54 protein-coding genes and 1 tRNA gene (1 of these 55 running past the window's edge) are annotated in these 56,340 nt (G+C 69.5%); 31 read left to right on the top strand and 24 right to left on the bottom strand.

Annotation, left to right across the window (positions count from 1 at the left end; all coding sequences use genetic code 11):
- From DES41_RS16285 to DES41_RS16170, 24 genes are all read left to right on the top strand, one after another.
- Positions 1-1,525 carry the 3' portion of a glycerol-3-phosphate dehydrogenase/oxidase gene (locus tag DES41_RS16285; RefSeq protein WP_114468702.1) on the top strand. The gene continues 77 nt to the left of window position 1, outside the view, so 1,525 of the gene's 1,602 nt are visible here — the last part of the coding sequence; its start codon lies off the left edge, out of view; it ends in the stop codon at positions 1,523-1,525.
- Positions 1,526-1,726: 201 nt separating this feature from the next.
- Entirely contained in the window at positions 1,727-2,095 is a 369-nt protein-coding gene (gene rplN, locus DES41_RS16280; protein ID WP_114468701.1) for a 50S ribosomal protein L14, read from the top strand.
- 9 nt (positions 2,096-2,104) lie between these two features.
- Complete coding sequence (rplX, locus tag DES41_RS16275) at positions 2,105-2,428, top strand: 50S ribosomal protein L24 (protein WP_114468700.1); 324 nt, start codon at positions 2,105-2,107, stop codon at positions 2,426-2,428.
- A gap of 2 nt (positions 2,429-2,430) precedes the next feature.
- Entirely contained in the window at positions 2,431-2,970 is a 540-nt protein-coding gene (gene rplE / locus DES41_RS16270; RefSeq protein ID WP_114469014.1) for a 50S ribosomal protein L5, read from the top strand.
- Between the two features lie 10 nt (positions 2,971-2,980).
- Positions 2,981-3,286 (top strand): 30S ribosomal protein S14, encoded by a 306-nt coding sequence (rpsN, locus tag DES41_RS16265; protein WP_114468699.1) that lies wholly within the window; start codon positions 2,981-2,983, stop codon positions 3,284-3,286.
- Between the two features lie 18 nt (positions 3,287-3,304).
- Positions 3,305-3,700 (top strand): 30S ribosomal protein S8, encoded by a 396-nt coding sequence (gene rpsH / locus DES41_RS16260; RefSeq protein ID WP_056671743.1) that lies wholly within the window; start codon positions 3,305-3,307, stop codon positions 3,698-3,700.
- A gap of 24 nt (positions 3,701-3,724) precedes the next feature.
- On the top strand, positions 3,725-4,258 hold the full coding sequence (rplF, locus tag DES41_RS16255) for a 50S ribosomal protein L6 (RefSeq protein WP_114468698.1): 534 nt from the start codon (positions 3,725-3,727) through the stop codon (positions 4,256-4,258).
- Positions 4,259-4,269: 11 nt separating this feature from the next.
- Positions 4,270-4,635, top strand: a complete 366-nt coding sequence (gene rplR / locus DES41_RS16250; RefSeq protein ID WP_114469013.1) for a 50S ribosomal protein L18 — start codon at positions 4,270-4,272, stop codon at positions 4,633-4,635.
- 17 nt (positions 4,636-4,652) lie between these two features.
- Entirely contained in the window at positions 4,653-5,177 is a 525-nt protein-coding gene (gene rpsE, locus DES41_RS16245) for a 30S ribosomal protein S5 (protein WP_114468697.1), read from the top strand.
- Between the two features lie 14 nt (positions 5,178-5,191).
- Positions 5,192-5,374 carry a 50S ribosomal protein L30 gene (gene rpmD, locus DES41_RS16240; protein WP_056671752.1) on the top strand — a complete coding sequence of 61 codons (183 nt, stop codon included), beginning with the start codon at positions 5,192-5,194 and terminating at the stop codon, positions 5,372-5,374.
- 11 nt (positions 5,375-5,385) lie between these two features.
- Positions 5,386-5,817, top strand: coding sequence for a 50S ribosomal protein L15 (gene rplO / locus DES41_RS16235; RefSeq protein ID WP_114468696.1), 432 nt, complete (start codon positions 5,386-5,388; stop codon positions 5,815-5,817).
- 29 nt (positions 5,818-5,846) lie between these two features.
- Positions 5,847-7,166, top strand: a complete 1,320-nt coding sequence (secY, locus tag DES41_RS16230) for a preprotein translocase subunit SecY (protein ID WP_056897896.1) — start codon at positions 5,847-5,849, stop codon at positions 7,164-7,166.
- Between the two features lie 125 nt (positions 7,167-7,291).
- Positions 7,292-7,405 (top strand): 50S ribosomal protein L36, encoded by a 114-nt coding sequence (gene rpmJ / locus DES41_RS16225; protein WP_006297867.1) that lies wholly within the window; start codon positions 7,292-7,294, stop codon positions 7,403-7,405.
- A gap of 19 nt (positions 7,406-7,424) precedes the next feature.
- A complete protein-coding gene (gene rpsM, locus DES41_RS16220) occupies positions 7,425-7,790 on the top strand; it encodes a 30S ribosomal protein S13 (RefSeq protein WP_056671761.1) in 366 nt (121 codons plus the stop codon).
- A gap of 18 nt (positions 7,791-7,808) precedes the next feature.
- Positions 7,809-8,213: a 30S ribosomal protein S11 gene (gene rpsK / locus DES41_RS16215; protein ID WP_114468695.1), complete on the top strand. Its 405-nt coding sequence runs from the start codon at positions 7,809-7,811 to the stop codon at positions 8,211-8,213.
- A gap of 97 nt (positions 8,214-8,310) precedes the next feature.
- The gene (gene rpsD / locus DES41_RS16210) at positions 8,311-8,934 is read left to right on the top strand and encodes a 30S ribosomal protein S4 (protein WP_114468694.1); all 624 of its coding nucleotides are present in this window, start codon (positions 8,311-8,313) and stop codon (positions 8,932-8,934) included.
- Positions 8,935-9,044: 110 nt separating this feature from the next.
- Positions 9,045-10,034 (top strand): DNA-directed RNA polymerase subunit alpha, encoded by a 990-nt coding sequence (locus DES41_RS16205; RefSeq protein WP_114468693.1) that lies wholly within the window; start codon positions 9,045-9,047, stop codon positions 10,032-10,034.
- Between the two features lie 67 nt (positions 10,035-10,101).
- Positions 10,102-10,503, top strand: a complete 402-nt coding sequence (gene rplQ / locus DES41_RS16200) for a 50S ribosomal protein L17 (protein ID WP_114468692.1) — start codon at positions 10,102-10,104, stop codon at positions 10,501-10,503.
- Positions 10,504-10,528: 25 nt separating this feature from the next.
- Positions 10,529-10,605, top strand: a tRNA-Met gene (locus DES41_RS16195).
- A 1,141-nt stretch (positions 10,606-11,746) separates the two neighbouring features.
- Entirely contained in the window at positions 11,747-12,382 is a 636-nt protein-coding gene (locus DES41_RS16190) for a PEP-CTERM sorting domain-containing protein (protein WP_170168196.1), read from the top strand.
- A 142-nt stretch (positions 12,383-12,524) separates the two neighbouring features.
- Positions 12,525-16,616 (top strand): SdrD B-like domain-containing protein, encoded by a 4,092-nt coding sequence (locus tag DES41_RS16185; RefSeq protein ID WP_114468690.1) that lies wholly within the window; start codon positions 12,525-12,527, stop codon positions 16,614-16,616.
- Positions 16,617-16,701: 85 nt separating this feature from the next.
- A complete protein-coding gene (locus tag DES41_RS16180; protein ID WP_245965735.1) occupies positions 16,702-18,840 on the top strand; it encodes a type I secretion system permease/ATPase in 2,139 nt (712 codons plus the stop codon).
- Positions 18,841-18,847: 7 nt separating this feature from the next.
- Positions 18,848-20,155, top strand: coding sequence for an HlyD family type I secretion periplasmic adaptor subunit (locus DES41_RS16175; RefSeq protein WP_114468688.1), 1,308 nt, complete (start codon positions 18,848-18,850; stop codon positions 20,153-20,155).
- Positions 20,155-21,477 carry a TolC family protein gene (locus tag DES41_RS16170; RefSeq protein ID WP_114468687.1) on the top strand — a complete coding sequence of 441 codons (1,323 nt, stop codon included), beginning with the start codon at positions 20,155-20,157 and terminating at the stop codon, positions 21,475-21,477. The genes DES41_RS16175 and DES41_RS16170 overlap by 1 nt, the downstream gene beginning before the upstream one ends.
- A 61-nt stretch (positions 21,478-21,538) precedes the next feature.
- Here the strand turns inward: DES41_RS16170 and DES41_RS16165 are convergent, their stop codons facing one another.
- The 4 genes from DES41_RS16165 to DES41_RS16150 are packed head-to-tail and all read right to left on the bottom strand — an operon-like array spanning position 21,539 to position 26,500.
- Positions 21,539-23,350 (bottom strand): feruloyl-CoA synthase, encoded by a 1,812-nt coding sequence (locus tag DES41_RS16165; protein ID WP_114468686.1) that lies wholly within the window; start codon positions 23,348-23,350, stop codon positions 21,539-21,541.
- 2 nt (positions 23,351-23,352) lie between these two features.
- Positions 23,353-24,291, bottom strand: coding sequence for a 3-hydroxyacyl-CoA dehydrogenase NAD-binding domain-containing protein (locus DES41_RS16160; RefSeq protein WP_114468685.1), 939 nt, complete (start codon positions 24,289-24,291; stop codon positions 23,353-23,355).
- Positions 24,292-24,350: 59 nt separating this feature from the next.
- A complete protein-coding gene (locus tag DES41_RS16155) occupies positions 24,351-25,559 on the bottom strand; it encodes an ABC transporter substrate-binding protein (RefSeq protein WP_114468684.1) in 1,209 nt (402 codons plus the stop codon).
- Positions 25,560-25,573: 14 nt separating this feature from the next.
- A complete protein-coding gene (locus tag DES41_RS16150) occupies positions 25,574-26,500 on the bottom strand; it encodes a beta-keto acid cleavage family enzyme (protein WP_114468683.1) in 927 nt (308 codons plus the stop codon).
- 127 nt (positions 26,501-26,627) lie between these two features.
- On the opposite strand from DES41_RS16150, the gene DES41_RS16145 reads away from it, so the two are divergent.
- Positions 26,628-27,332 (top strand): Crp/Fnr family transcriptional regulator, encoded by a 705-nt coding sequence (locus DES41_RS16145; protein ID WP_114469012.1) that lies wholly within the window; start codon positions 26,628-26,630, stop codon positions 27,330-27,332.
- Positions 27,333-27,359: 27 nt separating this feature from the next.
- Here DES41_RS16145 and DES41_RS16140 read toward each other — a convergent pair whose 3' ends face one another.
- Genes DES41_RS16140 through DES41_RS16130 form a run of 3 tightly spaced genes read right to left on the bottom strand, consistent with a single transcriptional unit; the run spans position 27,360 to position 30,627 of the window.
- Entirely contained in the window at positions 27,360-28,244 is an 885-nt protein-coding gene (locus tag DES41_RS16140) for a LysR family transcriptional regulator (protein ID WP_114468682.1), read from the bottom strand.
- A gap of 12 nt (positions 28,245-28,256) precedes the next feature.
- Complete coding sequence (locus DES41_RS16135) at positions 28,257-29,234, bottom strand: Bug family tripartite tricarboxylate transporter substrate binding protein (protein ID WP_425466368.1); 978 nt, start codon at positions 29,232-29,234, stop codon at positions 28,257-28,259.
- Between the two features lie 22 nt (positions 29,235-29,256).
- A complete protein-coding gene (locus DES41_RS16130) occupies positions 29,257-30,627 on the bottom strand; it encodes an FAD-dependent oxidoreductase (protein ID WP_114468681.1) in 1,371 nt (456 codons plus the stop codon).
- Between the two features lie 134 nt (positions 30,628-30,761).
- Here DES41_RS16130 and DES41_RS16125 point away from each other — a divergent pair, with 134 nt between their 5' ends.
- A complete protein-coding gene (locus DES41_RS16125; protein ID WP_245965734.1) occupies positions 30,762-31,628 on the top strand; it encodes an ATP-binding protein in 867 nt (288 codons plus the stop codon).
- On the opposite strand, the gene DES41_RS38430 is transcribed toward DES41_RS16125, so the two are convergent.
- The 10 genes from DES41_RS38430 to DES41_RS16070 form a co-directional block, all read right to left on the bottom strand.
- Entirely contained in the window at positions 31,601-32,104 is a 504-nt protein-coding gene (locus tag DES41_RS38430; protein ID WP_281277213.1) for a tannase/feruloyl esterase family alpha/beta hydrolase, read from the bottom strand. The two genes, DES41_RS16125 and DES41_RS38430, sit on opposite strands and share 28 nt — an antisense overlap.
- Positions 32,105-32,133: 29 nt before the next feature.
- Positions 32,134-32,835 carry an ABC transporter ATP-binding protein gene (locus DES41_RS16110; protein WP_114468679.1) on the bottom strand — a complete coding sequence of 234 codons (702 nt, stop codon included), beginning with the start codon at positions 32,833-32,835 and terminating at the stop codon, positions 32,134-32,136.
- Complete coding sequence (locus DES41_RS16105) at positions 32,832-33,584, bottom strand: ABC transporter ATP-binding protein (protein WP_114468678.1); 753 nt, start codon at positions 33,582-33,584, stop codon at positions 32,832-32,834. The genes DES41_RS16110 and DES41_RS16105 overlap by 4 nt, the downstream gene beginning before the upstream one ends.
- A complete protein-coding gene (locus DES41_RS16100) occupies positions 33,581-34,552 on the bottom strand; it encodes a branched-chain amino acid ABC transporter permease (RefSeq protein WP_211332992.1) in 972 nt (323 codons plus the stop codon). Before DES41_RS16100 ends, DES41_RS16105 begins: the two co-directional genes overlap by 4 nt.
- Positions 34,553-34,569: 17 nt before the next feature.
- Positions 34,570-35,442 carry a branched-chain amino acid ABC transporter permease gene (locus tag DES41_RS16095; RefSeq protein ID WP_114469009.1) on the bottom strand — a complete coding sequence of 291 codons (873 nt, stop codon included), beginning with the start codon at positions 35,440-35,442 and terminating at the stop codon, positions 34,570-34,572.
- A 64-nt stretch (positions 35,443-35,506) separates the two neighbouring features.
- Positions 35,507-36,679: an ABC transporter substrate-binding protein gene (locus tag DES41_RS16090; protein ID WP_114468676.1), complete on the bottom strand. Its 1,173-nt coding sequence runs from the start codon at positions 36,677-36,679 to the stop codon at positions 35,507-35,509.
- Complete coding sequence (locus tag DES41_RS16085) at positions 36,676-37,476, bottom strand: alpha/beta fold hydrolase (RefSeq protein WP_114468675.1); 801 nt, start codon at positions 37,474-37,476, stop codon at positions 36,676-36,678. The genes DES41_RS16090 and DES41_RS16085 overlap by 4 nt, the downstream gene beginning before the upstream one ends.
- On the bottom strand, positions 37,473-39,032 hold the full coding sequence (locus DES41_RS16080) for a benzoate-CoA ligase family protein (protein ID WP_114468674.1): 1,560 nt from the start codon (positions 39,030-39,032) through the stop codon (positions 37,473-37,475). The genes DES41_RS16085 and DES41_RS16080 overlap by 4 nt, the downstream gene beginning before the upstream one ends.
- Positions 39,033-39,057: 25 nt before the next feature.
- Positions 39,058-40,605, bottom strand: coding sequence for a 3,4-dehydroadipyl-CoA semialdehyde dehydrogenase (locus DES41_RS16075; protein WP_114469008.1), 1,548 nt, complete (start codon positions 40,603-40,605; stop codon positions 39,058-39,060).
- Between the two features lie 5 nt (positions 40,606-40,610).
- The gene (locus tag DES41_RS16070) at positions 40,611-41,084 is read right to left on the bottom strand and encodes a 4-hydroxylaminobenzoate lyase (protein WP_114468673.1); all 474 of its coding nucleotides are present in this window, start codon (positions 41,082-41,084) and stop codon (positions 40,611-40,613) included.
- A 163-nt stretch (positions 41,085-41,247) separates the two neighbouring features.
- On the opposite strand from DES41_RS16070, the gene DES41_RS16065 reads away from it, so the two are divergent.
- The 5 genes from DES41_RS16065 (at position 41,248) to DES41_RS38425 (ending at position 46,956) form a co-directional block, all read left to right on the top strand.
- Positions 41,248-42,162, top strand: coding sequence for a helix-turn-helix transcriptional regulator (locus tag DES41_RS16065; RefSeq protein WP_114468672.1), 915 nt, complete (start codon positions 41,248-41,250; stop codon positions 42,160-42,162).
- 149 nt (positions 42,163-42,311) lie between these two features.
- Positions 42,312-43,988 (top strand): 2,3-epoxybenzoyl-CoA dihydrolase, encoded by a 1,677-nt coding sequence (gene boxC / locus DES41_RS16060; protein ID WP_114468671.1) that lies wholly within the window; start codon positions 42,312-42,314, stop codon positions 43,986-43,988.
- 15 nt (positions 43,989-44,003) lie between these two features.
- Positions 44,004-45,431, top strand: coding sequence for a benzoyl-CoA 2,3-epoxidase subunit BoxB (gene boxB / locus DES41_RS16055; protein WP_114468670.1), 1,428 nt, complete (start codon positions 44,004-44,006; stop codon positions 45,429-45,431).
- A gap of 4 nt (positions 45,432-45,435) precedes the next feature.
- Positions 45,436-46,701: a benzoyl-CoA 2,3-epoxidase subunit BoxA gene (gene boxA, locus DES41_RS16050; RefSeq protein WP_114468669.1), complete on the top strand. Its 1,266-nt coding sequence runs from the start codon at positions 45,436-45,438 to the stop codon at positions 46,699-46,701.
- 27 nt (positions 46,702-46,728) lie between these two features.
- On the top strand, positions 46,729-46,956 hold the full coding sequence (locus tag DES41_RS38425) for a hypothetical protein (RefSeq protein ID WP_114468668.1): 228 nt from the start codon (positions 46,729-46,731) through the stop codon (positions 46,954-46,956).
- Positions 46,957-47,018: 62 nt separating this feature from the next.
- On the opposite strand, the gene DES41_RS16040 is transcribed toward DES41_RS38425, so the two are convergent.
- From DES41_RS16040 to DES41_RS16010, 7 genes are all read right to left on the bottom strand, one after another.
- Complete coding sequence (locus DES41_RS16040; RefSeq protein ID WP_211332991.1) at positions 47,019-49,133, bottom strand: hybrid sensor histidine kinase/response regulator; 2,115 nt, start codon at positions 49,131-49,133, stop codon at positions 47,019-47,021.
- Between the two features lie 171 nt (positions 49,134-49,304).
- Positions 49,305-50,648 (bottom strand): LLM class flavin-dependent oxidoreductase, encoded by a 1,344-nt coding sequence (locus DES41_RS16035; protein ID WP_114468667.1) that lies wholly within the window; start codon positions 50,646-50,648, stop codon positions 49,305-49,307.
- Between the two features lies 1 nt (position 50,649).
- Positions 50,650-51,477: a MetQ/NlpA family ABC transporter substrate-binding protein gene (locus DES41_RS16030; protein ID WP_114468666.1), complete on the bottom strand. Its 828-nt coding sequence runs from the start codon at positions 51,475-51,477 to the stop codon at positions 50,650-50,652.
- A gap of 108 nt (positions 51,478-51,585) precedes the next feature.
- Positions 51,586-52,557: a TauD/TfdA dioxygenase family protein gene (locus DES41_RS16025; protein ID WP_425466372.1), complete on the bottom strand. Its 972-nt coding sequence runs from the start codon at positions 52,555-52,557 to the stop codon at positions 51,586-51,588.
- A 29-nt stretch (positions 52,558-52,586) separates the two neighbouring features.
- Positions 52,587-53,612: a tripartite tricarboxylate transporter substrate-binding protein gene (locus DES41_RS16020; protein ID WP_114468664.1), complete on the bottom strand. Its 1,026-nt coding sequence runs from the start codon at positions 53,610-53,612 to the stop codon at positions 52,587-52,589.
- A 127-nt stretch (positions 53,613-53,739) separates the two neighbouring features.
- A complete protein-coding gene (locus tag DES41_RS16015; RefSeq protein WP_114468663.1) occupies positions 53,740-54,993 on the bottom strand; it encodes an acyl-CoA dehydrogenase family protein in 1,254 nt (417 codons plus the stop codon).
- A 25-nt stretch (positions 54,994-55,018) separates the two neighbouring features.
- Positions 55,019-56,251, bottom strand: coding sequence for an acyl-CoA dehydrogenase family protein (locus DES41_RS16010; RefSeq protein WP_114468662.1), 1,233 nt, complete (start codon positions 56,249-56,251; stop codon positions 55,019-55,021).
- Positions 56,252-56,340: the final 89 nt, after the last annotated feature.

The following is a 56,340-nucleotide window of genomic DNA, read 5'->3' as shown; positions in this document are numbered from 1 at the left end:
CGACATCGCCATCGTTGGCGGTGGCGCCACCGGCCTCGGTGTGGCCGTGGACGCGGCCTCGCGCGGCCTGCGCACGCTGCTCGTGGAGTCGCACGACTTCGCCAAGGGCACGTCGTCGCGCGCGACCAAGCTCGTGCACGGCGGTGTGCGTTACCTGGCCCAGGGCAACGTGGGCCTGGTGCGCGAGGCGCTGCACGAGCGCACCACGCTGTTGCACAACGCGCCGCACCTGGCCCAGCCGCTGGCCTTCGTGATGCCTTGCTACGCGCTGTGGGAAGGCCCGTTCTATGGCGCCGGCCTCAAGGCCTACGACCTGCTGGCCGGCGACGCGGGGCTGGGCTCCACGCGTTTCCTGTCGCGCGGGGGCGTGCTGTCGGCCCTGCCGAACATCCGGCCGCAGGGCCTCAAGGGCGGGGTGCTGTACTGGGACGGCCAGTTCGACGATGCGCGCCTGGCGCTGGCGCTGGCACGCACGGCGGCCCGGCACGGGGCGCTGGCCATCAACTATTGCGCGGCCACGAGGCTGGTGCACGAGGGGGGCAAGGTGGTCGGCCTGACGCTGGAGGACCGCGAGACCGGCGCCGTGCATGCCGTGCGCGCCGGCTGCGTGGTCAATGCCACGGGGGTCTGGGTCGATCAGCTGCGGGCCCAGGACGCCCAGGCCCTGGCGCGGCCGGTCACACCGATCGTGGCCCCCAGCCAGGGCGTGCATGCCGTGGTCGACCGCTCTTTCATGCCGACCGACCATGCACTGCTGGTGCCGAAAACGGCCGACGGGCGCGTGCTGTTCGCCGTGCCCTGGCTCGGCAAGCTGATCCTCGGGACGACCGACACGCCGCGCCAGGACCTGCCCTACGAGCCGCGCCCGTTCGCCGAAGAGCTGGACTTCATCCTGGGCGAATCGGCGCGCTACCTCGCCCGCCCACCACTGCGCACCGACATCCTGAGTTGCTGGGTCGGCCTGCGCCCGCTGGTCAAGCCCTCTGGCGACGACGCCGCCACCAAGAAGATCAGCCGCGAGCACACCGTGCAGGTCAGCGCCAGCGGCCTGGTCACCGTGACCGGCGGCAAATGGACCACCTACCGGGCCATGGCGGAGGACGTGTTGCAACAATGCTACGCACGCCAGCTGCTGCCGGGCGAAGCCCCGTGCCGCACGCAGCGCCTGCGCCTGGTCGGCGCCGACGACCGCCTGCCGCAGGACCGCCCGCCGATGAGCGCACCGCAGGGCCACCAGGGCTACGGCAGCGACTGGCAGGCCGTCGCATCTATGGCAGGAAGTGAGCGCATGCTCGGCTCCGGCGTGAGCGAGGCCATGGTGCGCTTCGCCGCGCGCCACGAGTACGCACGCACGGTGGAAGATGTGCTGGCCCGGCGTGTGCGCCTGCTTTTCCTGGATGCGCGCCAGGCCGCTGCGCTGGCCCGGCCGGTTGCCGACATCCTGCTGGACGAGGGCTGCCCGGCCCCCGAACCCGAAGCCTTCCAGGCCCTGGCGCAGTCCTATCTGCCCGACGCGCAGGTCTGATCGCATCACCCGCTTGACATGGCGCGCCAGGGCCAACATAATTGCGGGCTTCGCCTTAAAAGGCGATGAGTTTCTTGCCCAAACGCGAGTGCTCCGAGTGGTTCGGGGTGTGAGCGACGGGCCCAAGACTGACTAGGCGGGTTGCAGGTTCGGGGTTGTCCCGGTGCCGCGGCCCTCCCGGTACAAGTTGGGAATAGCTAAATGATCCAAACTGAATCCCGGCTGGACGTGGCCGACAACACGGGTGCGAAGTCCGTCCTGTGCATCAAGGTGCTGGGCGGCTCCAAGCGCCGCTACGCCAGTGTCGGCGACATCATCAAGGTGAGCATCAAGGAAGCCGCTCCCCGCGGTCGCGTCAAGAAGGGCGAGATCTACAGCGCCGTCGTGGTGCGCACCGCCAAGGGCATCCGCCGCGGCGATGGCTCGCTCGTCAAGTTCGACGGCAATGCCGCCGTGCTGCTCAATTCCAAGCTGGAGCCCATCGGCACCCGCATCTTCGGACCCGTGACGCGTGAACTGCGTACCGAGAAGTTCATGAAGATCGTGTCCCTGGCCCCTGAAGTTCTGTAAGAGGACGCCATGAACAAGATTCGCAAGGGCGACGAAGTGATCGTGCTGACCGGGCGCGACAAGGGCAAGCGCGGCAAGGTGTTGCTGCGTTCGGACGACTCGCATGTGCTGGTCGAGGGCATCAACCTCGTCAAGAAGCATGTCAAGCCGAACCCCATGAAGGGCACCACCGGCGGCATCGTGGAAAAGGGCATGCCCATCCACCAATCCAACGTGGCGATCTTCAACGCCGCAACTGGCAAGGCCGACCGCGTGGGCATCAAGCTGTCCGCAGATGGCAAGACGCGCAGCCGCGTGTTCAAGTCCAGCGGCGAAGAAATCAAGGTGGCATGACCATGGCACGACTGCAACAACACTACCGCGAGAAGGTCGCTCCCGAGCTGACCGCCAAGTTCGGCTACAAGTCGCCGATGCAGGTCCCGCGCCTGACCAAGATCACGCTGAACATGGGCGTGAGCGAGGCCGTCGCCGACAAGAAGATCATGGACAACGCCGTCGGCGACCTGACCAAGATCGCCGGCCAGAAGCCCGTCGTGACCAAGGCCAAGAAGGCCATCGCCGGCTTCAAGATCCGCGAAGGCCAGGCCATCGGTGCCATGGTCACGCTGCGCGGCGTGAAGATGTACGAGTTCCTGGACCGCTTCGTCACCGTGGCCCTGCCGCGCGTGCGTGACTTCCGTGGTATCAGCGGCCGCGCCTTCGATGGCCGTGGCAACTACAACATCGGCGTCAAAGAACAGATCATCTTCCCCGAGATCGAGTACGACAAGGTCGACGCCCTGCGCGGCCTGAACATCAGCATCACCACGACGGCCAAGACCGACGAAGAGTGCAAGGCACTGCTCGCCGGCTTCAAATTCCCGTTCAAGAACTGAGGACAGATCCATGGCCAAAAAAGCTTTGATCGAACGCGAACTGAAGCGGGACCGTCTGGTTGCCAAGTACGCAGCCAAGCACGCCGAGCTGAAGGGCATCGCCAACAGCGCCAAGCACAGCGATGAAGAGCGCGATGCCGCTCGCCAGGCGCTGCAAAAGCTGCCGCGCAATGCGAACCCCACCCGCCAGCGCAACCGCTGCGAAATCACGGGTCGCCCGCGTGGCACCTTCCGTCAATTCGGCCTGGCACGCGCCAAGATCCGCGAACTCGCGTTCGCGGGCGACATCCCCGGCGTGACCAAGGCCAGCTGGTAAGCAGGCAGGAGATTCGAAATGAGCATGAGTGATCCGATCGCCGATCTGCTGACCCGCATCCGCAACGCGCAGATGGTGTCCAAGACCACGGTGACGCTGCCTTCTTCCAAAGTGAAGATCGCCATCGCCCAGGTCCTGAAGGACGAGGGCTACATCGACGGTTTCCGCGTCGTCCAGGACGGCAACAAGTCCGAACTGGAAATCGCACTGAAGTACTACGCCGGTCGCCCTGTGATCGAGCGCATCGAGCGCGTGAGCCGTCCCGGCCTGCGCGTCTACAAGGGCCACGACGCCATCCCCCAGGTCCAGAACGGTCTGGGCGTGGCCATCGTGACGACGCCCAAGGGCGTCATGACCGACCGCAAAGCGCGCGCATCCGGTGTGGGTGGCGAAGTTCTTTGCTACGTCGCCTAAACCGGCAGCCAGGAGAAAGAGCACATGTCTCGAGTAGGTAAAGCGCCGGTGTCCATTCCCGCGGGTGTGGATGTGGCGGTCAAAGACGACCAGATCAGCGTCAAGGGTTCCGGCGGCCAGCTGTCGCTGACCCAGAACCGCCTGGTCACGGTCAAGAGCGAAGGCGGCAAGCTGAGCTTCACGCCGATCGACGAATCGCGCGAAGCCAATGCCATGAGCGGCACCATGCGTCAGCTGGTGAACAACATGGTCGTCGGCGTCAGCAAGGGCTTCGAGAAGAAGCTGACCCTGATCGGCGTGGGCTACAAGGCCGCCGCCCAGGGCGCCAAGCTGAACCTGGCCGTTGGCTATTCGCACCCCGTCAATGTGGACATGCCCGCCGGTATCACGGTGGCCACGCCCGCTCCCACGGAAATCGTGATCAAGGGTGCCGACCGCCAACGCGTCGGCCAGATCGCAGCCGAGATTCGTGCCATCCGTCCGCCCGAGCCCTACAAGGGCAAGGGCATCCGCTACGCGGACGAGAAGGTCACGATCAAGGAAACGAAGAAGAAGTAAGGGGCAGCATGATGTTGACCAAGAAAGAACAACGTCTGCGCCGCGCGCGTCAGACCCGTATCCGGATCGCCACGCAAGGTGTTGCACGCCTGACCGTGAACCGTACCAATCTGCACATCTACGCCAGCGTCATCTCCGGCGACGGCGCCAAGGTGCTGGCCTCTGCTTCCACGCAGGAAGCCGACGTGCGCAAGGAACTGGGCGCCTCTGGCAAGGGTGGCAATGCCGCCGCTGCCACGGTGATCGGCAAGCGCATCGCCGAGAAGGCCAAGGCTGCTGGCGTCGAGAAGGTCGCCTTCGACCGCTCCGGCTTCGCCTACCACGGCCGCGTCAAGGCTCTGGCCGACGCAGCCCGTGAAGCCGGCTTGCAGTTCTAAAGAGATCGGAATCCATCATGGCAAGAATGCAAGGGAAGATGCAGGGCAAGGCTGAAGGGCCTGAGGACGGCCTGCGCGAGAAGATGATCGCGGTCAACCGCGTCACCAAGGTGGTGAAGGGTGGCCGTATCCTCGGTTTCGCCGCACTGACCGTGGTTGGCGACGGCGACGGCCGCGTCGGCATGGGCAAGGGCAAGTCCAAGGAAGTGCCTGCTGCCGTGCAGAAGGCGATGGACGAAGCCCGTCGCAACATGGTCAAGGTCACGCTGAAGAACGGTACCGTGTTCCACACGGTGCACGGCCACCATGGCGCCGCACGCGTCATGATGAGCCCGGCTCCCAAGGGTACCGGCATCATCGCCGGCGGCCCGATGCGCGCCGTCTTCGAAGTGCTGGGCATCACCGACGTCGTGGCCAAGAGCCATGGCTCGTCCAACCCGTACAACATGGTGCGTGCAACGCTGGACGCGCTGCGCAACTCCACCACGCCGGGCAACGTTGCTGCAAAGCGTGGCAAGACGGTCGAAGAGATCTTCGGCTGAGCGAGGGACTGAACATGTCTACCGAACAAACCGTCAAGGTGCAACTGGTGCGCAGCCCCATTGGCACCAAGGAATCCCACCGCGCCACCGTGCGTGGCCTGGGTCTGCGCAAGCTCAACAGCGTGAGCGAACTGAAGGACTCTCCTGAAGTGCGCGGCATGATCAACAAGATCGCCTACCTGGTGAAGGTCCTGTAAGAGGAACGACGATGGAACTCAACAGCATCCAACCCGCCGCTGGCGCCAAGCATGCCAAGCGCCGTGTCGGCCGTGGCATCGGCTCCGGCCTGGGCAAGACCGCAGGCCGCGGTCACAAGGGCCAGAAGTCGCGTTCCGGCGGCTACCACAAGGTCGGCTTCGAGGGCGGTCAAATGCCCATGCACCGTCGCCTGCCCAAGCGTGGCTTCAAGTCGCACCTGCTGCAATTCAACGCCGAGGTCACCCTCGCCGCGCTGGAAAAGCTGGGTGCCGCCGAAGTCGACGCGCTGACGCTGAAGCAAGCCGGCCTGATCGGTCAGCAAGCCAAGGTCGTCAAGGTCATCAGCACGGGCAAGCTCACGCTGGCCGTGAAGCTGACCGGCATTGGCGCCACCGCATCTGCCAAGGCTGCGATCGAAGCAGCCGGCGGCAGCCTGGCCTGATCCACAGGTCGTGAACGAGGATTCGCCTGGTGGCCACTAGTACGGCAAACATCGCAAAGACGGGCAAGTTCGGCGACCTGCGTCGCCGGCTGGTCTTCTTGCTGCTGGCGCTGGTCGTCTACCGCATCGGGGCGCACATCCCGGTGCCGGGCATCAACCCGGATCAGCTGCGTCAGTTGTTCAGCGGCCAGCAGGGCGGCATCCTGAACCTGTTCAACATGTTCTCGGGCGGAGCGCTGTCGCGCTTCACCGTGTTCGCGTTGGGGATCATGCCGTACATCTCGGCGTCGATCATCATGCAACTGGCGACCTACGTCGTGCCGACCTTCGAGCAACTGAAGAAGGAAGGCGAGGCCGGTCGTCGCAAGATCACGCAGTTCACGCGCTATGGCACGCTGGCGCTGGCCCTGTTCCAGTCGCTGTCGATCGCGGTCGCGCTGGAAAGCTCCGCTGGCCTGGTGATTTCGCCCGGTTTCGGCTTCCGCATGACGGCGGTCGTGAGCCTGACGGCAGGCACGATGTTCCTGATGTGGCTGGGTGAGCAGATCACCGAGCGTGGTCTGGGCAACGGCATCTCGATCCTGATCTTTGCCGGCATCGCGGCCGGGCTGCCGAGTTCCATCGGCGGCCTGCTCGAACTGGTGCGCACGGGTGCGATGAGCATCATCGTGGCGCTGATCATCGTGGTGGTCGTGGCTCTGGTCACCTACTTCGTGGTGTTCGTGGAACGTGGGCAGCGCAAGATCCTCGTGAACTATGCGCGGCGCCAGGTCGGCAACAAGGTGTATGGCGGGCAATCGTCCCATCTGCCCCTGAAGCTGAACATGGCTGGCGTGATCCCGCCGATCTTCGCGTCGTCCATCATCCTGCTGCCGGCGACGGTGGTGGGCTGGATGAGTTCGGGTGGCGAAGGCTGGTTCTCCCGTCTGCTGCGCGATGCCGCTGCGACGCTGAGCCCCGGCCAGCCGATCTACGTGATGTTCTACGCCGCAGCGATCGTGTTCTTCTGTTTCTTCTACACGGCGTTGGTGTTCAACAGCCGTGAGACGGCGGACAACCTGAAGAAGAGCGGCGCGTTCATTCCGGGTATCCGCCCGGGTGAGCAGACCGCGCGCTACATCGACAAGATCCTGCTGCGGCTGACGTTGGCTGGTGCGATTTACATCACCTTCGTCTGCCTGCTGCCGGAGTTCCTGATCCTGAAGTACAACGTTCCGTTCTACTTCGGTGGGACATCGCTGCTGATCATCGTGGTCGTCACCATGGACTTCATGGCCCAGGTGCAGAACTACATGATGTCGCAGCAGTATGAGTCGTTGCTCAAGAAGGCGAACTTCAAGGGCGGTTGAGATGGGTCGGTCGCAAGATGCGACGCCAGAGGTGACGGTCGAATTGACGCCTTACGACCTGTCGCATGCGCGCAGAGTGTTGCGCGCCAATGGGTTGAATGGCTAAACAGTTTTAGGAGAGAGTTATGAGAGTTTCGGCTTCGGTCAAGAAAATCTGCCGCAACTGCAAGATCATCCGTCGCAACGGCGTGGTCCGCGTGATCTGCACCGATCCGCGTCACAAGCAGCGCCAAGGCTGACCAGATTTAAGAGGACGTTATGGCACGTATTGCTGGTATCAACATTCCGCCGCACAAGCACGCCGAGATTGGCCTGACCGCGATTTTCGGCATCGGCCGCACCCGCGCGCGCCAGATCTGCGAAGCCTGTGGCATCGACTACGCGAAGAAGGTCAAGGACCTGACGGACGCTGATCTGGAAAAGATCCGCGACCAGATCGCCGCATTCACGATCGAGGGTGACCTGCGCCGTGAAACGACGATGAACATCAAGCGCCTGATGGACATCGGCTGCTACCGCGGCTTCCGCCATCGCCGCGGCCTGCCCATGCGCGGCCAGCGTACGCGCACCAACGCCCGTACCCGCAAGGGTCCGCGCAAGGCCGCTCAGGCCCTGAAGAAGTAAAGAGATTGAGAGATCACCATGGCTAAAGCTCCGTCGAACAACGCCGCCCAGCGCGTGCGCAAGAAGGTCCGCAAGAACGTCTCCGACGGAGTTGCGCACGTGCATGCCTCGTTCAACAACACCATCATCACGATCACCGATCGTCAGGGCAACGCCCTGTCGTGGGCATCGTCGGGTGGCCAAGGCTTCAAGGGCTCGCGCAAGTCCACGCCGTTCGCTGCTCAGGTGGCGTCCGAAGTGGCTGGCCGTGCTGCGATGGAGCAGGGCATCAAGAACCTGGATGTCGAGATCAAGGGCCCTGGCCCCGGTCGCGAGTCGTCGGTTCGTGCACTCGGTGCGCTGGGCATCCGCATCACGTCGATCTCCGACGTGACGCCGGTCCCGCACAACGGCTGCCGCCCGCAAAAGCGCCGCCGCATCTGAGCGTTTCTCGCTCCTCTCATAAGCCCACCGCCGTCGGCAACTGACCGGCGGCTCCTGCGGCGTTGCGCCGCAGCAGTTGATTCAAAGGACACACCAAGTGGCACGCTATCTCGGCCCCAAGGCCAAACTTTCCCGCCGCGAAGGCACCGACCTGTTCCTGAAGAGCGCCCGCCGCTCGATCAGCGACAAGGCCAAGTTCGACTCCAAGCCCGGCCAGCATGGCCGCACCTCCGGCGCCCGCACCAGCGACTACGGTCTGCAGCTGCGCGAGAAGCAGAAGGTCAAGCGCATGTACGGCGTGCTCGAGAAGCAGTTCCGCCGCTACTTCGAAGAAGCCGACCGTCGCCGTGGCAACACCGGCGCCAACCTGCTGTCGCTGCTGGAATCGCGCCTGGACAACGTGGTCTACCGCATGGGCTTCGGTTCCACGCGCGCTGAAGCACGCCAGCTGGTCTCGCACAAGGCCATCACCGTGAATGGCAAGAGCGTGAACATCGCTTCCTACTCGGTCAAGGTCGGTGACGTGGTCGCCGTGCGCGAGAAGTCCAAGAAGCAGAACCGCATCGTCGAAGCGCTGCAACTGGCCCAGCAAGTCGGGATCCCGGCTTGGGTGGAAGTCAGCCTGGACAAGGCCGAAGGCACCTTCAAGAAGACGCCGGACCGCGACGAGTTCGGCGCCGACATCAACGAATCGCTGATCGTCGAACTGTATTCGCGCTGATCGGCGCGACGCCATCTCGCGATGTTATTCCTGGGCCCGCACGCATGCGGGCCTAGGCACTTCACCAGCCTTACCGGTGTAACGAGCTGGGGGTATTGAGAGGAAGCTGCATGCAAACCAATCTGCTGAAACCCAAAGCCATCAATGTGGAGCAACTTGGCCCGAACCGGGCCAAAGTTGCTTTGGAGCCGTTCGAGCGCGGCTACGGTCACACGCTGGGCAACGCGCTGCGCCGAGTCCTGCTGTCCTCGATGGTGGGCTATTCGGCAACGGAAGTCACGATCGCCGGCGTGCTGCACGAGTACTCGTCCATCGACGGTGTCCAGGAGGATGTGGTCAACATCCTGCTGAACCTCAAGGGCGTGGTGTTCAAGCTGCACAACCGCGACGAAGTCACGCTGAGCCTGCGCAAGGACGGCGACGGCCTTGTCACGGCTGCCGACATCCAGACGCCCCACGACGTCGAGATCATCAACCCTGAGCATGTCATCGCCACGCTGTCGCAAGGCGGCAAGCTGGACATGCAAATCAAGGTTGAAAAGGGCCGCGGCTACGTGCCGGGCAGCATGCGCCGCCATGGCGACGAGCAGACCAAGTCGATCGGCCGCATTGTGCTGGACGCCTCGTTCTCGCCCGTCAAGCGCGTGAGCTACACGGTCGAGAGCGCCCGTGTGGAACAGCGTACCGACCTGGACAAGCTGGTCGTCGAGATCGAGACCAACGGTGCCATCACCGCCGAAGACGCCGTGCGCGCCTCGGCCAAGATCCTGGTCGAGCAACTGGCTGTGTTCGCACAGCTGGAAGGCAGCGAGCTGGCTGCGTTCGACGCACCGGCACCGCGCGGCAATGCGCAGTTCGACCCGATCCTGCTGCGCCCTGTCGACGAACTCGAACTGACCGTGCGTTCGGCCAACTGCCTGAAGGCCGAAAACATCTACTACATCGGCGATCTGATCCAGCGCACGGAGAACGAGCTGCTGAAGACCCCGAACCTGGGCCGCAAGTCCTTGAACGAAATCAAGGAAGTGCTGGCTTCGCGTGGCCTGACCCTGGGCATGAAGCTGGAAAGCTGGCCGCCCGCAGGCCTGGACAAGCGTTAATTTTTCAACCTGGTGAACGGGCGGTACCTGACACGGCCGCCCTGATCGATAAAGAAAGGAAATCACCATGCGTCACGGACACGGACTCCGCAAACTCAACCGCACCAGCTCGCACCGCCTGGCGATGCTGCGCAACATGATGAATTCGCTCATCGAGCACGAAGCCATCAAGACCACGGTCCCCAAGGCCAAGGAACTGCGCCGCGTCGTCGAGCCCATGATCACGTTGGCCAAGGAAGCCACGGTCGCGAACCGCCGCCTGGCGTTCGACCGCCTGCGCAGCCGCGACAGCGTCGTCAAGCTGTTCGATGTGCTGGGCCCGCGCTTCAAGGCACGTCCCGGTGGTTACACGCGCATCCTGAAGATGGGTTTCCGCGTCGGCGACAACGCGCCCATGGCGCTGGTCGAGCTCGTGGACCGCGCTGAAGTTTCTGAAGAAGTTTCTTCCACGGAAGAGACCAAAGCGTAAAAATACGCTATACTTGCTGTCTTGCCGCGCGATGGAGCAGTCTGGTAGCTCGTTGGGCTCATAACCCAAAGGTCGGAGGTTCAAATCCTTCTCGCGCAACCAACATAAAGTGCTAGCAAACAGCACTTACGAAGCCCGCTTTTAGCGGGCTTCGTCGTTTCTGGGCGGGCTGTGTCGCGGCGCCTGGCGAAAGTCTGTGGCGTCGCGAGGTGGGTTGGTTGGTGCGGGCACTGGGTGACGTCGCAATACATTCTTGGACGAGCGCAAGAGCGCCCTGACGGCTGTCTTGCCCAAGAGGATGGGCCTGACCGAAGCTGGCCGGTGCGTTGTTCGGCCAGGCGGAGGCCTGATCGCCGGCTGAGGTCTTCGAGGCCTCATCAGTAGGCACCGCGATGCCTTCGCGAGCGGGCCAGCCCGCAAGGCGTGTGGATCGCCGGTCGGTGTGTCGACGTCATGCCTTGCGGCTGCGCGATCCTGGACAAGCTGCGCCCTCGGCTTGCGCGGCGCGGGATGCGGGTGCCGCAAATTCAACGCGTCTGACCGGGTCCGCGGTGCGGTCAAGGCATAGCACCACCCGGCACGCGAAAGCGCCGCGGTGGCGCATTGCACAGCGGAGCGGATGGTGTGCTACGCCACTGCGCGACGCGCAGGACTGCATGCGGAAGCCATCGGTCCGGGTGTACGAGCGTCCTCAGGGCTGAGGCCCTTGACGGGCTCTGTACCGTTTCTGGCCGCTGCCGCAGGTGGCCGGCGCGAATGGGTCTTCAACGCGCACGCGCGGCAGCCTGGCGCATCCCGTGGCTGTTCAAGCCAGAGCGCGCGAGACCGAGAGCAAGTGCCACAGCCTGCATTGGAACTGCGCAGCGCAATGCGTTCATCCAATGGTGCGGTCAGCCGCACCCAGCGCAGAGCGCTACAGCGCCGTTGCGAGACACATACCCACCCAAAAACCCCGTACCGGCAGCGCCTGGCACCGCCATTCGCACCCCTTGCACGCAAATTGAAACAAATTACCCCGTGCATACTGGATGCAAAATGCATCGATCGTGTGCAAACAATGACAAACTCCACATCCTCTCAAAGGCCAATAAAGTGTGTGCAGTAATTGCATATCTCAGTCAGCGCCGGGGTCGTGGGGGAGGCGGCGCTGATCGCCGATCCGGAGCCGTGGCGGTTACCTCCGCTTCACGCTCCGTCGTGAATCCAACAAAAGTAAGAGGAACCTATGAAATTTCGCCCAAGAATGCTGCTCGCCGCGTTGGCCCTGGCGGGGATGGCAGGCGCTGTCCAGGCTGATGTCCTGAAGGTCGACGTCAACAATGGCTACACGACCGTGGCCTCGGCACCTGGCTACCAGGGTGAAGTGGCGCAATGGAGCGTCACCAACACGACCGTGCCCGCCGTCGGCGCGCCTTTCGACAGCTTCGTCGCCTACTGTCTGCAGTTGATGGAGTCGGTCGACCAGGTCGGCGAACAGAACTACAGCCGTATCAGCTTCGCCGCCAATGCCGACGTGCAGGAACTGTACGACCGCTTCTACAGCAGCTCCCTCACCAGTGCGGTCAATGCCGTCGGCTTCCAGGTGGCGCTGTGGGATCTGCTCGGTCAGGCCGATGCGGATGGCTTCGTCACCGGCGTGTCGGGCGCAGGCGCCAAGGCCCTGATGATGCTGGACGAGGTGCACAACGGCACCGATCCCTACCAGCAGGATCGGTACAGGTTGATCTCGTGGGTCTCCGAAGACCACCAGGATCTGCTCCAGGCCGTGCCCGCGGATGCGGGCGAGGTGCCCGAGCCGAGCGCGCTGGTCCTGGGCGGCGTCGGCCTACTCGCCCTGGGATGGGCATCGCGCCGCCGCAAGGCCACGGACCGGGCCTGATCCCGCCGGTGCGCACGGCGAGGCCGTGCACCGTTGAACTGGCGCGGGGGCGCCGTCGCTGCCCCCGCGCCAAACCGTCTGGATTTCACACAGTGTTTGAACATCGTCCTGCACCGCACCGCGGGCGGGAGAGGAGCGTTTGATGGGAGCCCCCAATAACCTGACCACCAGCGTCGAGGTCTGTGAAGACACAGACAAGACCTTCAAGCTGGTGGACCTGCTGATCGCGGCCGGGTACACGCCGACGGCACCCGTGACGGTGACGCAGGCGCTGGTCACCAACCCGGACGGATCGATTTCTGCGGCGCCGACCTCTCTGGTGCGCTTCACGGCCGATGCGACAGGCCTGGTCGTCACCGCCAGCAACGAAGCGGACTGGTTCGGCAGCCTGAGCAGTTTGAACCTGGTGGTCGAACAGGGCACGCAGTCCTTCACCATCCGCGTCAACATCACCGTCCTGCCGGTCAACGATGCACCGGAAGGCACGGACAACGCCATTGCGCTGACCGATGGCGCTGGCTACGTGCTCAAGGAGTCCGATTTCGGCTTCCACGATCCTGTCGAGGGCGACAACTTCAAGTCGGTCGTGTTGACGACATTGCCGACATCCGGCCAGTTGCTGCTCAATGGCGTGGCACTGGCAGCCGGCGCAGAGGTGTCGGTGCAGAACATCCGCGCGGGCGCACTGGTGTACATGCCGCCGTCCTCGGGGGCCGGTCCGGCGGGATTCGATTTCCAGGTCCGCGACGATGGCGGCACCGCCAACTGCAACGGCCATGACCTCGACGCAACGCCCAACCACATCGTGTTCGACCCCGTGCTGGGCAGCCTGGGTGACCGCGTCTGGTTCGACGCCAATGGCAACGGCGTCCAGGACACCGGCGAGAGTGGCGTCGCTGGCGTGGGCGTGGTGCTTGCGGGGGCCGGGACCGACGGGAAGTTCGGCACGGCCGACGACGTGTTGCGTGTCGACACCACGGACGCCCAGGGCAACTACCTGTTCGAAGGTCTCGCTGCGGGCCAGTACCGCGTGACCTTCAATGCGGGCACCGCCTACACATTCACCGCAGCGGACCGCGGCGGCAACGATGCTGCAGATTCCGATGCGAACGCCGGCGGCCTGACGGGCGTGATCGATCTGGGCATCGGTGAGAACGACCTGAGCGTGGACGCGGGCCTCGTGCTGCGCGACACCAATACCGCCAAGCTGGGCGACCGCCTGTGGTACGACACCGACCGTGACGGCGTGCAAGACACCGGCGAGACCGGCGTCGCCGGCGTGACCGTCACGCTGGCCGGCGCCGGCGCCGATGGCGTGTTCGGCACGGCCGACGACATCGGCCGCACCACGACGACGAGCAGCACGGGCAACTACCTGTTCAGCAACCTGGCCGCAGGCCAGTACCGCGTGACCTTCGGGGCGGTCGCCGGCTACAACTTCACCACGGCCAACGTGGGAACCAACGACGCCACCGATTCCGACGTGAACGCAAGCGGCGTCTCCCAGACGGTCACGCTGGCCATCGGCCAGTCCGAGCTGACCGTGGATGCCGGCATCGTGCAGCGTGAGACCAACACGGCCAAGCTGGGCGACCGCCTGTGGTACGACACCGACCGCGACGGCGTGCAGGACACCGGCGAGACCGGCGTTTCAGGTGCCACCGTCACGCTGGCCGGCGCGGGCGCCGACGGCGTGTTCGGCACGGCCGACGACATCGGCCGCACCACGACGACCAACAGCACGGGCAACTACCTGTTCAGCAACCTGGCCGCAGGCCAGTACCGCGTGACCTTCGGTGCGGTGGCCGGCTACAACTTCACCACGGCCAACGTGGGAACCAACGACGCCACCGATTCCGACGTGAACGCCAGCGGCGTCTCCCATACGGTGGCGCTGGCCATCGGCCAGTCCGACCTGACCGTGGATGCCGGCATCGTGCAGCGCGAGACCAACACGGCCAAGCTGGGCGACCGCCTGTGGTACGACACCGACCGCGACGGCATCCAGGACACGGGTGAGACCGGCGTCTCCGGCGTGACCGTCACGCTGGCCGGCGCCGGCGCCGACGGCGTGTTCGGCACGGCCGACGACATCGGCCGCACCACGACGACGAGCAGCACGGGCAACTACCTGTTCAGCAACCTGGCCGCAGGCCAGTACCGCGTGACCTTCGGAGCGGTGGCCGGCTACAACTTCACCACGGCCAACGTGGGAACCAACGACGCCACCGATTCCGACGTGAACGCCAGCGGCGTCTCCCATACGGTGGCGCTGGCCATCGGCCAGTCCGACCTGACCGTGGACGCCGGCATCGTGCAGCGCGAGACCAACACAGCCAAGCTGGGCGACCGCGTGTGGTACGACACCGACCGCGACGGCATCCAGGACACGGGTGAGACCGGCGTGGTCGGCACAACGGTGACGCTGGCCGGCGCCGGTGCCGATGGCGCCTTCGGCACGGCCGACGATGTCAGCCGCACGACCACCACCAACAGCACGGGCAACTACCTGTTCAGCAACCTGGCCGCGGGCCAGTACCGCGTCACCTTCGGGGCGGTGGCCGGCCACGACTTCACCACCGCCAACGCGGGCGGCAACGACGCCCTGGATTCGGACGCGAACGCCAGCGGTGTCTCGCACACGGTCAATCTGGGCATCGGCCAATCCGACCTGACGGTGGACGCCGGCGTCGTGGTGCGCGAGACCAACACCGCCAAGCTGGGTGACCGGTTCTGGTACGACACCGACGGTGACGGCGTGCAGGACAGTGGCGAAGGCGGCGTCTCCGGTGCGACCGTGACGCTGAGCGGGGTGGGTGCCGATGGCGTGTTCGGCACGGTCGATGACATCAGCCGCACGACCACCACCGACAGCGCAGGCAACTACCTGTTCAGCGACCTGGCAGCGGGCCAGTACCGCGTCGTGTTCAGCGCCGTGGCGGGCTACGGGTTCACGCAAGCCAATGCGGGTGGCAACGACGCCACCGATTCGGATGTCAACGCCGCAGGCTTGTCGCACACGGTCACCCTGGCCAGCGGTCAGTCCAACCTCACGGTGGACGCGGGCATCGTCCAGCGTGCGACGAACACGGGCATGGTCGGTGACCGCGTGTGGTTCGACATCGGTTCGGGCAGCAGCTACCACAACAATCTGCAGGACAGCAACGAGGTGGGCCTGAGCTTCAATGTCGTCAACGTCCTGGTGACACTGCACGACAGCGCCACGGGGGCGAGCCTGCAGACGACCTACACGGACACCGAGGGCAAGTACCTCTTCACCGGGGTCAATGCCGGCAACTACTACCTGAGCTTCGACAAGAGCGCTGCGTTTTCCTTTAGCGCGTACTACAACAAGTTCCAGAGCGTCGCACGCCAGGCGTGGTCGGCTCCGGATGCAGGCGACGATGCGCGGGACTCCGATGTCAACGGCCTCATGAGGACCGAGCAGGAGCTGCTGGTCTCGCGCACCGACAGCTTCTACCTGGCCCAGGGCGCAACCGATCTCACGCGCGATGCGGGCATCACCCCCATCGTGCTCGACCTGGATGGCGACGGCATTCACACGCTGGCCCGTGGTGCCTCGGACGCCACCTTCGACCTGTTCGGCAACGGCAGCGGGGTGCGATCGGGCTGGATCTCTGGCGGTGACGGCTTCCTCGCCGTGGACAGCAACGGCAACGGCCGCATCGACGACATCGGTGAGCTCTTCGGCGGCAATGCCAAGGGCGCAGGCTTCGCCAAGCTGGCCAGCTTCGACAGCAACGGCGACGGCCTGGTCGACAGCCGCGACACCGCCTTCGGCGAACTGCGCGTCTGGGTCGATGCCGATGGCAACCGCCAGACCGACGCCGGAGAGCTGCGCACGCTGGCCGAAGCCGGTGTCGCCGCGCTGACGGTGGACTATGTGGAGCAGCCCTTCCTCGATGCGCAGGGCAACCTGCACCTGGAGCGCAGCAGTGCCAGCCTGGCCGACGGCAGCGTGGTGGACATGACCGACGTCTACTTCAACGTCGATGCCGCCGACGCCCTGGCGGCTGGCGTTGCGCTGCCCACCATGGGCGAACTGCTCGGCGTGGACGATGCGCTGCTGCAGCAGGCCTTCGGCCCGGCGTCCCTCGGCGGCCAGGCCGGCATGGCTGCCGCGGATCTCGGCATCGACGCCGCTGCCGAGGCGCAGCGGGCCATCGCCGACGCCATGAAGCATGCCGAAGCCTCGCTGTCCGTGAGCTGCTGAAGCCGGGCCTGCCGCCGCCCGGGGTGCCGCCCTGGGCGGCGGCCTTCCTTTTTGTGCCGCCGTGTATCCGGCGCGCTTCCTTGCCATGACCTCTCCCTCCATGATCCAGGCGGTGCCGCCAGCCGAGGCCCCGCTGCTGGACGGCATCGCCTTCCTGGCCCGTTACTTCGGCACTGCCGTCGAACGCAGCACCCTGCAGGAGGCCGCGCGCGGCAGCGGGGGCGCTGACGACCTGCTGGCCGTCTGCGCCGCGCGCGCCGGCCTGGCCTGCTCGCCGCTGCCGGCGGGCGAGGTGCGCGCCACCATGCTGCCGGCGCTGGTGCGCGGCGGCAACGGCCGCGTGCTGGTGGCCTTGCAGCGCGAGGGCGACCGCTTCGAATGCCATGTGCCCGGCGTGCAGGGCAGCCATTGGCTGGACCTGGCACAGCTGCAGGCCGAATGCCCGGGCGCGCGCTGGCACGCGGTGCGCCCCGCGCTGTTCTTCGACCAGCGCAGCCTGCTCTACACCCTGCCGTCCGCCCGGCGCTGGTTCTGGGACGTGTTCGGCCGCAACCGCTGGATCTTCGGCTGGGCCTTGCTCGGCACGCTGGCGCTGAACCTCTTCGGCGCGCTGATCCCGTTCTTCTCGATGGCGGTCTACGACCGGGTCGTGCCCAACAACGCGCTGGGCAGCCTGTGGGTTCTCACCCTGGCGGCCGTGCTGCTCATCGGCTTCGAGCTGGCCATGAAGCTCTTGCGCAGCGGCCTGCTCGAGTCCGCCGCCCGGCGCATGGACCTGGCCCTGTCGTCGGCCCTCTTCGCGCAGTGCCTGCGCCTGCGGGCAGCCACGCGTCCGGCCTCGGGCGGCGTGCTGGCCAATGTCGTGCGCGACTTCGAATCGGTGCGCGACTTCTTCGCCTCCGGCACCTTGGCCGTGCTCGGCGACCTGCCGTTCCTGCTGCTGTTCCTGGGCCTGATCGTGCTCATCGGCGGCTGGCTGGTGGTGGTGCCGCTGGCCATGATCGTGCTGATGCTGGCCAGCGCCTGGCTGCTGCAAAAGCCGCTGGCGCGCCAGGTCGCGTCCTCCACGCGCGAAGGTGCGCAGCGCACGGCCCATCTGTTCGAGACCATGAACGCGCTGGACACCGTCAAGTCGCTGGGCGCGGAGGCCTGGAGCCGGCGCAAGTGGGAGCAGTTGACGGTGGCCATCGCGCACAGCAGCCTGAAGACGCGCGAACTCGTCAACCTGGGCGCCTCGTTCTCCACCTCGGCCATGGGCCTGTCCAGCGTGCTGCTGGTCACCGCCGGCGCCGTGCTGATCGGCGAGCAGGCGCTCACGCTGGGGCAGCTCATCGGCGTCACCATGCTGTCCGGAAGGGCCATGACGCCCGTGGCGCAGATCGCCAGCCTGATGGTGCGCTGGCAACAGACCCGCCTGTCCCTGCTGGCCACCGACCAGATCATGGCCGCCGCCACCGACGATGCCGGCGCCACGCTGCACGCGCCGCCGCTGCGCGGTGCGCTGGAGCTGCGCGAGGTGCATTTCGCCTATCCCCAGCGCCCGGCGCTGCTGGACCGGCTGAGCCTGCGCATCCGGCCCGGCGAGCGGGTCGGCTTCATCGGCAAGCTGGGCTCGGGCAAGAGCACGCTGCTCAAGCTGGTGCTGAACCTGCACCAGCCCTCCAGCGGCAGCGTGCTGGTGGACGATCTCGTCACCACCCAGCTCGACGCGCTGAGCCTGCGGCGCCAGATCGGCTACGTGCCGCAGGATGTCACGCTGTTCCACGGCACGGTGCGCGAGAACATCGAGATGGGCCGGACCGACGGGGGCGATGCCGCGCTCATGGCCGCCATCCGCAGCGCCTGCCTGGACGAAACGCTGGCGCAGCTGCCCGCCGGCGCGGCCACGCAGGTCGGTGAGCGCGGCGAGCTGTTGTCCGGCGGCCAGCGCCAGGCCGTGGCCATCGCCCGGGCGCTGCTGCCCCAGCCCCGCCTGCTGCTGCTCGACGAGCCCAGCTCCATGATGGACCCGGCCACCGAGCAGCGCCTGATCGGCCAGCTGCGCGCGCTGCCCGACACCACGCTGCTGCTGGTCACGCACCGCATGGCCATGCTGCCGCTGGTCGACCGCCTGGTCGTGATGGACCGCGGCCGCGTCGTGGCCGACGGCCCGCGCGACCAGGTCCTGCGCGCGCTCGCGCAGAACGCCGGGGCTGTCCCGGCCCACCAGCAGGCCGCCGGCTGAGCCCGCCATGGCAAGCGATACCCACCACACGTTCGCCGGCCCCGCCGACCTGGACACCACGCCGCGCCGCCTGGCCCTGGCGCTGGTGGCCGCCCTGGCCTTGTCCTGCGTCGTCGCGCTGGCCTGGATGGCGCTGGCCCGGATCGACGTGGCCGTCAACGCCCGCGGCAGCGTCGTCGCACCCAGCCGCGTGCAGGAAGTGGCCAGCCTGGAAGGCGGCATCGTGCACCGCCTGCTGGTCAAGGCCGGCGACCAGGTGCTGCGCGGCCAGCCTCTGGCCCAGCTGGACCGGGCCCAGTACGCGGCCGACCTCGGCGAAAGCCTGCAGACGCGCATGGCCTTGCAGGCCGCGCGCATCCGCGTCGATGCGCTGCTGGCCGGCCGCACACCCGACTTCTCGGGCCTGGAGCCGGCGGCGGCGCCGCTCGTGCGCGAGGAGCGGCGCCTGTGGCAAGAGGCCTGGCGAGAACACCAGGCCGGCCAGGCCGCCACCGCCGAAACCGTGCGCGCGCGCGCAGCCGAGCTGCAGGAGGCGCATGGCCGCATCGCCAGCCTGCAGGCCTCCGAGGCCTCGGCGCGCGAATCGCTGCAGATCGAGGAGCGCCTGCTGCAGGCCGGTGCCGGCGCACGCGCCGACTTCCTGGCGGCCCAGCAGCGCTGGCTGGCCCAGAAGGGCGAGCTGTCCGCGCTGCGCGAATCGCTGGCGCGGCTGCAGGCCGCGCTGGCCGAGGCACGGGCCCAGGGCGCCGGGCTCACGGCCCGCGCACGCACGCAGTGGGGCCAGCAGCGCACCGAGATCGAGGGCAAGCTCGGCACCCTGTCGCCGCAGGTCCAGGGGCGGGAAGACCGGCTGCAGCGGCGCGAGTTGCTCTCGCCCATGGATGGCGTCGTCAACCGCGTGCTCATCGCCACCCAGGGCGGCGTGGCCGGCGCCGGCGCGCCCATCCTGGAGATCGTGCCGCACGACGACGCGCTGCGCATCAGCGCCCGGGTCGGTCCGGCGGACATCGGCTTCCTGCACGCGCAGCAGCAGGCGCGGGTGCGCGTGGCGGCCTTCGACGCGTCGATCTACGGCACGCTGGACGCCACCGTCCAGCGGGTGGGGGCCGACGTGCTGCTGGACACCGACAAGCAGCCCTATTTCGAGGTCGAGCTCATGGCCGCGCACAGCCACCTGGAGCACGACGGCAAGCGGCTGGCCTTGCTGCCCGGCATGTCGGTGGATGCCAGCATCCTCACGGGCCAGCGCACCGTGCTGCAGTACCTGCTCAAGCCGGTGTTCAAGACCCTGGGCACCGCCCTGCAGGAGCGCTGATGGCCAGGCGTGTTCTCGTGGCGGCGGCGCTGTGCCTGGCCTGGCTGGCCGGCACCGCCATGGCGCAGGCGGAGGTGCAGGCGGAGGCGGCCTGGACGCTGCCCCGGGCGCTGGACCAGGCCCTGGCGCGCGATGCGCGTGTGGCCGGCGCCCGTGCCAATGCGCAGGCCGTGCGGGCGCAGCAGCGCCAGGCCGATGGCCGGCTGTGGCCCAGCGCAGGCGTGCGCCTGACCCATGGCCGCAGTTCCGACCGCGATCCGCCGTTCGTGCTGGAGCGCACCACGCGCCGCGGTGAAGCCTTCGTGCGCTGGAACCTGTTCAACGGCCTGGAGGACCAGCGCCAGATCGCGGCCCAGGGCTTCGATGCGATCGCCGCCGAGGCCGATCTGCTGCAGGCGCTGGACGAAGCCTGCGAACGCATCGCTGCCGCCTACTACACGCTGCTGCGCCAGCAGCACCTGGCCGGGCTGGCCCGCGAGCGCCTGCGCGAGGTCGAGCGGCTGGCCGCGCGCGTGGCCAGCCAGGCCGCGCTGGGCAAGACCTCGGATGCCGATGCCCAGCTGGCCGATGCCTCGCGCATCGACGCGCAGCTCGCGCTGCAGGGCATCGAGGCCGAGCGGCGTGCGGCCCAGGCCCGGCTGTCCGTCCTGCTGGGGCTGGCCCAGGGCGCTGCGCCGCGGGTGGCCGACGCGCCACTGCCGCCCATCGATGCCGGCCTGGATTTGCAAGCGTGGGCCGGGCAGGCGGAGCGGCAGAACGGGCAGTGGCTGGCCGCTGCCGCGCGCGTGGCCGGCGCACGGCGCCGCATGGCCGGCATCGCACCGGAGTACCTGCCGCGGCTGGACCTGGACCTGCGCCGCAGCCTGTACGACCGGACCGATCCGCAACCCACCACCGCGCAGCGCCATGGCTGGTCCGTCGGCGTGACCTGGGAGGTGCCGCTGGGCGGCGCGCCACGCGCACGCCAGGACGAGTTGCGCGCCCGCGCCGAGCTGGCCGAGGCCGAGCTGCAGCGCGTGCGGGACGAGGTGCAGGCCGACGCTGGTGCTGCGCGTGAGCAGGCACGCCAGACCGCCAGCGCCGCACCGCAGCTGGCGCAGCAGCGCCAGCGCTGGGAGCTGGTGGTGCGCGCCAGCGAACTGCAGTTCGACGCCGGGCGGCGCAGCCTGATGCAGCTGATCGACCAGTACGACCGGCGCTTCGGCGTGCAGCAGCGCGACATCGACAACGCCTGGCAGCAGGCCGAGGCCCACCTGCGGCTGCGCCGCCTGGCCGGTGACCTGGCCGAATGGTTCGGGGTGCTGGAAAGCGGCGGGCGCTGAGGCCGGGGCCGGCGCACGCATCCGACGCGCCGCCGACCGCGGCCTCGCACGCACCGGGCGATCAGTCCGCCAGCACCAGTGGCCCCGCGCTCGCCGCCGCCGCATACAGCCGCTCGACCTCGGCGCTGCGCCGCTGCAGCACCGCGCGCTGGTTGATGTAGCCCTTGTCCGTGATCTCGCCGGCCTCCAGTGCAGGCGGGGTGCCCAGCACCAGCGCGCGGCGCGGGCTGCGTGCCGAGCCGGCGCCCGCAGCGGCCTGCTCCTGCATCAGGCGGCGCAGCGCGGCCTGCAACGCCTGCGGTTGCTGCAGGCCGGCCGCCGAGGCGAAGACCAGCAGACCGATCTCGGCGCGGTCGTGGCCCGCGACGACGATGTCCTGCACCAGCGGCGCAAGCCGCGACACCAGCTCCACACGCAGCGTGCCGACCGAGACCCAGGTGCCGCTGGACAGCTTGAAGTCCTCGGCCACGCGGCCATCGAACACGATGCCGCGCCCGGGATGCCCCGGGTCGAGCAGCCGGCCTGCGTCGCCGATGCGGTAGTAGCCCTGCTCGTCGAAGGCCGCGGCCGTCTCTTGCGGGGCGCGCAGGTAGCCCGGGAACACGGAGATGCCGCGGATGCGCATCTCCAGCTTGTCGCCGCTCGGCACGAAGCGCACCGCCATGCCGGGCAGCGGGTTGCCGATGCAGCCCGCGCCGTCCTGCTGCCAATGCGCCGTGGTGATGGCCGGCGCGGTCTCGGTGCAGCCCCACGACGTGGTGAGCCACAGCGGCCGGCCCGGGCGCACGCGCTCGGCCACGGCCTGCAGGCGCTGCCAGGTGGAGGGCGCCAGCGCGGCCGCCGCGTAGAAGGCCAGGCGCAGGCGCAAAAGGATGTCCGCGGCCAGTGCGTCGTCGGCCTCCATGAGGGGCAGCAGCATGTCGAAGCCGCGCGGCACGTTGAACCACAGCGTGGGCCGCACCTCGCGCAGGTTGCGCGCGGTCTTCTCGACCAGCCCCGGCGCGGGCCGGCCTTCGTCGATGTACAGCGTGCCGCCGTGCGCCAGCACCATGTGCAGGTTGTGGTTGCCGCCGAAGGTGTGGCTCCAGGGCAGCCAGTCCACCAGCACGGGCTTCTCCTGCGCCAGGAAGCGCCAGGTCTGCGCCATCTGCTGCTGGTTGGCGCACAGCATGCGGTGCGTGTTGATGACCGCCTTGGGCCGGCCCGTGGAGCCGGAGGTCAGCAGGTACTTGGCATGGTCGTCCGGGGTGATGGTGTCGAAGGCCTGGCGCACGGCCGGCGTCTCGCGCGTGGCCAAGAGCGCATCGAAGGCCAGCGCACCGGGCCAGTCCTGCGCGTGCGCGCTGAAGACGCAGGGCACGCCCAGGTCGCAGGCCGCCATGGCCGGCCCGTAGGCATGCGCATCGGCCGCGTAGACCAGGGCCGGTTGCAGCAGCGCGAGCATCTCCCGCAAGCGCGTGAAGTCGCTGGCCTGGCGCGCGTAGGCGCTGGACAGCGAGCACACCGGCCGGCCCACCTGCATGGCGGACAGCATCAGCACGGCGTGGTCCAGCGCGTTGTCCGAGAGGATGACCACCGGGCGCCCCGCCGGCAGCCGCAGATCCAGCAGCGCCTGGCCGACCGCGCCCACGGCCTGGCGCAAGGCCGCATAGTCCAGCCGGCGCCAGGCCTGGCCGTCGGCCGTGCGCTCGGCCAGCGCCAGGGCCTGCGGTGTCGCCTGGGCCCAATGCTCCAGCCATTCGCCGACGCAGCGCGCATGGGGCTGCAGCGCCTCGGGCGAGCGCAGCACGAAGGAGCCGTCGCCGAGTTCGGTGCGCAGCGCGGCGGGTGGGGCGACCTGGTCGGGGTCGCTCAGGAAGTCGATGGGCGCCATGCTCAGTCCAGCTGCGGGTGGTCGGCCTTGGCCGCCATGAGGCCCAGCAGCAGCTGGTCGCGTGCGCGCTGCAGCTCGGCCGCGCTGCGGCCGGCCAGTGCGGCATCCACGCCGGCCACCACCTTGGCCTGCAGTTCGGCATGCAGGGTGGGCGCGCCCAGGTCCTGCCACCAGCTGTCGATGGGGCCGCCCAGGTGCGCCAGCAGATGCGCCATGCCGCCTTCGCCGCCCGAGAGGTGCAGGTTCAGGAACGGCCCCAGCAAGGCCCAGCGCAGGCCGGGGCCGTGCGCGATGGCGGTGTCGATGTCGGCCACGCTGGCCACGCCCTGGTCGACGAGGTGGAAGGCCTCGCGCCACAGCGCGGCCTGCAGCCGGTTGGCGATGTGCCCCTGGATCTCGCGCCGCACCTGGATCGGCTTCTTGCCGATGGCGCGGTAGAAGTCCATGGCCCGCGCGATGGACTCGGGCGCCGTCTGCTTGCCGCCACCGACCTCCACCAGCGGGATCAGGTGCGGCGGGTTGAACGGGTGGCCCAGCACCACGCGCTCCGGGTGCGCGCAGGCCGCCTGCATGGCGCTGACGGCCAGCCCCGAGGAGCTGGACGCCAGCAGTGCGTCGGCCGGCGCCGCGGCGTCCATGCGGGCGTAGAGGGCGGTCTTGAGGTCCACGCGCTCGGGGCCGTTCTCTTGCACGACATCGGCCCCGGCCACGGCGTCTTCGAGCCGCGCATGGAAGCGCAGCCGCTCGGGCGCGGCGCCTTCGGCCAGGCCCATGGCCTCCAGGGCCGGCCAATGGCGTGCCACGGCTGCGCGCAGGCGCTGCTCGGCACCTTCGGCCGGGTCGGTGGCGGCCACGTCCAGCCCGCGCGCGAGGAAGCAGGCGGCCCAGCTCGCGCCGATCACGCCCGTGCCGACGACGGCGACCCGGCGAACGGGGGGCACAGAAGTACCTCCGGGCTGACGCGCTGCAGTGCGAGCGCCTTCGGGCGGCCGGGCGGCGCTCACAGCGCCTTCCAGCGCGCGCAGCGCGATTCGGCCCGGGTGGTCCACGCGGCTTCGCCCGCGATGGTCTGCACGACCTTGTAGTAGTCCCAGGGCTCCTGCGATTCGGCCGGCGTCTTGACCTGCACCAGCCGCATGTCGTGCACCATGAGCCCGTCCTCGCGCAGCCAGCCGTTCTGCATGAACATGTCGTTCACCCGGGTCTTGCGCAGCTGGGCCATGACCTTGTCGCCGTCGTCGGTGCCCGCCGCCTGCACGGCCTTGAGGTACTGCAGCGCGGCCGAGTAGTCGCCTGCATGGAACGAGGTCGGCATGCGCTTGTGCTTGTCGAAGAAGCGGCGTGCCCAGGCGCGCGCCTCGGGCGACTGGTTCCAGTACCAGCTGTCGGTCAGGAACATGCCTTGCGCGGTCTTCAGGCCCAGCGCGTGCACGTCGTTGATGGTGATGATCATGCCCGCCAGCTGCATGTTCTTGCCGATGCCGAACTCGGCGGCCGACTTGATCGCGTTGACGGTGTCGCTGCCGGCGTTGGCCAGCGCCAGCACCTGGGCCTTGGAGGCCTGCGCCTGCAGCATGAAGGAGGAGAAGTCGTTCGCGCCCAGCGGGTGCTTGACCGAGCCGGCCACCGTGCCGCCGTTGGCCTGCAGCGTCTTGCTCGCGTCGGCCTGCAGCGCGGTGCCGAAGGCGTAGTCGGCCGTCACGAAGAACCAGCTCTTGCCACCCGATCGGGCGACGGCGTTGGCCGTGCCGCGCGCCATGGCCACGGTGTCGTACGCGTAGTGCACGGTGTAGGGCGAGCAGTGCTCGTTGGTCAGGCCAGAGGCGCCCGCGCCGACGACGAAGTAGGGCCGCTTCTTCTCGGCCGCCACGCCGGCCATGGCGATCGCCGCACCCGAGCCCACGCCGCCGATCAGCATGTCCAGCTTGTTCACGTCGAACCACTCGCGCGCCTTGGCGGCCGCGATGTCGGCCTTGTTCTGGTGGTCCACGGTCAGCAGTTCGATCTTCCTGCCGTTGACCATGCCGCCCATGTCGGCGATCGCCATGCGCACGGCCTCGGCACCGGCCGGGCCGTCGTAGTCGCGGTACAGGCCGGACATGTCGCTGACGAAGCCGATGCGGACCGCGTCGTCGGAGATCTGCGCCTGCGCGCCGGCCGCGCAGGCCAGGCCGGCGCACAGCGCGAGCAGGGTTCGTTGGGGGGCCATGGGCATGTCTCCTGTCACTGGTGGTTCGGGGCGAAGGCGGGACGCGGCCCGCCGGTGCGCGGCAGGCCCATGATCTGGCGTGCCTCGGCAGGCGTGGCCGGTTCCATGTCGAGCTCGCGGATGATGCGCACGATGCGCTCGGTCAGCTGCACGTTGGTGGCCGGTTCGCCCTGGCGGAAGTACAGGTTGTCCTCCAGGCCCACGCGCGCATGGCCGCCCAGCAGCAGCGCGGCCACGTTGGCCTCCAGCTGCGCAGGGCCGATGCCGCTCACGCAGAAGATGCTGTCTTTCGGCAGCGTGTCCACCATCTGCTGCAGGAAGCGCGGCGAGTAGGGCATGGCGTTCTGGAAGTTGCGGTGCACGTTCATGACCAGGTTGATGAAGTGCGGCCCGTCGTCATGGCCTTCGCCGATCAGCGTCGTCACGTCCTGCAGGATGTGGGTGGGGCTGAACACCTCCCACTCGGGCTTGATGCCGCGCGCCTGCATGCCGGCCGCCAGCTCCCGGCCCTTGGACAGCGGCGTGTCCATGAGGATCTCCCTGCCTTCGAAGGAGAGGTTCAGCGTGGTGGCGTCCAGCGTGCACATCTCGGCGCCGGCGTCCATGCCCTTGATGCGCTCTTCCCAGGCGATCTCCCAGCGGTCGCCGGCGAGCGGGCGCACCATGTCGCCGTGCACACCGCCGCCCGTGGAGTTGTTGAGCACGATGTCGCAGCCGGCCGCGCGGATGCGCTGGTTCATGTCGCGGTAGACGGCCGGGTCGCAGGTGGCGCCATCGTCGGGCCGGCGCGCGTGCAGCGCGACCACGCTGGCGCCCGCGTTCCAGCAGCGCACCACGTCCTCGGCGATCTCCCGGGGCTGGGTGGGCAGGTGCGGGTTCTGCGACTTGTGGGCCATGCCGCCGGTGGGGGCGATGGTCACGATGACCTTGCGTCTGGACATGCTGTCTCCGTGCGTGGGGATGCGGCATGTTCGGCCGCGGGCCGCGTGCATTCAGTCATCGCGACGACATTCGGCCTCAGGGTTTTCGCGGTGCGCGGCGGTGGCTGCTATGGTGGCGGCCCCCACCATGCGCCGCGCCACCCCGCCCCAGGATGCCTTCACGCTGGACCGCCTGCTCGACGGCTCGGCCTGGTTCTCGGCGCTCGACGCGGCCGCACGCGCACGCGTGCGCAGCGACATGCAGCAGGTCGATGTGGCCGCCGGCGCCGCGCTGTGCCGCATGGGCGATGCGCCGCAGCACTGGTACGGCGCCATCGACGGCCTGCTCAAGTGGGCCGTGACGGCGGAGGACGGCCGCTCGGTCACGCTGGGCGGCCTGTCGCGCGGCAGCTGGTTCGGCGAGGGCACGCTGCTGCGTGCCGTGCCGCGCACGGCCGACATCATTGCGCTGCGGCCCAGCCGCGTGGCGCTGATGCCGGTGGAGACCTTCCAGTGGCTGCACGCCACCGAGCGCGCCTTCGACCATTTCCTGCTGCGCCAGATCAACGAGCGCATGCACTGGTTCCTGGGCAACTTCGCGGCCCACCACCTGCTGGACACCGACAGCCAGGTGGCCCGCGCGCTGGTCGGCCTGTTCCACCCCTGGCTGCACCCGGGCAGCGACCCGCACCTGGCGGTCTCGCAGGAGGAGATCGCCAACCTGTCGGGCCTGTCGCGCCAGCGCTGCAATGCGGCGCTGCGCCGGCTGGCCGAGTCCGGCTTGATCGCCGTGGGCTACGGTGGCATCACGGTGCTGGACCTGCCGGCCTTGCGCCGCCGGGTGCCGGGCTGAGCACGCCGCTCCCGCGGGCCGAGCCGCTCAGGGCGCCTGGCGCTGCGTCAATTCAGTCTTGAGGTGCCGCACCAGCGCCTGCACCTTGGGCACGTTGGCGCGGTTCTCCGGCAGCAAGGCCTTGAGCCAGAACGCGTCCAGCGGAAAGTCCGCCAGCACCGGCAGCAGCGTGCCGTTGCCGAGCGCGGGCCGGGCCAGGTAGTCGCCCAGGATGGCGATGCCGTTGCCTGCCAGCGCGGCCGACAGCAGCAGCTGGGCTTCGTTGGTGTTCAGGCGCGGCTGCACCTTCACGCTGACGCGGCCCGCCGCGCTGTCGAAGCTCCAGGTGCTGCCCGTCGGCAGGAAGTTCAGGATGGCGTGGTCCTTGAGCTCGCTCGGGTGGCGCGGCGTGCCACGCTCCTGCAGGTAGCGCGGCGCCGCGCAGGCCGTGCGCGGCATGGGGCACAGCGGCTCTTCCACCACGCCGGCGTAGGCGTCGGGCATCATGGTCAACGCCAGGTCGAAGCCCTCTTCGGCCGGGTTCACGGCACGGTCCAGCGCCACGACCTCCAGGTGCAGCAGCGGGTACAGGCGCTGGAATCGCTCGAGCAGCGGGCCGACCAGGCAGACCGTCACCGAGGTCGGCGCCTTGATGCGCAGCTGGCCCTGCAGCTGGTCGCCGACCGGGTGGGCGAACAGCTCCTGCGCGTCGGTCACCACGCGCTGCACCGCCGGCAGGTAGCCGCGGCCCACCGGCGTCAGGCGCACGCGCCGTGTCGTGCGTTCGAACAGCGCGCCCTGGATCTGCGCCTCCAGCTGGCCGATGCGCTTGGTTACGACGGACGGCGCGATGCCGAGTTCGCGCGCCGCGGCCGAGAAGCTCTCGGTGCGGGCCACCACCAGGAAGGTCCGCAGGTTCGAGAGGGTGTCCAAGCGCGGGCCGCGTCAGTCGACTGAGATGTTCTGCGCCCGGATGATCGCGCCCAGCAGCGCAGCCTCTTCCTTCACGCGCTGGTGCAGGCCCTCGCTGGAGGTGCCCACGGCCTGCCAGCCCTGGTTGAGCAGGCGTGTGCGGGTCTCGGGTTCGCGCATGATGCGCGGCACCTCGGCCGCGAGCCGCGCCTGCGCGGCCCTGGACAGCCCGGCCGGCCCGACCAGCGCCGTCCAGACCTCGAGGTTGAAGTCCTTCACGCCGGCGTCGGCCAGCGGCGCCACCGAGGGCACCAGCGCGCTGCGCCCGCTCGTGACACCGATGGCCTTGAGCTTGCCGGCCTGCACCTGCGGCATGGCCACGCCCGGCGGCACCAGCGCCATCTGCACCTGCCCGCCGATGATGGCGGTGACCACCGCCGGGTTGCCCGAGTAGGGCACGTGCACGGGCGCGATGCCGGATTTGCTCTTGAGCAGTTCCATGCCCAGGTGGGCGACCGAGCCGGCACCGACGGAGCCGTAGTTGGCGCTGGCGCCGGCCTGGCGCATCGCGGCGAAGAAGGCGGCGCCGTCGGGCAGCTGCGGCGCGGCCACCAGCACCAGCGGCGCGGTGGCCAGCAGCGAGATCTCGGCGAAGTCCTTCTGCGGGTCGTAGCTGAGCTTGGGGTTGAGCAGCCTGGCGGAGGTCAGGTTGCCGTTGATCACGACGCCCAGCGTGTGGTCGTCCGTGGCCTTGGCGACCTGGTCGGCCGCGATGTTGCCGGAGGCGCCGGGCTTGTTCTCGACGATGACGGGCTGGCCCAGCACGCGGCTCAGCGGATCGGCCAGCGCGCGCGCCGCCATGTCGGGCGTGGAGCCGCCCGGGAACCCCACGAGCAGCCGGACCGGCCGGGTCGGCCAGGTGGGGTCTGCGGCCTGGGCAGTGCCGAGCGTGGCGCCCAGCGCGCATGCCGCGAGCCAGGCCAGGGTCGTGCGTCTTGTCTCTGTGTTCAAAGTCTCTCTCCTGAAGCGTTGGTCAATCGTCGCGGCCGAGCCAGGCGCCGTCCTGTGCGAGCTGCGCCTGCAGCGCCGGCACGTCGATCGCGCGCAGGTCCTGGCCCTGCTGCAGCGCCTGCGCTGCCGCGGTGCCGGCCGCCTGGCCCATGACGAAGCAGGCTCCGGACACGCGCGCGGCCGACTGGCCCAGGTGCGTCATCGAGGCGCAGCGGCCGGCGACCAGCACATTGTCCAGGCCACGCGGCAGCAGCATGCGGTAAGGCAGGTGGTTGTAGCCGCGGGCCCGCGGGATGTCCTGCCACTGGAAGGCGATGTTGCCGGCCACGTGTTCCTCGATCATCCAGCCGTTGACGCCGATGGTGTCCGCAAAGCTCACGCAGTCCAGCACGTCGCGCGCGCTGAGCTGGTAGTCGCCGAGCACGCGGCGGGTCTCGCGCACGCCGACCTGCGGCGCGATCTCCAGCAGGTAGGCGTTCTCGAAGCCAGGCGCATAGGCCCGCAGGAAGCGGAAGAAATTCAGGATCTGGCGCCGCCCCTCGATCTCGGCGGCGCTGAGTTCCAGCGCATTGGTGCCGTCCACCGGGCCGCCCTCGGCGTTGGCCAGCTGGGTCACGTTGGCGCGCCACTCGGCCGGGTTCTTCTGCGGCCGGATGATGGGCGTCTTGCGGGCGAAGGTGTAGCCGTCGCGCTCGGCCTGTTCCATGAGGCCGTCGAAGCGGTTCCAGATGTCGCCCGCACGCTGCGGGTCCACGCCGTTCACGCGGAACATGGTGGAGGGGTACATCATGTCCTCGCCCTGGCCGTCGGCATCGCGGCCCTTCTCGAACGGCGCGCCGGCCCAGGTGGCCAGGTCGCCGTCGCCCGAGCAGTCGATGAACACGCGGCCCAGCACGGCCTGGCGGCCCGACTTGGTCTCCAGCAGCAGCGCCGCCACGCGGCCCGGCGCGGCCATCTGCACACCCACCGCCTGGGCGTGGAACAGCACCTGCGCGCCGCTGGCCACGACCACGTCGTCGGCCGCGAGCTTGAAGGCCGCGTTGTCGTACGCCTGGGCGGCGATCTTGCCGCCGAACAGCAGGTGCGGCTCGCGCAGGCCGCCCAGTGCGTCCATGCGTTGCAGCAGGTCGTCGGCGATGCCGTGCACGACCTGGCGCACCGTGCCGCGCACATTGGCGTGCAGGCCGCAGAAGTTGGTCACGCCGGCCGCCGTGCCCATGCCGCCGAGGAAGCCGTAGCCCTCCACCAGCAATGTGCTGCGGCCCTGGCGCGCGCTGGCGGCAGCCGCGGCAATGCCGGCCGGCCCGCCGCCGAGCACCACCACGTCGTAGGCGCCGAAGACAGGGGTCTGGCGGCTCGGTTCGGTGATCGGTTCGAAAGTGCTGGCTTGCATTGCGGGGCGCTCCATGAAGTGTGGAGCGCATGGTAGTGATGCAGGACATCGCAAACAATCGGCCGCGGCGCGAGCGGAAAATTCGCGATTCGCGAATAGTCAGTCATAGGACGGGCTCCGCCGCGCTGGACCTCATGCGCCAGTCCAGCAAGACGCTGGCGGGCCGCGTCGCCTACGTGGACATGGCGCCGGTGGACACCGAGGAAGCGGCGCAGGCCGGCATCGCCGACGCGCAGCTGTGGCTGCGCGGCGGCTTTCCCGACAGCCTGTTGGCCAGCGACGACCGGCTCAGCCTGGACTGGCGGCGCGACTTCATCCGCAGCTACCTGGAGCGCGATGTGCCCATGTTCGCGCCGCGCATGCCGGCCGAGGCCATCGGACGCCTGTGGACCATGCTGGCGCACCAGCAGGGCGGCGTGCTGAACCAGGCCCGCATCGCCAGCGCGCTGGGTGTGTCCAACCCCACCATCGACCGCTACATCGATCTGCTCGTGGACCTGCGCCTGGTGCTGCGCCTGGGGCCCTGGTCCGGCAACGTCGGCAAACGGCTGGTCAAGTCGCCCAAGGTCTACGTGCGCGACAGCGGCGTGCTGCATGCGCTGCTCGAGCTGCAGACCATGGACGATCTGCTGGGCCACCCCGTCGGCGGCCTGAGCTACGAGGGCCATTGCATCGCGAGCCTGGTCCAGGCGGCCGGCGCGCGGCGCCTGCCGTATTTCTACCGCACGCATGCGGGCGCAGAGATCGACCTGGTGCTGGAGCAGGGAGGCCGCCCGGAGATCGCCATCGAGATCAAGCGCTCGACGGCGCCCAGTCTGGACAAGGGCTTCGGCGTGGCCTGCGACGACCTGGGCATCACCGAGCGCTACGTGGTCTACCCCGGCACCGAACGTTTCCCGCTGCGCCATGGCGCTGGGCCTGCGCGAGCTGGCGCAGTTGCTGCGCGCCTGAGCGGCGCGCGTGGCCAGGTCTGTCAGGGCGCCGACACCGCGCAGCGGTAGCTGTCCGCGCTCAGCGGGTCGCCCGCCACGTACTGCGGGTAGTTCGCATAGCGGCACAGCGGCCGCGTGGCCAGCGTGGCGTAGGGCGCCGCCGTGGCCTTGCGCACCTGCACCAGTGCGTCGGCCGGCGCCTGGCCCGTGCTGACCCACTGGTCCAGCGTGTTCAGCATGTCGTGGTGGGTGGGCACCGGGCAGGCCAGGTAGTTGTTGACCACGCCGTCGGCCAGGCCGTCCAGCGCGTCGCAGGCGGTGTCGAGCGCGTCGGCCACCAGGCGCACCTTGGCCGCGCTCAGCGTGCCGCCCGAGAACTGCGGCTGCGTGAAGCCGATGAAGCCGTTGAACAGCCCGGTCCAGTGGATCACGGGCACGGCCGAGACGATGCCGTCGAAGTCGGCCGGGTGGCGCTGCGCCATCGTCAGGCCCTCGCGCCCGCCTTCCGGGCCGCCGTAGAAGTACTGCCTGGCCGGCGCGCGCAGGTGGGCCTCCCCGGTCGTGAAAAGGATGCCTACACGCCGAGCCGCTCGGCCAGCGCCTGCGGATCGGCCAGCAGCGCCGCGGAGGCGCCGTGCAGCACGATCTGCCCCTTCTCCATGACCAGCGCGCGGTCCGTGTGCGCGAGCACGCGGCGCCAGTCGCGGTCGACGATCAGCGTGGCGATGCCGCTCGTGCGGATGCCGGCGATCACACGCCAGATCTCGGCCACGATCAGCGGCGCCAGGCCCTCGGTGGCCTCGTCGAGGATCAACAGGCGCGGGTTGGTCATCAGCGCGCGGCCGATCGACAGCATCTGCTGTTCGCCGCCCGACAGCTGGTTGCCGCCGTTGTTCAGCCGCTCCGCGAGGCGCGGGAAGGTGGCCAGCACGCGCTCGCAGGTCCAGGCCTTCTTGCCGTCGATGCCGGGCCGGGCCGCCATGACCAGGTTTTCGCGCACCGACAGGTTGGGGAAGATGCCGCGGCCCTCCGGCACGTAGCCGATGCCCAGCCGTGCCATCTTCTCGGGCGGCAGGCCGGCGACCTCGCGGCCGTCGCACTGCACGCGGCCCTGCGCGGGCCGCACATAGCCCATCAGCGTGCGGATCAGCGTGGTCTTGCCCATGCCGTTGCGACCCAGCAGGCCCACCGCCGTGGCGACCGGGATCTCGGCCGAGACGCCGTGCAGGATGTGGCTGTCGCCGTAGAAGGTGTGCAAGCCATCGAAGCGGATCATGCGTGTTCCTCCTCGCCCAGGTAGGCGCTGCGCACCTGCGGGTCGTTGCGGATCGCGTCCGGGTTGCCGGTGGCGATGACTGCGCCGTTGACCATGACCGTGATGCGCTCGGCGATGCGGAACACGGCATCCATGTCGTGCTCCACGAGCAGGATGGCGTGAAGAGGCTTGAGGCGCTCGAGCAGGCCCAGCATGCGCTCGGTCTCCTCGGCGCCCATGCCGGCCAGCGGCTCGTCGAGCAGCAGCACGCGCGGCTTCGTTGCCAGGCACATCGCAACCTCGAGCTGCCGCTTCGCGCCGTGGCTCAGTTGGCCGGCGGTGCGCGTGGCCAGGGCCGCGAGGCCGGTGGCCTCGAGCGCCGCATCGGCCGCACTGCCGCTCGTGGGGCAGGCGCGCGCCGACTGCCAGATCGCCCAGGGCCGCGGCGTGGCGGCCTGCGCTGCCAGGCGGCAGTTCTCGTGCACAGTGAACTCCGGGAAGATCGTCGTGCGCTGGTAGCTGCGGCCCACGCCCGCCAGCGCGCGGCGCGCCTGCGGCCAGGCCGTGATGTCCTCGCCATCGAGCGTGATTCGCCCCTCGGAGGCCGCGATCTCGCCCGACAGCATGTTGATCAGCGTGGACTTGCCCGCGCCGTTGGTGCCGATCACGGCATGCACCTCGCCCAGGCGCAGGTCCAGCGAGACGGCGTTGACGGCCACCAGCCCGCCGAAGCGGCGCGTGAGGCCTTTGACCTGCAGCAGTGCGCTCATGGCTTGGCCCTCCTTTGCGCCAGGCCGATCAAGCCCTTGGGCAACAGCGCCACGAAGCCGATGATGGCCAGCCCCAGCGTCAGCTGCCAGTGGTCGGCCAGCGGGCCGATCAGCGCGTGCGTGCCCAGCAGCTCCTTGAGCAGCGTGAAGACCACGGCCCCCAGCACCGCGCCGCGCAGGTGGCCGATGCCGCCCAGGATCACCATCAGCAGCACCTCGCCCGAGATGTGCCAGGACAGCATCTCGGGGTTGACAACGCCGTCGCGCGCGGCCACCAGGAAGCCCGCCAGAGCGGCCAGCGCGCCGGCCAGCACGAAGGCCGCGAGCTTGTAGCCGTAGGTCGGGAAACCGGCCGCGCGCATGCGCTGCTCGTTCACGCGGATGCCGGCCAGCGCCGCGCCGAAGCGCGAGCGCCGCACCACCGCCAGCAGCCCATAGGTGAACACCAGCGCGGCCAGCACCACGTAGAACAGCACGGTGCGGTTCTCCATGTCCAGCGGGCCGGCGGCCGGGCGCACGTAGAGGTAGATGCCATCGCTGCCGCCGCCGACCGGCGTGTCGTGGAACACGAAGTACGCCATCTGCGCGAAGGCCAGCGTGACCATGATGAAGTACAGGCCGCGCGTGCGCAGGGAGAGCGCGCCGACCGCCAGCGCGTACAGCGCCCCGCCCCCCATCGCCAGGAACAGCAGCCAGAACAGGTTGCCGCCGCCATCGCCCGAGCCCAGCACGGTGATGTAGGCGCCGATGCCGTAGTAGGCCGCGTGGCCCAGGCTCACCAGTCCGGTCATACCGACCAGCAGCTGCAGGCTCAGCGCGAAGATGGCCAGCACCATGACCTTGACCAGCAGGTCGGCCCCGTAGCCGCCGAGCAAGGGGCCGGCGATGCCCAGCGCGATGGCCACGGCCAGCGGCAGCCACAGGCCTTCGAAGCTGCGCGGGGGAGGCGAGGAGGTCGGGGTGGGCATGGCAAGTGTGGTCGTGTTCATGCGCGCCGCCCCATCAGCCCCTCGGGCCGCCAGACCAGCACGATGGCCATCAGCACGTAGATGCCGATGCCTGCGAGTTCGGCGAAGAAGACCTTGCCGAAGGTGTCGACGAAGCCGACCAGCAGCGAGGCCACGAGCGCGCCCGTGATCGAGCCGATGCCGCCGATCACCACCACCACAAAGCAGATGATCAGCACGCTGGCGCCCATGTTGGGATAGACCGAGGCCATGGGCGCGGCGATCATGCCGGCCAGCGCCGCCAGCGCCACGCCGGCCGCGAACACCGTGCGGTACAGGCGCCGGATGTCGATGCCCAGGCCGCGCACCATGTCGCGGTCGCTCGCGCCGGCGCGCACCATCATGCCGAGCCGCGTGCGGTTGACCACCGCGTACAGCGCGAGTGCCAGCACGATGCAGGCGCCCGAGGCAAACAGCCGGTACCAGGGGTACTGCATGATGCCGCCCAGGCCGAAGCTGCCGGCCAGCCAGTCGGGCACCGGCACGCCGTGCACGTCGTTGCCCACCAGCATGGCGCGCAGCTCCTCGAACACCAGGATCAGGCCGTAGGTCATGAGCACCTGCTGCAGGTGTTCGCGCTGGTAGAGGTAGCTGAAGAACACCCACTCCAGCACGTAGCCGAAGAGGGCCGCCAGCACCATGCCGGCCAGCAGCATCAAGAGGAAGTTGTTGCCGAACAGCGGCGACAGCGCGAACGCCATGTAGGCGCCGAGCATGTAGAAGCTGCCGTGCGCCAGGTTGATCACGCCCATGATCCCGAAGATCAGCGTGAGCCCCGACGCCAGCAGGAACAGCAGCAGCCCATATTGCACGGCATTCAGGCACTGCACGAGAAAGGTGGCAAGGTCCACGGCGGTCACCCCCGGCGAGACGAAGACAGGCATGGCGCGCGCGGCGCCCTGCACGAAGCGCTGCTCAGTTCTTGCAGCCGCGGGCGGGGTCGGACAGCGCCTTGGACGCGACGCCCACGACCTTGTTCTCCTTGCCGTCGACCTTGCGCAGGTAGATGTCCTGCACCGGGTTGTGCGACTTGGACATCGTGAACGTGCCGCGCGGGCTGTCGAACCTGGCCTTCTCCACGGCGGCGGCGAATTCGGGCTTCTTGCCCACGTCGCCCTTCACGGCGTCCAGGCCCACGCGCAGGATCTGCGCGGCGTCGTAGCCCTGCACGCCGTACACGTCGGGCTGGAGCTTGAAGGCCTTGGCATAGGCGGTGCGGAAGGCCTTGTCCTTGGGCACGGCCAGGTCGTCGGCATAGTGCAGCGTGGTCAGGATGCCCTGCGCGGCATCGCCCTGGGCCTCCAGCGTGCCATCGGTCAGGAAGCCCGAGCCGTACAGCGGCACGGTCTTGTTCAGGCCCGCGGCCGCGTAGTCCTTGACGAACTTCACGGCGCCGCCGCCCGCGAAGAAGGCGAACACCGCATCGGGCTTGGCCGCGGCGATCTCGGTCAGCAGCGCCTGGAATTCCACGTTGGGAAACGGCAGCGTGACCTGCTTGGTGACCTTGCCGCCTTCCTTCTCGAAGCCTTCCTTGAAGGCGTTGGTCATCTCTTCGCCCGCCGCGTACTTCCAGGTGATGGTCATCGCGGTCTTCTTCTTCTCCTGCCTGGCCGCCACCACGCCCATGCCGTAGGAGGACTGCCAGTTGGAGAACGAACTGCGGAAGATGTTGGGCGCGCACATCGGGCCGGTCACGGCGTCCGACCCTGCGTTGGGCACGATCAGCAGGGTGTTGCTCTCCTTCGCGGCGCGCGCCATGGCCATGGCCACGCCCGAATGCACGGTGCCCACGATCACGTCGACCTTGTCGCGCTTGATGAGCTTGTTGACGTTCTCGGTGGCCTTGGCCGGATCGGACTCGTCGTCGACCTTGAAGTACTCGATCTCACGGCCCGCGAGCTTGCCGCCCTGCTCGTCCACGTAGAGCTTGAAGCCGTTCTCGATGGCCACGCCCAGCGCGGTGTAGGTGCCGCTGTAGGGCAGCATCAGGCCGACCTTGAGCTTCTCGCCGCTTTGCGCATGGGCGCTGCCCGCGAGGGCGAAGGCGGCCAGCGCCAGGGTGGCGCGGCGGGTCAGGTGTGAGGTCATCGTTGTCTCCGGTGGTGAATGAATGCGTTCGTCGCGGCGATCACCTGCGCGCTCTGGTCGCGGTGCGGGGAATGGCCGCACTGCGGCAGCTCGAGCAGTTCGGTGCCGGGCACGCCTTCGGCGATGCCGCGGATCTGGGCCAGCGTGCCGTAGGCATCGTCCAGGCCCTGGATGGCCAGCACCGGGCAGCGGATGGCGGCCAGCGCGTCGGTGATGTTCCAGCGCGCGAAGGGCGGGTGCAGCCAGATGCGGTTCCAGCCCCAGAAGGCCGAGTCGGGGTCGGCGTGGTGGCGCGCCAGGCCGGCGCGCAGGCTGCCGTGTTCGTAGTCCTCGCGCGCGCGGCGGATGTTGGCCAGCGTGATGTCCTCGACGAAGATGTGCGGCGCCAGCAGCACCAGGCCGGCCACGCGCGCCGGGTGGCCGGCGGCGTGCAGCAGCGCGATGGAGCCGCCGTCGCTGTGGCCGACGAGCCAGGCCGGCTGCGCCACGTCGAGCGCGTCGAGCAGCGCGGGCAGCACTTCCTCGGCCTGGCGGTGCATGAAGTCCAGGCCCCAGGTTTCGCCCTCGGCGCGCGGCGTGGAGCGGCCATAGCCGGGGCGCGAGAACACCAGGCCGCGCGCGCCCGCGGCGTCGCACAGGCGCTCGGGGAAGTCCTTCCACATCGACAGCGAGCCCAGGCCTTCGTGCAGGAACACCAGCAGCGGCGCCTTGGCCTGCTCCGCGTGCCGCGCTGGCAGCCAGGCGTATTCGATCTCGACGCGGCGGTCGCGCCAGTCGATGGCGACGCTGTCGCTCACAGCCTGGCTTCCTGCTCGCGCAGCCGGAAGCGCTGGATCTTGCCCGTGGCCGTCTTCGGCAACTCGGCGATGAAGGCGATCTGGCGCGGGTACTTGTAGGGTGCCAGGCGTTCCTTGACGAAGGCCTTGAGCTGCTCTTCGTCGGCCTGCTGGCCGTCCTTGAGCACCACGAAGGCCTTGGTGCGCGTGAGGCCGTCGGCGTCCGGCGTGCCGATCACGGCGGCCTCCAGCACGCTGGGATGCTGCATCAGCGTGCTCTCGACCTCGAACGGCGAGACGTAGATGCCGCTGACCTTGAGCATGTCGTCGCTGCGGCCCGAATAGGTGTAGTAGCCATCGCCGTCGCGCACGTACTTGTCGCCGCTCTTGGTCCAGCCGCCCTGGAAGGTCTCGCGCGTCTTGTCGCGGTTGCCCCAGTACATCAGCGCGGCGCTGGGGCCGCGGATGTACAGGTCGCCGACCTCACCAATGGCCACCGGCGCGCCGTCCTCGCCACGCAGTTCGATGTCGTAGCCCGGCACCGGCTTGCCGGTGGTGCCGTAGCGCACGTCGTCGGGCCGGTTGGAGAGGAACACGTGCAGCATCTCGGTGGAGCCGATGCCGTCGACGATGTCCACGCCGAAGCGCGCCTTGAAGCGCTCGGCGATCTCGGCCGGCAGCGCCTCGCCGGCCGAGGAGCACATGCGCAGCGCCACGTCCGCGCGCTGCGGCAGGCGGGGCGAGGCCAGCATGCCGGCGAAGCCCGTGGGCGCGCCGAAGAACACGGTGGGCCTGCACTGCAGTTCGGTCCAGCGCTTGAACACCGCGTCGGGCGTGGGCCGTTCGGCCATCAGCACCACGCAGGCGCCGACCGACAGCGGGAAGCTCAGCGCATTGCCCAGGCCGTAGGCGAAGTACAGCTTGGCGGCGGAAAAGCACACATCCTTGTCGGTCAGCGCCAGCACGCCCTTGCCGTAGAGCTCGGTGGTCCACCACAGGTTGCGCTGCGTGTGCACCGTGCCCTTGGGCCGGCCGGTGGAACCCGAGGAGTAGAGCCAGAAGCCGGGCTCGTCGCCCGTCGTCGGTGCGGGCGCGGGGGCGGGCTGCACGGCGGCCAGCGCCGCCTCGAACTCCAGCGCGCCAGCCCGCAGCGGCGCCACCGGCTGCGAGACGATGGTGGTGTGCAGTTCGTGGCTGGCCGTCTCCATGCCGGATTGCAGGGCGGGCAGCAGCGCACCGGAGACCAGCGCGGCCTGGGCGCGGCTGTGCTCCAGCATGTAGGCGTAGTCCGCCGGCGTCAGCAGCGTGTTGACGGCCACCGGCACCACGCCGGCGTACAGGCACCCGAGGAAGCTCACGGGCCAGTCGTGCGTGTCCAGCATCAGCAGCAGCACGCGCTCTTCACGGCGCAGGCCGGCCGCCAGCAGCGCGGCGGCCAGACGGCGCGCGCGCTGCTCCAGCTGGCCGTAGCTCAGCGGGCCGCGGTCGTCGATGTAGGCCAGCCGGTCGCCGCGGCGGCGGTGCAGCGCGAACAGGTGCTCGGCGAAGTTGAAGGGGCCGTCGGGGGGCGTGGGCATGGGTGTCTCCGTCTGTTCGGGATGCTCAGAGGCCGAGCGCGGCCAGCACGGGCGGGCTGGCCTGCACCGCGCTGCGCTGGTGGTAGAAGTCCAGTGCGCGCAGGCCGCCGAGCTCGGCGCCGCCGCCGGCGCGGCCCGGGCCGCCGTGCAGCGACTGCGGCATCACGTTGCCGTGGCCCGTGTGCGCCTGCGCCACGTCGGGCGTGACCACGTGCACGCGGCCGTGGCTGGCGGCCAGGGCCAGCGCGCTGGCGCCCAGCAGCGCCGCGTCGTCGCCATAGAGCGAGGCCACCAGCGAACCCTGGCCGCGCCGGGCCAGCGCCAGCGCGTGCGGCACATCGCGGTAGGCCAACAGCGTGGCGACCGGGCCGAACACCTCCGTGTCGTGCACGGCCTGCGCGCCATCGGCATCGCGCGTGCCCAGCAGCACGGGCGCGACGCAGGCCGCCACGGCCGGGTCGGCGTCCACCAGCGGCTGGGTCCGCCCGTCGTGCAGGATCCCGGCGGCCTGGGCGAGCTGCGCCACGCCCTGCTGCACCGCGTCGAACTGCGTGCGGCTCACCAGCGCGCCCATGCGCACGCTCTCGTTGCGCGGGTTGCCGGTGCTGACCTTGGCCAGCTTGGCGGCGATGGCCTCCGCCGCCGCGCCGTAGACCGCCTCGGGCACCAGGATGCGCCGGATCGCCGTGCACTTCTGGCCCGACTTGACGGTCATCTCGCGCACCACCTCGCGCACCAGCAGGTCGAAGGCCGGCGTGCCGGGCGTGGCGTCGGGCAGCGCCAGCGCGCTGTTCAGGCTGTCGGCCTCGATGTTGGCGCGCACCGCATGGCGGGCCAGGGCCGGGTGGCTGCGGACCACGGCGGCCGTCTCGGCCGAGCCCGTGAACGAAACCACGTCGAAGGACTCCAGCGCATCCAGCAGGCCGGCCGAGCTGCCGCAGACGATGGACAGCGCACCCGCGGGCAGGATGCCGGCGTCGACCACGTCCTGCACCATGCGCTGCGTGAGCCAGGCCGTGGCGGTGGCCGGCTTCACCACCACCGCCATGCCGGACAGCAGGGCGGGCGCGGCCTTCTCCCACAGGCCCCAGGCCGGGAAGTTGAAGGCGTTGATGAACAGGGCCAGGCCTGGCCGCGGCACCTGCACGTGCTGGGCCAGGAACGCCTCCTTGGCCAGGCGCACGGGCTCGCCGTCGCGCAGCGCGCGGGCGTCGCCCAGGGCGGCACCCCATTTGGCGTACTGACCCAGCGTGAACAGCGCGCCATCGATGTCCACGGCCGAGTCGTTCTTCACGGTGCCGCAGTTGGCGGTGGCGATCGCGTCGTAGGCAGCGCGGTGGGTTTGCAGCAGCTGGCAGACCTGGGCCAGCAGCGCGGCGCGTTCGCGGTAGGTGAGTGCCTGCAGGGCCGCGCTGCCCTGGCGCCGCGCGAAGTCGAAGGTGTCCTGCAGGTCCAGGCCCGTGGCGTCCACGCGCACGAGCGCAGTGCCGAGCACGGGGTCCAGCAGCGTGCTGCCGGCACCGGTGCCGGTTTGCCAGCGGCCGCAGACGAAGTTGGGGAGCAGTGCGGTCATGGCCATCAGGCTTTCGTGAACTGGATCTGCCCTTCGGGCAGCAGGTAGAGCACCAGCGCGCGGCCCTGGGCCACGGTTGGGCGGTGGGCGCTGCCGGGCGGGTAGACGCACCAGCCGGCCGGGCGGCCGTCGAAGGTGGCGGCGCCGTCGTCCAGCGGCAGGATCAGGTCGATCTCACCCTGCGGATGGGTGTGGTGCGGGCCGGCGATGTCCTGCATGTCCACCACGTCGACCGAGAAGCCGTGCAGCGCGTCCTCGGCCTTGAACACGCGGCCGTAGCGGATGCCGCCGCCCTCGCGCTCGCAGAGCCAGCCCTCGGCGATGCCGGCGAGGCAGCCGGCCTTGAGCGCCTCGTAGCCGGCGCTGCCCGGCGCATGGGTGGCGTTGAGCCAGCCGTCGAGCGCGGCATCCAGCGGCCGGCCGGCGATCTCTGCGGTCAGGCCGGCCAGTTGCCGGTGGAAATCCTGCTTGTGGTCCATCGTGGTTCCTTGTCTTGCGCGGCGGGCTTGCGCTGCGCCGGCGACATGCAATATCGTGCTTGTGGCGCACGATAGGACCCGAGGCGGAGGGTGTCAAGCAATATAGTGCACGTTGGGTGTTTACCCTAGGAACGACAATGCGAGTCAGGAAAGGGCGCAGGCCATGAACAAGCGGGAGGGGCGCGCGGCGCAGGCCGAGGCGCCGGCAGAGGCGGACCAGCCGCGCGACGCGTTGCTGGCGGCATTGGGTGACCGGGTGCGCAGCCTGCGGGCGCGGCGCGGGCTCACGCGCAAGGCCGTGGCGCAGGCGGCCGAGGTGTCCGAGCGCCACCTAGCGAACCTGGAGTACGGCATCGGCAATGCCTCCATCCTCGTGCTGCAGCAGGTGGCCGGGGCGCTGCAGTGCTCGCTGGCCGAGTTGGTGGGCGATGTCACCACCAGTTCGCCCGAGTGGCTGCTGATCCGCGAGTTGCTGGAGAACCGCAGCGAGGCCGACCTGCGCCGCGTGCGGATGGCGGTCGGCGAGCTGCTGGGCACCGGCGCCACCGACCCCGGGCGCGGGCGCCGCATCGCGCTGATCGGCCTGCGCGGCGCCGGCAAGTCCACGCTGGGCCGCATGCTGGCCGACGCGCTGGACCTCCCCTTCATCGAGCTGAGCCGCGAGATCGAGAAGTTCGCTGGTTGCAGCGTGCGCGAGATCCACGACCTGTACGGCACCAACGCCTACCGCCGCTACGAGCGCCGCGCGCTCGAGGAAGCCGTGCAGATCTACAGCGAGGTCGTGATCGCCACGCCGGGCGGCATCGTCTCCGACCCCGCCACCTTCAACGAGCTGCTGGCGCACTGCACCACGGTGTGGTTGCAGGCCTCGCCCGAGGAGCACATGGGCCGCGTGGCGGCGCAGGGCGACTTGCGGCCCATGGCCGCCAGCAAGGAGGCGATGGAAGACCTGCGCCGCATCCTCGACGGGCGGGCGGCCTTCTATTCCAAGGCCGACCTGCGCGTGGACACGGGCGGCAAGAGCCTGCAGGACGCCTTCGAACTGCTGCGCACGCGCGTCGAGGCTGCGTTGCACTGACGGGTCGCGGCGGGTCCCTCGGGCTCCGCCATCTGCTTGCACAAAAAAACATGCGCGGGGCTTGACGCATGCACTGACATGCATAATGATGCATCTACCGATTTTCGATAGATGCAGTATTTTGCATTTTCTTCCCCAGAGGAGACAGCATGGCCGACACCGCCCCCACGACTTCCGCGCCGCGCGTGGACTACCGCACCGAGCCGAGCCAGTACCGCCACTGGTCGCTGGCCGCCGATGGCGCCATCGCCCGGCTGTCGCTGGACATCGCGGAGGAGGGCGGCATCCGCCCCGGCTACAAGCTCAAGCTCAACAGCTACGACCTGGGGGTGGACATCGAACTGCACGATGCGCTGAACCGGCTGCGCTTCGAGCACCCCGCCGTGCAGGCCGTCATCGTGACCAGCGGCAAGGACCGCATCTTCTGCTCGGGCGCCAACATCTTCATGCTGGGCCTGTCCAGCCACGCCTGGAAGGTGAACTTCTGCAAGTTCACCAACGAGACGCGCAACGGCATCGAGGACTCCTCCAGGCACGAGGGCCTGAAGTTCCTGGCCGCCGTGAACGGCGCCTGCGCGGGCGGCGGCTATGAACTGGCGCTGGCCTGCGACGAGATCGTGCTGGTGGACGACCGCTCGTCCTCGGTCTCGCTGCCCGAGGTGCCACTGCTGGGCGTGCTACCCGGCACGGGCGGCCTGACGCGCGTGACCGACAAGCGCAAGGTGCGCCACGACCTGGCCGACATCTTCTGCACCAGCGTGGAAGGCGTGCGCGGCCAGCGCGCCGTGGACTGGCGGCTGGTGGACGCCGTGGCCAAGCCGGCCCAGTTCGGCGCCGTCGTCCAGGAGCGTGCAGCGAAGCTGGGGACTGCCGGCGGCCGCTCGACCGCGCCCAAGGGCATCGTGCTGCCGCGCATCGAGCGCGAGGACACGGCCGACGGCATCGCCTACGAGCACGTGCAGGTCGCCATCGACCGCGCCCGCCGCACGGCCACGCTGACCGTCAAGGCGCCCACCGGCGCGCAGCCCACGGACATCGCCGGCATCGAAGCTGCCGGAGCCGCCTGGTGGCCGCTGGCCATGGGCCGCCAGCTCGACGATGCCATCCTCAACCTGCGCACCAACGAACTGGACATCGGCACCTGGCTGCTCAAGACCGAGGGCGACGCCGCCGCCGTGCTGGCCGCCGATGCCGCCATCGTCGCCCACCAGGCGCACTGGCTCGTGCGCCAGACCCTGGGCCTGCTGCGCCGCACCTTCGCGCGGCTGGACGTGTCCTCGCGCACGCTGTTCGCGCTCATCGAGTCCGGCTCCTGCTTCGCCGGCATGCTGGCCGAACTGGCCTTCGCGGCCGACCGCGCCTACATGCTCGCGCTGCCCGACGAGCTTGAGAAGGCACCCAGGATCACCTTGGACGAGTTCAATTTCGGCCTGCTGCCGCTGGTCACCGACCAGAGCCGCTTGCAGCGCCGCTTCTACGAAGAGAGCGCCCCGCTGGAGGCCGCACGCGCCGCCGCCGGCAAGCCGCTGGATGCCGATGCCGCGCTGGCGCTGGGCCTGGTCACCGCCGCGCCCGACGACATCGACTGGGGCGACGAAATCCGCATCGCGCTGGAAGAGCGCGCCGCCATGTCGCCCGACGCGCTGACCGGCCTGGAGGCCAACCTGCGCTTCGCCAGCAAGGAGAACATGGTCACGCGCGTGTTCGGCCGCCTCTCGGCCTGGCAGAACTGGATCTTCCAGCGCCCCAACGCCGTCGGCGAAAAGGGTGCGCTGAAGCTCTACGGCAAGGGCGAGAAGACCGCCTTCGATTTCAACCGCGTCTGAGTTCAAGGAGACCCCATGTCCACGATCGACTACAGCCAAAAGATTCCCAACAACGTCAACCTGGGCGAAGACCGCACGCTGCAGCGCGCGCTCGAGGGCTGGCAGCCCAACTTCATCCACTGGTGGGACGATGTGGGCCCCGAAGGCTCGACCAATTTCGACGTGTACCTGCGCACCGCCGTCAGCGTGGACCCGCAGGGCTGGGCCCAGTTCGGCCACGTGAAGATGCGCGACTACCGCTGGGGCATCTTCCTGAATCCCGGCGACGCGAACCGACAGGTCCACTTCGGTGACCACAAGGGGGAGAAGGCCTGGCAGGACGTGCCCGGCGAGCACCGCGCCAACCTGCGCCGCATCATCGTCACGCAGGGCGACACCGAGCCGGCTTCTGTCGAGCAGCAGCGCCACCTGGGGCTGACGGCACCCTCCATGTACGACCTGCGCAACCTGTTCCAGATCAACGTGGAAGAGGGCCGCCACCTGTGGGCCATGGTCTACCTGCTGCACAAGCACTTCGGCCGCGACGGCCGCGAGGAGGCCGAGGCCCTCCTGCAGCGCACCTCGGGCGACCAGGACAACCCGCGCATCCTGGGCGCGTTCAACGAGAAGACGCCGGACTGGCTGGCCTTCTTCATGTTCACCTACTTCACCGACCGCGACGGCAAGTTCCAGCTTTCCGCGCTGGCCGAGAGCGCGTTCGACCCGCTGGCCCGCACCACCAAATTCATGCTGACCGAGGAGGCGCACCACATGTTCGTGGGCGAGAGCGGCGTCTCGCGCGTGCTGTCGCGCACGGCCGCCGTCATGAACGAGCTCAAGACCGACGACGCGGCCAGGGTGCGCGCGGCCGGCGCCATCGACCTCGGCACCATCCAGCGCTACCTGAACTTCCACTACAGCGTGACCATCGACCTGTTCGGCGCCGACCAGTCGAGCAACGCCGCCATCTTCTACAGCTCGGGCCTCAAGGGCCGCTACGAGGAAGGCAAGCGTGACGACGACCACCAGCTCAAGGGTCAGACCTACAAGGTGCTGGAAGTCGTCAACGGCCAGCTGCAGGAGAAGGAAGTGCCGATGCTGAACGCCTTGAACGAGGTGCTGCGCGACGACTTCATCAAGGACTCGGTGGCCGGCGTCAACCGCTGGAACAAGGTGCTCGAGAAGGCCGGCATCCCGACGCGCCTCACGGTGCCGCACAAGGCCTTCAACCGCCAGATCGGTGCGCTGGCCGGCATCAAGATGTCGCCCGATGGCCGCGTGGTCAACGAGGTCGAATGGAGTGCCAAGAAGGCCGATTGGCTGCCCACGCCCGAGGACTTCGCCTTCGTCGCCTCGCTGATGGGCCGCGTGGTCGACCCGGGCAAGTTCGCCGGCTGGATCGCGCCGCCGGTGATGGGCATCAACCGCCAGCCCGTCGATTTCGACTACGTGCGCTTCGGGTGAGGCCATGGACATGGCCGTGGAAGCTGCCGTCATCCAGCAGCACCTGATCGACCCCGAGATCTGCATCCGCTGCAACACCTGCGAGGCCACCTGCCCGGTCGGCGCGATCACGCACGACGATCGCAACTACGTGGTCAAGGCCGACGTCTGCAATGGCTGCATGGCGTGCATCTCGCCGTGCCCCACGGGTTCGATCGACAACTGGCGCAGCATGCCGCGCGTGCGTGCCTACTCCGTCGAGGAGCAGCTGACCTGGGACGAGCTGCCCCCCGCCCTCACGCCCGAGCAACTGGCCGCCGCCGGTGTGAGCGAGGTGCTGGCGCAAGCGCCGCCGCCCGCGCAGGCCACGCCCGAGCCGGGCACCGTGCCCTTCCACAGCGCGCAGTACGGCGCCAGCATCCCGCCCTGGTCGGCAGCGCACGCCTACACCAACCTCTACGGCGCGAAGAAGCCGACCACGGCCACCGTGGTCGGCAACTTCAACTGCACCGAGGCCGGCTTCGACAGCGAAACCCACCACGTGGTGCTGGACTTCGGCACCATGCCCTTCCCGGTGCTGGAGGGCCAGTCCATCGGCATCGTGCCGCCGGGCCAGGACGCACTGGGCCGGCCGCACCAGCCACGCCAGTACTCGGTGGCGAGCCCGCGCAACGGCGAGCGGCCGGGCTACAACAACCTGTCGCTCACGGTGAAGCGCGTGACCCAGGACCACCAGGGCAACCCGGTGCGCGGCATCTGCTCCAACTACGTCTGCGACCTCAAGGTGGGCGAGCAGGTGCAGGTGGTCGGCCCCTTCGGCAGCAGCTTCCTGATGCCCAACCATCCCAAGTCGCACCTCGTGATGGTCTGCACCGGCACCGGCAGTGCGCCGATGCGCGCGATGACGGAGTGGCGGCGCCGCCTGCGCAACAGCGGCAAGTTCGAGGGCGGCAAGCTGCTGCTGTTCTTCGGCGCGCGCACCCAGCAGGAGCTGCCCTACTTCGGCCCGCTGCAAAGCCTGCCCAAGGACTTCATCGACATCCACCTGGCGTTCTCGCGCACGCCGGGCCAGCCCAGGAAGTACGTGCAGGACGGCATGCGCGAGCGCGCCGCCGACCTCGCCGCGCTGCTGCAGGACGGTGCCAGCCATTTCTATGTCTGCGGTCTCAAGAGCATGGAGCAGGGCGTGGTGCTCGCGCTGCGCGACATCGCCACGGGCGCGGGGCTGGACTGGGAAGGCCTCGCCGCGACGCTGCGGCGCGAGGGGCGGCTGCACCTGGAGACCTACTGACAAGGCAGGGTTCACCGGGGCGGCACAATGGCGCCCATGGTGAGTGAACTAAGCGACGCAGAGCTGCAGGACATGGCAGCCATGTGGCGAACAGAAGCCCTGCGGGGCTCCAAGGAAGCGCGCGGCCAGGCGCATCTGCTGGAAGTCGAACAGCGCAGGCGCCTGGGGGTCCCCGGGCTGCGCGACAACACGGACCTGGACCTGCGCCCCCTCGCAGAGCGGCAGGTACGGCGGAGCTGGTGGCAGCGCGGCTGACGCCATCCGGCGGTGGCCGGCTGCAGCGCACGGTCCCCTGAGATGCGAGGCTGGCGGCGTCCCTAGGCTGGCCTGCGGTCCAGCATCTCGCGCACGCGCGACACCAGCGCCGCCAGGTCGAAGGGCTTGGTCATGACCTCCATGCCGGCTTCCATGAAGCCGTTGCCCACGGTCGCGGCCTCGGCGTAGCCGGTGATGAACAGCACCTGCAGCTCCGGACGCAACAGCCGGCCGGCGTCGGCCACCTGGCGCCCGTTCATGCCGCCGGGCAGGCCCACGTCGGTCACGAGCAGGTCGATCGGCCCACTGGCCTGCAGCTGGCGCAGGCCGGCCGGGCCGTCGGCGGCGCCCAGCACGGTGTAGCCGGCGTCCTCCAGCACCTCGGTCAGCAGCTCGCGCACGATGTCCTCGTCCTCGATCACGAGCAGGGTCTCGCCGGCGCCGCCGCCGGGCGGATCGGCGGCATTGCCGGCGTCGTCGGCCTCCGCATCGCCGAGGTGGCGCGGCAGCAGCAGCGTCATGGTGGTGCCGCGGCCGGGTTCGGAATCCACCCGGATCTGGCCGCCCGACTGGCGCACGAAGCCGTAGACCATGGACAGGCCCAGGCCCGTGCCCTGGCCCAGCGGCTTGGTCGTGAAGAAGGGGTCGAACACGCGCTGCACGATGTCCTGCGGCATGCCGGTGCCGGTGTCGGTCACGCGCAGGCAGACGTAGTCGCCGGCCGGCAGTTCGTGGGCGGCGGCCTCCTCTTCGGCCAGCGTGCGGTTGGCGGTGGCCAGCACGAGGCGGCCGCCCTCGGGCATGGCGTCGCGCGCGTTGATGCACAGGTTCAGCAGCGCGTTCTCCAGCTGCGAGGCGTCCACGCGCGTGGGCCAGGGCGCCGGTGCCGGCTCCACCGCCAGCTGCACGGACGGGCCCACGGTGCGCGCCACCATCTCCTCCATGCCCTGCACGAGCCGGTTGACATCGGTGGGCCTGGGGTCCAGCGTCTGCCGGCGCGAGAAGGCCAACAGGCGCTGCGTGAGCGAGGCGGCACGGCGCACCGAGCGTTCGCCCATGTCCAGGTAGGCGTGCAAGCCGTCGGTCTGGCGCTGGTCCAGGCGCATGCGCATGAGCTGCAGCGCGCCGCTGACGGCGGCCAGCAGGTTGTTGAAGTCGTGCGCGATGCCGCCGGTCAGCTGGCCCACGGCCTCCATCTTCTGCGCCTGGCGCAGCGCGTCCTGCGTTTCGGCCAGGGCTTCCCAGGCGCGCTCGCGCGCCAGCGTGCGCTCGGCCACGCGCTGCTCCAGCGTGGCGTTGAGCTGGCGCAGCTCGGTCTCGGCCTGCACGCGCTCGCTCACGTCGTAGCCGCCGGCGAAGATGCCGCGCACCTGGCCCGTGGCGTCGCGGATCGGCTCGTAGAGCAGGTCGATGAAGCGTTCGCCTGCCGCATGGGAGAAGCGCACGGGCAAGGCATGCGCGCGGAGCGGCATGCCGGTCGCGTAGACCTGGTCCAGCATCTCGAAGAAGCCCTGGCCCTGCAGATCGGGGAATGCCGCGCGCACCGACCTGCCCAGCAGCTCGCGCGTGCCGGCGATCTGCACATAGGCGTCGTTGACGTAGTCGAACACATGCTCGGGCCCGGACAGCACCGCGACGAAGCCCGGCATCTGCTGCAGCAGGCGCTGCTGGTGCGCGCGCTCCTCGCGCGCATGGCGTTCGGCCAGCACCTTGGAGGTGGTCTCCACCACGGTGTCCAGCATGGCGATGACCTGGCCGTGCTCGTCGAAGACGGGGCCGTAGTTGAACGTGAACCAGGCGTCCTCCATGCGGCCATTGCGGTCGATGTGGATCTGGTAGTCCTCGATGAAGGTGGACTCGCCCTCCAGCGCCCGCTCGGCGATGGGCTGCAGCTGCGGCCAGACCTCCCGCCAGGTCTCACGCATGGGCTGGCCCAGCGCCTGCGGCTTGGTGGCCAGGATGGTCTGGTAGCCATCGTTGTAGATGGCGATCAGGTCCGGGCCGCAGAACAGGCAGGCCGGGAACTTGGAGGCCAGCATCTGGTCGACCGTGACGCGCAAGGCCACCGACCAGCCGGCAATCGGCCCGAGCGGCGTGCGTGCCCAGTCGAAGGCACGCATCTTGGCGCCCATGTCGCCACCGCCGGACTGGAATACGGAGGGGCCAGGCAGGTTCATGGAGCCGCGATCTTAGGGCCAGCCGGGCGCATGCCAGGGCCGCGCAGCGCGGCGACAGCATGGTCGCGCCGCCTGCTGTCGTCCATGAGCGGCCTCGGCCTACAAGGCCTGGCGTGCCAGCCAGCGGACTGCGGGTGTGCCGCCTGCGCGGTGGCCAGGCGTGTGCGCCCTTCAGGCGGCCCTGCGCGTGGCCTCGCGGCCGGCCGGGAAGGGCAGTCCCAGGTGGTCGCGCAGCGTGCGGCCGCTGTATGCGGTGCGGAAGATGCCGCGGCGCTGCAGCAGCGGCACCACGCCGTCGACGAAGTCCGAGAGGCCGTCAGGCAAGGCGTCGGGCATCAGGTTGAAGCCATCGGCCGCCCCCGTGTCGAACCAGTGCGTGATGTCGTCGGCGATCTGCTCCGGCGTGCCGACGATGATGCGGTGGCCACCGCCGCCGCCCAGCTCGCGGATCAGCTGGCGCACCGTGAGGTTCTTGCGCCGCGCCAGCGCCATGGTCGCCGCGAAGAAGGTGTGGTTGCCGTTGCCGCCGGCCGGCACCGAGAGATCCTCGGGCAGCGGCTGGTCCAGCACCAGGCGGTCCGGCGTGGTGCCCAGCGTGCCGGCCAGCCGCGTGAGGCTGTAGTCCCAGGGAATCGCGTCGATGAAGTCGTCGCGCCGGCGGATGGCCTGGGCCTCCGTCGCGCCGATGAATGTGGTCAGCCCGGCCAGCACCTTGACGGCGTGCGGCCCGCGGCCCAGCGCGGCGGCGCGGCTGTTGAGCGCCTGGCTGTAGGCCAGCGATTCCTCCAGCGACTGCGAGGCCGAGAACACCGCCTCGGCATGGCGCGAGGCCAGCTCGCGCCCGTCGGCCGAGGCGCCAGCCTGCACCAGCACCGGCCGGCCCTGCGGCGAGCGCGGCAGCGTCAGCGCGCCCTGCACGTTGAAGAACTCGCCGTGGTGTGCGATCGGGTGCACCTTGGCCGGGTCGATGAAGCGGCCGGCGGCCTTGTCGCCGATGAAGGCGTCGTCTTCCCAGCTGTCCCACAGCGCCTTCACCACGTCGGTGAATTCCGAGGCGCGGGCGTAGCGCCGGGCGTGGTCGGGCACGGCGTCCAGCCCGAAGTTGCGGGCCGAGGCCACGTCGGCCGTGGTCACCACGTTCCAGCCGGCGCGCCCGCCACTCACATGGTCCAGCGAGGCAAAGCGCCGCGCGATGTTGTAGGGCTCGTTGTAGCTGGTCGAGGCCGTGCCGATCACGCCGATGTGCGTGGTGGCCGCGGCCACGGCGGTCAGCAGCACGGTGGGTTCCAGCGCCGTGATCGGGCGGAAGTGGATCTGGTCGATGATGGCCGCGTTGTCGGCCAGGAAGACGGCATCGAGCTTGCCGCGCTCGGCGATCTGCGCGACGCGGATGTAGTGCTGCACGTCGATGAAGGCGCGCGGGTCCGCCTCGGGCGTGCGCCAGGCAGAGGGCACGAAGCCCGAGTGCAGGATGTTGACGTTCAGGTGCAGCTGGCGCGGGGGCAGGGCGGTCATCTCAGTCCTTCTTGAAGTAGTCGGGCAGGCGGTAGCCGGCCCAGACCGGGTTGGCCTGGAACACCTTCTGGAACTCGGGCGAGCGGTAGGCGGCCACGATGTCCTGCGCGAACTTGGCACCGGCATTGCCGCGCTTGACGGCGACGACGTTGACGTAAGGCAGCGTCATGTCTTCGAGCCTCAAAGCGTCGGTCAGCTTCAAGCCCGAGGCCACGGCGAAGTTGCCCTGCACGGCGGCGATGTCGGCGTCGGCCAGCGAGCGGGGCGCCTGGGCCGCGTCCAACGGCACCAGCTTGAGTTTCTTGGGGTTGGCCACGATGTCGCGCTCGGACACCGTGAGCGGGTCTACGCCGGGCTTGACCTGCACCCAGCCGGCGGCGGCCAGGATGTTGAGCGCGCGCGCCGCGTTCACCGGGTCGGCCGGCAGCGTGACGGTGGCGCCGTCGGGCACGGCGGCCAGGCTCTTGTGGCGCTGCGAGTACAGGCCCATGGGCGGCGTGGGCACATGCACCACCGGCACCAGGTCGAAGCCCTGGCGCTGGTTGGTCGCTTCCAGGTACAGGCTGTGCTGGAAGATGTTGGCCTGGATCTGGCCGCGCTCGACCGCGTCGTTGGGCTGCACGCCCTGGCTGAACTCCACGTACCGGATGGTGTAACCCTGCTTCTCGAGCTGCGGCGCGATGGCCTTGGCAAAGGCATCGCGGTAGGGGCCGGGCATGAAGCCGACCGACAGTTCGGTGGCGGCGGCCACCGTGGTGGCCAGCAGGGCGCCGGCGAAGGCGGCGAAGACGAGGCTGCGGCGCGCGGCGCCTTGCGTGAGGGGGTGCATGCGGACTCCTTGAAGCGCCGCACTCTAGTGCTGCCCCCCGCGCAGGCCAACGAAGATTTGCGCGCTTGGATATCTGCGGCGCGAGCAAGCGCGCCGGGCCGCGTCCGCTCAGTACGCCGCGCCGTGCGCGGCCAGCACCGGGTCGCCGGAGATGGCGGTCGATGCGCGTCCGTCCGTGCCCACCGGCACCTCGCCCACCAGCGTGACACGGTAGAGCTGGCGGTCGAAGTCCAGCGCGAAGATGTCGTTGGGTGCCACGTGGGCGGTGGCGCGGTTGTCCCAGAACGCGAGCGAGCCGGGCTCCCACTTGAAGCGCACCGTGAACTCGCTGCGCACGGCGTGTTCCCAGAGAAACTCCAGCAGCACGCGGCTCTCGCGCGCATGCAGGCCGACGATGCGCTTGAGGAAGCCGGGGCTGATGTAGAGCACCTGCTCGCCTGTCTCGGGGTGCACGGTCACGAGCGGGTGCTCGCTGACCAACTCGTGGCTGCGCACCGCGCGCTGGTAGGCCTCGGACGCCTGGGCGCCGGCCGGCGGGCTGAAGCGGTGCTCACCGCGCAGGGTCTGCAGGAAGCCCTTCAGCGGCTCGGACAGTGCGGCGAAGGCCGCCGCCAGGTTGGTCCATTGCGTGTCGCCGCCATAGGGCGGAATGGTCACGCCGCGCAGGATGGAGGCACAGGGCGGGTTGTGTGCGGCTGTCACGTCTGCATGCCAGCCGCTCCAGGGCCGCTGCTCGGCCTGGCCCTGGTGGCTGTTGGCCGTGCGGTGCTTGGCGATGGAGTAGAGCTCGGGGTGGCCCTCGACATGGCCGAACACCGGATGCCCCAGCGTGGGATCGCCGAACTGGCGGGCGAAGGCGATGTGCTGGGCGTGTTCCAGCGGCTGGTCGCGGAAGAACACCACCTTCCAGCGCAGCAGCGCGGCGCGGATGGTGGCGACCTCCGCCGGCTGCAGCGGGCGGCGCAGGTCCACGCCGGTGATCAGCGCGCCGATGTGGGCGGACTGCGGCAGCACCTCGATGTGCCGGGTGTCGTCGAGGGCTTGCTCCAGCGTCTGCTGGACAGCGGCGGGCAGTGGCATGTTCATGTCGTCTCCTTGGCGATGGTTTTTCAGGTCCGCGGGGCGCCAGCCTGCGCCTGGCCTGCGGCGTCGGTGCCCTCCAGGCCCAGCGTGGCGAGCAGGGTGCGCGTCTGTGCGATCTGTTGCAGCAGCGCCGCCTGCGTCTGCTGCGGCCCCAGGAAGTGCGGCTTCCACTGGTTCAGCGCGACGAAGGCCTGCCACTCGGGCAAGCGGGCCACCTGGCCGAAGGCCTCGACCCAGAAGGCCTGCTGCTGCGGCGTCACGCGCGCGGTCGTGGCCACGCCCTGGAACGACTGGCTGGCGTAGTCCACGCCCTGTTCCTTCCAGGTCGGGGCATCGGCGAACTCGCCGCCCAGCCGTTCGTCCGCCGCGATGGCGATCACGCGCACGCGCTGGTTCTGCAGGTACGGCAAGAGGTTGGGCGTGGTGGCCGAGACCACGTCCAGGTGGCCGCCGACCAGCGCCGCGGTGGACTCCGCCGACGACTTGTACGGCACCACGCGCAGGCCGCGCACGGCCACGCCGGCCTGTTGCAGCGGCTGCGCGATGCCCAGATGGATGTGGTTGCCCAGCGTGGTGGCGATGCCGATGGACAGCGCGCCCGGGTCGCGCCGGAGCGTGGCAATGAGCCCCGCCGCGTCGCGGACCGGCGAGTCGGCGCGCACCACCACGGTGGTGAACTCGCGCAGCAGGGTGACCAGCGGGGTGATTTCCTGCAGCCGCGGCGCCAGCGCGCCCTGGGCCGCGCTGGTCACGTAGCCGCTGCTGAGCGTCATGAGCAGGCTGGCGTTGCCGCTCTGGCGCTGCAGGATCTCCAGCGCCTGGATGGAATGGGCGCCCGAGCGGTTGCTGACGACGAAGCTCTCGGTCAGCCCTTCGCGGGCGAGCAGCTCGGTGAGCTTGCGCGCCGCGGCATCGAGCGCCGCGCCCGCGCCGCTGGGGACGATGAACTCGGGCTTGGCAGGCTTCCAGGGCGCGGTGCTGGCTTGCGCGCGCGGCAGGGCGGCTGCGGCCACCAGGGCCAGGCTGGCGCGCCGGGTGAGGGTGTGGGGCATGGGCTTCCTCGGGGCAGGCGCGCCGGGGGCAGCGCGCGGAATCGCCCACTCTAGGAAGTGCGCCCGCGGCCGTGAACGAAGAAAAGCGCATGAGCACATGCGCTTTTCTTCCTTGCCGCACGGCCCGTCAGAACGCGCCGGTGGTCGGCGGCGGCTCGCCCTTCAGGTGCCAGGCGCCGGCCGCGGCGGCCTTCCACTGGCGCGGGTTGTGGTTGGCCACGGTGCGCGCATTGCGCCAGTGGCGGTCCAGGTTGTGGCGCCGGTCGGTGGCCGAGGCACCGCCCACGTCGAACGCGAGTTCCGAGGCCTTGAGCGCAGCCGCCACGGCGAAATGCTGGGCCTGGGCGATCTCCACCGAAGCCCGCGTCAGCGCTTCCTCGCCGAGCTGCTCAGCCCAGGCCGCGTCCAATGCAGACGCCGCGCGCAGCACGGTGGCCTCGGCGGCATAGGCCTGCGCCGCGATCTGGCCCACGGCCTCGCGCACATAGGGATCGTCCACCGAGGCCTGGGCGCTGCTGTGGCGGATCGGCCGCGCATGCTTCTGCGCAAAGTGCACGGCATCGCTCAAGGCGTTGCGCGCGATGCCTGCCTCCACGGCGGCAAGGATCAGCTGGTACAGCGGCGTGACCGGGTTGCGCTTCTCGCGCGAGAAGTGGCCGGAGCGCACCTCCTCGGCCAGCACCTGGGTGTTGGTGAAGCGCGTGGTGCCGCTGGCCGTCAGCCGCTGGCCCGCCGTGTCGAAGTCGTCCACCAGCTCCACGCCGGCGCGGCCGCGCGGCACGAAGAAGGCGGTCTCCTTGCCGTCCGCGTCGAGCGCGAGCGAGGTGATCCAGTCGGCGTAGAGGGCGCCCGTGCTGTAGTACTTGGTGCCGTTCACGCGGTAGTGCGCGCCGTCGCGCAGGATGGTCGCGGCCGTGGCGCCGTGCGCGCCCCCGCGCTCCAGCCCTCCGTTGCCCAGGATCTGGCCGCCCAGCAGCCGGCCGAACCACAGCTGACGCGCGGCCTCGTCCTTGCCGGCGAGCAGGCTCTCGATGAAGCCGTAGTTGGGCCGCAGCGCCTGCGCGAGGTTGGAGTCCACGGCCGCCAGCTCGACCAGGAAGCGGACCACGTCGTGGATGGAGCCGCCCGGGCCGCCGTAGGCCTTGGGGATGCGGAAGGTCAGGAGGCCGGCTTCGGCGATCTTGCGCACCAGCGCGTAGGGCAGTTCGCGTGCGCTTTCGCGCGCAGCCGCGCCCTCGGCGATCAGTGGCAGCAAGGCCTGGGCGCGCGTGAACAGCAGGGCCGCGTCGCCGGCCGCCGGCAGCGCCTTGCCCAGCGGCGCGGGGTGGGGGTTGGAGATGTCTTGCAGCGCGGGGCTGGCAGGTTCTGCGAGGGAGCTCATGCGGGGGCGGTGTGGGAGAGGGAAATCAGGCCGTGCCGACGCGGGAGTAGGTCGGCGGCGGCGTGCTGTTGACGGCGTAGTCGCCGGCTTGCCGCTCGCGGTACACGCGCGGGTTGTGCGATGCGATGGTGCGCGCGTTGCGCCAGTAGCGGTCCAGACCGGCCGGGCGCAGCGCGGCCGAGGCGCCCAGCGCGTCGAACAGCTGGGTGCTGGCGTCCAGCACGAGCTGCGTGACCACGGGCACGGCCTGGTCGACCTCCACATGGGCCAGCACATTGGCCTGCTCGCGCTGGGCGGCGTCCAGCGTGCGCACTTGCGAGGATTGCCAGGCCAGCTCCAGCGCGCGCGCGGCCTGCTGCACGATGGCATTGGCCGCGTAGGCCGCGCCGTGCACGCGGCCCACCACCTGCAGCACCTGCGGGTCCTGCGCGCTGCGCTCGGCATTGGCGTGGCTGTAGGTGCGCGTGCGTTCGCGCACGCGCTGCGCCAGGTCTTCGGACAGCGCCCGCGCGATGCCGGCCAGCGAGGCCAGGTGCACGAGCTGGTAGTAGGGCGAGGAGTAGGCGAAGCGCGTCTTGGCCGGGTTGACCCAGGCCGGCTCGATCGCCACCTGGTCGAAGTGCGCGGTGCCGCTGGCCGTCAGCGCCTGGCCGAAGCCGTCCCAGTCGTCGTCGACCTGCACGCCGCTGGCCTTGCGCGGCACCAGCACCAGCGTGGGCTGGCCATGCTCGTCGTCGGCCGCGGTGTTGATCCAGTCGGCGAAGAGCGAGCCGGTGGTGTAGAACTTGCGACCCGACAGGCGCAGCTGGCCCTGGGCATCGCGCGTGAGCCTGGTGGCGAAACTTCCGACCTTGGCATCGCCCGATTCCGAGAAGCCCGAGCCGATGGTCTGCCCTTCGGCGATCCTGGCCAGCCAGTGGGTGCGGAACTCGGCCGCCCCGGCGTTCAGCACGTCCTCGGTGAAGCCGAAGTGCGCACGCAGCGCATTGACCACATTGGTGTCGGCCGCGCCGAGCTCGACCAGCAGGCCGAAGAACTCGGTCAGCGTGGCGCCCGTGCCGCCCTGCTCGACGGGCAGGCGCAGCCTGGCGAAGCCTTCGGCGCGCAGCCAGTGCAGCTCCTCGTGCGGCATTCGGTGCTTCAGGTCGCGCTCGACCGCGGTGCCGCGGATCCGTTCGAACACGGGGCGAAAGCGCTGGGCCAGGGCCTCGTAGCGGGGGCTGGGCGCAGCGCCCCAGGCAAGGTGGAGTTGGGTCATGGTGCGGGTGCGCGAAAGGCCGTGGACGGGCCAGTGTGCCGGCGCGCGCCACCCACCGGTAGAAGCGTTTCGCGCTTGCTAAGACGCGG

This window comes from Pseudorhodoferax soli, from assembly GCF_003337555.1.
Classification (GTDB): Bacteria; Pseudomonadota; Gammaproteobacteria; order Burkholderiales; family Burkholderiaceae_C; genus Pseudorhodoferax; species Pseudorhodoferax soli.
Note: the sequence above shows the minus strand (reverse complement) of the source record. Positions and strands in the feature narration are given on the sequence as shown.

Coding starts and splice junctions, on each gene's coding strand:
- rplN (WP_114468701.1), top strand. CDS start 1,727: ATGATCCAAACTGAATCCCGGCTGGACGTGGCCGACAACACGGGTGCG.
- rplX (WP_114468700.1), top strand. CDS start 2,105: ATGAACAAGATTCGCAAGGGCGACGAAGTGATCGTGCTGACCGGGCGC.
- rplE (WP_114469014.1), top strand. CDS start 2,431: ATGGCACGACTGCAACAACACTACCGCGAGAAGGTCGCTCCCGAGCTG.
- rpsN (WP_114468699.1), top strand. CDS start 2,981: ATGGCCAAAAAAGCTTTGATCGAACGCGAACTGAAGCGGGACCGTCTG.
- rpsH (WP_056671743.1), top strand. CDS start 3,305: ATGAGCATGAGTGATCCGATCGCCGATCTGCTGACCCGCATCCGCAAC.
- rplF (WP_114468698.1), top strand. CDS start 3,725: ATGTCTCGAGTAGGTAAAGCGCCGGTGTCCATTCCCGCGGGTGTGGAT.
- rplR (WP_114469013.1), top strand. CDS start 4,270: ATGTTGACCAAGAAAGAACAACGTCTGCGCCGCGCGCGTCAGACCCGT.
- rpsE (WP_114468697.1), top strand. CDS start 4,653: ATGGCAAGAATGCAAGGGAAGATGCAGGGCAAGGCTGAAGGGCCTGAG.
- rpmD (WP_056671752.1), top strand. CDS start 5,192: ATGTCTACCGAACAAACCGTCAAGGTGCAACTGGTGCGCAGCCCCATT.
- rplO (WP_114468696.1), top strand. CDS start 5,386: ATGGAACTCAACAGCATCCAACCCGCCGCTGGCGCCAAGCATGCCAAG.
- rpmJ (WP_006297867.1), top strand. CDS start 7,292: ATGAGAGTTTCGGCTTCGGTCAAGAAAATCTGCCGCAACTGCAAGATC.
- rpsM (WP_056671761.1), top strand. CDS start 7,425: ATGGCACGTATTGCTGGTATCAACATTCCGCCGCACAAGCACGCCGAG.
- rpsK (WP_114468695.1), top strand. CDS start 7,809: ATGGCTAAAGCTCCGTCGAACAACGCCGCCCAGCGCGTGCGCAAGAAG.
- DES41_RS16205 (WP_114468693.1), top strand. CDS start 9,045: ATGCAAACCAATCTGCTGAAACCCAAAGCCATCAATGTGGAGCAACTT.
- rplQ (WP_114468692.1), top strand. CDS start 10,102: ATGCGTCACGGACACGGACTCCGCAAACTCAACCGCACCAGCTCGCAC.
- DES41_RS16190 (WP_170168196.1), top strand. CDS start 11,747: ATGCTGCTCGCCGCGTTGGCCCTGGCGGGGATGGCAGGCGCTGTCCAG.
- DES41_RS16185 (WP_114468690.1), top strand. CDS start 12,525: ATGGGAGCCCCCAATAACCTGACCACCAGCGTCGAGGTCTGTGAAGAC.
- DES41_RS16180 (WP_245965735.1), top strand. CDS start 16,702: ATGACCTCTCCCTCCATGATCCAGGCGGTGCCGCCAGCCGAGGCCCCG.
- DES41_RS16175 (WP_114468688.1), top strand. CDS start 18,848: ATGGCAAGCGATACCCACCACACGTTCGCCGGCCCCGCCGACCTGGAC.
- DES41_RS16170 (WP_114468687.1), top strand. CDS start 20,155: ATGGCCAGGCGTGTTCTCGTGGCGGCGGCGCTGTGCCTGGCCTGGCTG.
- DES41_RS16165 (WP_114468686.1), bottom strand. CDS start 23,350: ATGGCGCCCATCGACTTCCTGAGCGACCCCGACCAGGTCGCCCCACCC.
- DES41_RS16155 (WP_114468684.1), bottom strand. CDS start 25,559: ATGGCCCCCCAACGAACCCTGCTCGCGCTGTGCGCCGGCCTGGCCTGC.
- DES41_RS16150 (WP_114468683.1), bottom strand. CDS start 26,500: ATGTCCAGACGCAAGGTCATCGTGACCATCGCCCCCACCGGCGGCATG.
- DES41_RS16145 (WP_114469012.1), top strand. CDS start 26,628: ATGCGCCGCGCCACCCCGCCCCAGGATGCCTTCACGCTGGACCGCCTG.
- DES41_RS16130 (WP_114468681.1), bottom strand. CDS start 30,627: ATGCAAGCCAGCACTTTCGAACCGATCACCGAACCGAGCCGCCAGACC.
- DES41_RS16125 (WP_245965734.1), top strand. CDS start 30,762: ATGCGCCAGTCCAGCAAGACGCTGGCGGGCCGCGTCGCCTACGTGGAC.
- DES41_RS16110 (WP_114468679.1), bottom strand. CDS start 32,835: ATGATCCGCTTCGATGGCTTGCACACCTTCTACGGCGACAGCCACATC.
- DES41_RS16105 (WP_114468678.1), bottom strand. CDS start 33,584: ATGAGCGCACTGCTGCAGGTCAAAGGCCTCACGCGCCGCTTCGGCGGG.
- DES41_RS16100 (WP_211332992.1), bottom strand. CDS start 34,552: ATGCCCACCCCGACCTCCTCGCCTCCCCCGCGCAGCTTCGAAGGCCTG.
- DES41_RS16090 (WP_114468676.1), bottom strand. CDS start 36,679: ATGACCTCACACCTGACCCGCCGCGCCACCCTGGCGCTGGCCGCCTTC.
- DES41_RS16080 (WP_114468674.1), bottom strand. CDS start 39,032: ATGCCCACGCCCCCCGACGGCCCCTTCAACTTCGCCGAGCACCTGTTC.
- DES41_RS16075 (WP_114469008.1), bottom strand. CDS start 40,605: ATGACCGCACTGCTCCCCAACTTCGTCTGCGGCCGCTGGCAAACCGGC.
- DES41_RS16070 (WP_114468673.1), bottom strand. CDS start 41,084: ATGGACCACAAGCAGGATTTCCACCGGCAACTGGCCGGCCTGACCGCA.
- DES41_RS16065 (WP_114468672.1), top strand. CDS start 41,248: ATGAACAAGCGGGAGGGGCGCGCGGCGCAGGCCGAGGCGCCGGCAGAG.
- boxC (WP_114468671.1), top strand. CDS start 42,312: ATGGCCGACACCGCCCCCACGACTTCCGCGCCGCGCGTGGACTACCGC.
- boxB (WP_114468670.1), top strand. CDS start 44,004: ATGTCCACGATCGACTACAGCCAAAAGATTCCCAACAACGTCAACCTG.
- boxA (WP_114468669.1), top strand. CDS start 45,436: ATGGACATGGCCGTGGAAGCTGCCGTCATCCAGCAGCACCTGATCGAC.
- DES41_RS38425 (WP_114468668.1), top strand. CDS start 46,729: ATGGCGCCCATGGTGAGTGAACTAAGCGACGCAGAGCTGCAGGACATG.
- DES41_RS16040 (WP_211332991.1), bottom strand. CDS start 49,133: ATGAACCTGCCTGGCCCCTCCGTATTCCAGTCCGGCGGTGGCGACATG.
- DES41_RS16035 (WP_114468667.1), bottom strand. CDS start 50,648: ATGACCGCCCTGCCCCCGCGCCAGCTGCACCTGAACGTCAACATCCTG.
- DES41_RS16030 (WP_114468666.1), bottom strand. CDS start 51,477: ATGCACCCCCTCACGCAAGGCGCCGCGCGCCGCAGCCTCGTCTTCGCC.
- DES41_RS16025 (WP_425466372.1), bottom strand. CDS start 52,557: ATGCCACTGCCCGCCGCTGTCCAGCAGACGCTGGAGCAAGCCCTCGAC.
- DES41_RS16020 (WP_114468664.1), bottom strand. CDS start 53,612: ATGCCCCACACCCTCACCCGGCGCGCCAGCCTGGCCCTGGTGGCCGCA.
- DES41_RS16015 (WP_114468663.1), bottom strand. CDS start 54,993: ATGAGCTCCCTCGCAGAACCTGCCAGCCCCGCGCTGCAAGACATCTCC.
- DES41_RS16010 (WP_114468662.1), bottom strand. CDS start 56,251: ATGACCCAACTCCACCTTGCCTGGGGCGCTGCGCCCAGCCCCCGCTAC.